Here is a 56,951-nt window from a genome sequence, read left to right as displayed (position 1 = left end):
GCTCTGGTGTTTCTCGTCCCCGCCTGGGCCGCGAAATGGCAATGGCGCAAGAATTTGCGCGAGGCGGTGCCGCTGTCGACGCCGGAAAGCGCGACGGGTCTTGGCGGCCTCGGCAAGGTCAGGCTGTTTGAAAGCCCGCACTTCAACGACAATTACCTGACCCGCGAAATGGGTTTTCGCGTCGCGCGCAAACATGCCGACAAGCTGTTTGTTATCGCGATCATCGCCGGCGGCGTGGTTCCCGCATTTCTGGTGCTGGTCGCATTGGCGGCAGGGCACGCGATCTGGGCACCGATTGCTCTGGGTCTTGCCCTGTTGTTCCACGCGCTTGGCGTCCTGACCGAACGCTGGCTGTTCTTCGCCGAAGCGCGCCATGCGGTGATGAATTATTACAGCCGCTGAGCGGCAGCACAGGCAGAACTGCTTGCATATCTTGCCGAATGGCATGAGCAACATTATATTGCGCCAAAAGGCAAAAGATATGCTGCAGGAAATTCCACGCACACAGGCCGCGCCAAACTCGCCCCACATCACCGCCGAAGAGGCGGCGGCGATGGCGCGGGCGGTGATGAGGCTGTTCGAACGCTGGCAGGTCGGCGACGGCGAAGCGCGCGAGATTCTTGGCGGGCTGGCATCGCGCACCTATGCGCGCTGGAAGGCGGGAGAGCCGGGTCGCATCGACCGCGATCTGGCGACGCGCCTGTCTCTGTTGATGGGAATACACAAGGGGCTGCGCTATCTGTTCACCGATCCGGAGCGCGGCTATGCTTGGGTGAAGAAACCAAATCTTGCATTTGACAGCCGCACGCCGCTGGCAGTGATGGCGCAGGGCGACATCTTCTCGCTTGCCCGCGTGCGCGCCTATCTCGATGCCGAGCGGAGTGGCTGGTGAGCGATCAGCCGCCGGTCGCACAGGTCAGCTGGCCCAAGGCCTACCGGATCATCCGCTCGATCTATCCGCCGATCGATCTGTTTGAAGACATTGCCGATCCGCAGGACTGGGAGGCGCTGGCTTCAGCGGAGTCCAAGACCAATCCACGCGTGTGGGAGCATGTCGGGCAGCTCCATTTGGTGCCCCATGACCGCCGCGTCCATGGCCAGGGTGCCAGCACGGTGATGGCGCCTTTCGTTCACGTCAGCACCGACCGGCCCGGACGATTTACCGATGGCACATATGGTGTCTACAGCGCCGGGAGCCGCGAGGAAGTGGCCATCCGGGAGGTCGCGCACCATCATGCGCGGGCGATGCGCAACAGCGACGAGGCACCCGGCTGGACATCGCAGTTTCGCATGCTGATCAATGCGGTAGAGCTGACGCTTCACGATGTGCGCGAAGATTCTGCCTGCCATGCGAGCGACGATTATTCGCAAACGCAATTTCTGGCGCGCGGACTACGGGCGCAAGGCTCCAACGGAATTGTCTATCGCAGCGTGCGCTGCGCGGGCGGCGAATGCGTCGCCATCTTCTGGCCTGATCTCGTGGAAATCCCCGTGCAGGGGGACCATTTCGATTTCCACTATGATGGGGACCGCGTCGACAGGGTCCGTAATTGCCGGACGGGTTCGATTTTTGCGCTTTGACGTGCTTTCCGGTCGCTTTTCGCCTTGAAAGCACGCCTTGCAGCGCCCAGATTCCGTGCCAGTGATGCAAGCGGGACCAGACCAGTTTCATGGTTATTTTCAAGGAATTGCAGTCATCGCCGGTCGCAATGGTGCGCATGATGGTTTATGCGCCACAGTATGACGTTCCATTTGCCGTATAGCACCAGCCAACAGATGAATGATTGAGGAACTGCCAATGTTGACTTCGCGTACCGCCCGACTTGCCACGCTGTTTGCGGGCCTGTTCATGGTCTTCTCACTGACCGCGGTCGATTATGCGGAAGCGCGCCGGGGCGGCAGCTTCGGTAGCCGTGGCAGCCGCACATTCCAGTCTGCTCCTCCGACGCGCACCGCGCCGCAGCCGACTGCGCCGGTTGAGCGGTCGATGACGCCGAATACAAATCCGCGCCAGAACGCTAATCCCGCAGCTGGCAACCGCCAGACGCCGGCAGCCCAGCGGCCCGGTCTTTTCGGTGGCCTTGGTGGCACGCTGCTCGGCGGCCTGATGCTGGGCGGCCTGATCGGCATGTTCATGGGGCAGGGCTTCGGTGGCCTTGCCGGCATGTTCGGCATGCTTGTCCAACTGCTCCTGATCGGCGGCGCAATCATGCTTGCCATGCGCTTCTTCCGTTCGCGCAACGCTGCGCCGGCGATGGCAGGCGCAAGCGGGGCCGGTGGTGGCGCAGGCTTCGGACGATCCGACACGCATCAGCGTGAGGCTGCCAATGTGTCATCGTTCAAGATTCCGAACATCAATTCGGGCTCCGGCTTTGGTTCGGGCGCGGGTGCTGCTGCGGCGACAGTGAAGACTGAAGAGATTCAGCCAACTGGCGAAGATCTCGACACTTTCCAGCGCATGCTGACGGAAGTGCAGGAAGCGTTCGGTCGTGAAGATCACCGTGCGCTGCGCCGTCTGGTGACGCCGGAAATGGTCTCGTATCTTTCTGAAGAGCTGGCCGAAAACGCCCAGAACGGTGTGCGCAACGACGTGACCGATGTGCATCTGCTGCAGGCCGACATTGCGGAGAGCTGGCGTGAAGGCGACCGCGATTATGCTACTGCCGCGCTGAACTATTCGTCGATCGACGTGACGCGCGACCGTGCGACTGGTGACGTTGTCGACGGCGATCCGACCGAGCCGACCGAGACCACCGAACTATGGACGTTCGTTCGCCAGAACGGTGGCGACTGGCAGCTGTCGGCCATCCAGCAGGCCTGATCGCCGACCGCTAAAGCTGACGTCTTGCAACCGTGCGGGCTTTTCTGGTCCGCGCGGTTGTTTTCTTTCTTCGGCCGTGAAGCGAGATTGACAGGCAGCGCCGACGCCCCGATGTTGCGGCGCGCGTGGCAATCATCCTGTCACAGAAACCTGTCACAGGGCAGAAATGGTAGACATCATCATTCAGGGCGCGTCCCGCCGTTTCGGCCAGGTGCAGGCGCTCAGCGACATCAATCTGCATTTCCCCTCCGGTTCGTTCACGTCGCTTCTCGGTCCGTCCGGCTGTGGCAAGACGACCATGTTGCGCCTGATCGCGGGATTTGAAACGCCGGACAGCGGATCGGTGGCGTTCGATGGCGTGACCATTGCCGACCCGCACACTCAGTTGCCGCCGGAAAAGCGCGGCATCGGCGTGGTGTTCCAGTCCTACGCGCTGTGGCCGCATATGAATGTCGCCGCCAATGTCGGCTATCCGCTTGCCGCGCGGGGAGTGGCTGCTGCCGAGCGGGAGCGCCGCGTTCGCGAGGTTCTGGCGACTGTCGGGCTTGAGGGCTACGACGCGCGGCGCACCGATGAATTGTCCGGCGGCCAGCGCCAGCGTGTGGCCCTTGCGCGCTGTCTCGTCGCCGATTCGCGCGTGATCCTGTTTGATGAACCGCTGGCCAATCTCGACATGCATCTGCGCGCCTCGATGGTCGAGGTGTTCCGTGACATACACCGTCGCAGCGGCGCGACGATGATCTATGTAACGCACGATCAGGCGGAAGCTTTGGCGCTGTCCGACCGGATCGCGGTGATGGATCAGGGCAGGGTGCTGCAACTGGCTTCGCCGACGCAGGTCTATCGGGCACCCGCGCATGAGAAGGTAGCCGGGTTCGTCGGTCGTGGCGTCATCGTTTATGCTGACATCGTCGGGCAGACAGAGGCGGGTGCGACGCTGGAGCTTGGCGGCTCACGCTTTGAGGCGCGATGCGCACCCGGAACGCCACCCGGCAGGGCGCAAGTGCTGCTGCGCCCGGAAGGGCTTCGGCTTGGCAGCGAAGGCATCCGCGCGCGGGTGATATCGTCGATCTATCGCGGGCCGGTGTTCGAGGTCGTGCTGGCCGTGACGGGCAGCGAATATCGGCTGGTGCTCGATTGCGTCGAGCCGCCGGTGACCGGCGCGGAAGTGCGTGTGGAAGTCACCGATGCGTGGGTTATTCCCGGCTAAAGCGCGTCGCGATCTGTCAGATTCGCTTGTTGCGCTTTAGCTCCTTGTTGTCAGGCATATCAGCGCCAGGGCAGGACGCCCGCTGGCAGGCGCTTTGCGAACAGGTTGAGAAGCCCCATCAGCGCCACCACGACGAAAATGGTGGCGACAGCGATGGCCGCCGCCTGCGTACCGAGCCCGGCTTCCTCAAGGCTGAACAGGACGACGCCGAGCGTTTCATTGCCGCTGGACCACAGCAGAGCCGAGACCGTCAGTTCGTTGAAGGCGCTCATGAAGACCAGCAGCGCACCGGCAACGGCGGCAGGCGCGGCAAGCGGCATGTGGATCGTCAGGACGCGGCGCAGCGGCGAGGCACCGGACGATGCTGCTGCTTCATCCAGATCAGCGGGGATCTGCGCCACCGCGCTTGCGACCGGCTTCAAAGCCAACGTGAGGAAGCGCATCAGATAGGCGATCAGGATGATCCAGGCCGAGGCGTAGAGACTGCCGATGAGGGGCAGCGGACGCAGGAAGAGAAGGATGCAGGCAATGGCAAGGACGATGCCCGGCAGCGCATAGGGGATCTCGGCAATGCCCTGCAGGACTTGGCGCGAGCGGGAACTCATCCGGTCCAGCACGATTGCCATCGGCACTGCGCCGATTGCGAGGATCAGTGCAGCTCCGCCCGCCAGCAGGGCAGAGTTCTTGAACGCGCGCACGGTGGATGCCTGATTGACCAGCACTTCCTGATAGTTGGCCAGAGTTGCCGTTTGCCATGTCAGGTCGACGCCGAAGGTGGGAATGAGCGAGGTCGTGATCAGCGCGAGCGCGGGCAGAAGCAGCATCATCGTGATGGCCGCCCAGGAGAGGACTGCAAGCGGGGTACGCCATTTTCCCAGCGAGATGGTGGCGGGGCGGCCTGAGGCGTATCTGGAGCGATGACCGCGCATCGACAGCGCCTGTACCGCCAGACCCAAGAGCGTCAGCAGCCCGATCAGCATCGACAGCCCCGCCATTTGCGGCAGGACGCCGGAGCCGAAGCTCGACATCTGGCGGTAGATCAGCGTCGGCAGCGTCAGATAGTTGGCAGGCAGGCCGAGCAGTGCCGGGATGCCGAAATTGCCGATGCTGGAGACGAAGGCGAGGGCGGCAGCGCCAGCGATCCACGGGCGCATCAGCGGCAGGATGATGGTGCCGAAGGTGCGCATGACGCTGGCGCCTGAAGCGCGCGCCGCTTCGATCATGTCACCCGGCAGGCCGACGAGACCGGCCCGCAGCGTGATGAACACGATGGGCGCATGCTGGACGCCAAAGAGCAAAATGATGCCGGTGCGTCCCACGATCGGATTGGGCGTGCCGGGGGGCGGGGCAATGCCGAGCATGTTCAGCAAGGTGCTCGACGGGCCGGTGAGGTGCAGCCACGACAAGGCGGTGACCTGCGGTGCGATGATCAGCGGCATCAACAGGAGGAAGCCGAGCACCTTGCGTGTCGGAAGGTCTGTGAGCGCGACCGCGACCGCGAAAGGCACGCCGATGGCAAGCGACAGCAATGCGCCGAAAAATGCCGTGTCGAGGGTGTTCCATGTCGCGCGCAGCACCGACGGCTTGGCGAGGCGCTGAAGGAAACCCGACAGATCAAGTTCACCGCCGGGGGCAAGCGCCGCGACCACCAGAGGGGCGGCAGGGAGCAGACCGAGGGCGAAGATGAGCGCAATTACGATCAGGACCGCGAAACGCGGTCCTGCAGTACCGGCCGGGCGGATTCCCCGCAGCCAGCCCCCTGGAGCTGTTGCGGATTGGTCCGATATGGAGCCCTGAAGCGCCATCAATGCCCTGCCAGGATATTGCTCATGCGAGCCGCCTTACTGACCCATGACCTCGGAGAACTTCTCCTTGTTGTCGATGTCGTTGGCAAGAGCGGCGGCGGCGTCATAGCTCAGCACCTTGATGGCGGAGCGCTCGGGATAGCCTTCCGGCAGGGCAATGTCCTCGCGTGCGGGAATGTAGCCCTGCGTCGAGGCGAGCTGCTGACCTTCCTCGGAAAGGAGGAAGTTGACGAATGCCTTGGCAGCTTCCGGGTTCTTGGCAGTGGAAAGAATTGCCACCGGCTCGGTCACGGCGGACACGCCTTCGGTCGGGAAGACGAATTCGACCGGAGCGCCCTTGGCCTTCTCACGGATCGGCATGTAGTCGACGATCATGCCGAACAGCTTGTCACCGCCTGCGACGGCCTTGAGAACGTCGCCGTTGCCGCCTGAAGCGCGCGCTTCGTTGCTGGCAAGATCGCTGTAGAAGTCCCAGCCCTGTTCAAGATTGTTGGTCAAGGTGACGGTGTGGATCATCGCTGCGCCTGAGGTCAGCGGGCTTGGCATTGCGATCTGCCCTGCCGCTTCCGGTTTGGCAAGGTCGAGCCAGCTGGTCGGCTTGAACGGGGCACTGGTGTTATAGACGATGCCGGTGGTGATCAGCTTGGTCGGAAAATAGGTGCGGTCGGTGTCGACCAGCGCTTCATCGATGCCGGTGATGTCGGCCTGCGGGAACGTCATCAGGCGGTCCTGCGCCTTCAGCCCTTCCATGGTGACGATGTCGGCGATCAACAGCACGTCCGGCTGCGGCTGGCCGGCTTCGATCTCGGTCATCAGCTTGGCCATGATCTTGGGGGTGCCGTCGCGCACCCACTCGACCGTGACGCCGGGATATTTCGCCATGAAGGCGTCAGCGGTCTGCTGGGCGTCGGTGTTCGGCTGGCTGGTATAGAGCACCAGCTTGCCATCGACGGCGAGGGCAGGAGACACGCCAGCGGCGATCAGAAGGGCTGCGAGGACAGTGCGCATGAAAGAAACCTCGTCATGTTATGCGGCCGTCGGCCATGGGTCGAAATCGACGCATTCCTACCGGCCATTGATAACGGTTCCGTGACGACGCTAACCATCCGTAATTCTGGACGATCAGAGCTTCGCCGGGGATCGTATCCTGGCCGCTTGATGTGTGCTCTTAGCAGCCGTCGAGCCTGCGTGTCCAATGCCGGAATCCAACTTCCGGCATCGAAGCGGTGGACGACTAAGCGGTTTGGGTGGCGCTGGCTTGCGCTCGCGAGACAGAGCGCCGGGTAAACGGGCCGTGCGGAATTTCAGGCGGCGCAAAGCTGTCGGAGGTGGCGCGATCCCAGCGGCCGTACCAGTCGGCAAGTTCCGGAATTTCCTCATCGGCCAGAAGAAAGCCTTCCGGCAGATAGGGATATGCCTCGTTGCCGTCGACCAGCTCATTGTCCTTCTGGCGGAACATGAAGTGGTACGGCATGAAGTCGCGCGGGTCGGTCAGCCCGGCTGCGCCGGCAATCTCGCCCAGCGCACGCATCGTGTTGTGGTGGAAGCGGGCGACCCGGTCGCTCTTGTCGCCGACATCGAGCGCGCGCTGGCGCGAGGGATCCTGTGTCGCAATGCCAACCGGGCAGCGATTGGTATGGCAGGACTGCGCCTGAATGCAGCCGACTGCAAACATGAAGCCGCGCGCCGAATTGCACCAGTCGGCGCCCAGCGCGAGCGTGCGGGCAATGTCGAAGGCAGAGATGATCTTGCCGGCCGCGCCGACCTTGACCTCATGACGGATGCCTGCACCGCGCAGGGCGTTGTGCACGAAGGTCAGGGCTTCCAGCATCGGCATGCCGACCCGGTTGGCGAACTCGACAGGTGCTGCGCCGGTGCCGCCCTCGGCCCCGTCGACGACGATGAAGTCGGGAACGACGCCAGTCTTCAGCATCGCCTTGACCATGCTGAGAAATTCGCGGCGATGGCCGATGCACAATTTGAAACCGACCGGCTTGCCGCCGGACAGTTCACGCAGCTGGCCGATGAACTGCATCAGGCCGATGGGGGTCGAAAAGGTACTGTGGGCCGGCGGCGAAATGCAGTCGACGCCCATCGGAATGCCGCGGGCTTCGGCAATCTCCGGCGAAATCTTCGAAGCTGGCAGCATGCCGCCATGTCCGGGCTTCGCGCCCTGGCTCAACTTCAGTTCGATCATCTTGATCTGCGGGTCTGCGGCGATCACCGCGAACTTCTCCGGCGAGAAGCTGCCGTCATCGTTGCGGCAACCGAAATAGCCGGATGCAACCTGATAGATCAGATCGCCGCCAGCTTCACGATGATAGCGGCTGATGCCACCTTCGCCCGTGTCATGCGCAAAGCGGCCTTTCCTGGCGCCCGAGTTCAGAGCGAGAATGGCATTGGCCGACAGCGAGCCGAAGCTCATCGCCGAAATGTTGTAGAGGCTGGCATCATAAGGCTGACGGCAGGCCGACCCGCCAATGCGCACGCGAAAATCGGTGTCGTGGAGCACAACCGGCACGGCGGAGTGAGTGAGCCAGGCATAGCCGGAAGCGTAGACATTTTCGATGGTGCCGAATGGGCGCTTGTCTTCGTCACCCTTGGCGCGCTGATAGACAAGGCCACGATCCTGCCGGCTGAACGGCTCCGCGTCGCGGTCGCTCTCGATCAGATATTGCCGGATCTCGGGGCGGAAGCTTTCGAATATGAAGCGCAGATGGCCGATGATCGGATAGTTGCGCAGGATCGAATGCCTGCGTTGAATGACATCATGCACGCCCACGGCGGTCAGGACACCAGACAGGAGCGCCACAGGAAGAAGCCAAGGGCTATACAGCGATCCGATGAGAGCCAGCACCGTGAGAATTGCGACGCCCGCAAACACGTAGAAACGCTCGTAGATGACCATGATCGTTGTCGCCGTTCCGTCAATCAGGGAGACAATTCTTCCCCGCCAAGAATCGCCCGATAGTTAGTGCATCGGACAGCGTAATGCCAGACCGGTTATCGAACAGGATCGTGATCGGATGATGATTTTCGTTTGCCCGTTGCGAAATAATCCGGCCGCGCTATAGCCGGGGATCGTTATCGGAAGAGACGAGCACGCAAGGGAGGATTGACGTGAACCGGGATGAGGCTTTTCTTCAGCAGGCAATTGAACTTGCGCAGGGCAATATCGCCAAGGGCGGACGCCCGTTCGGTGCGGTTCTCGTCAAGGATGGCCAGGTCGTAGCCTCGAGCGTCAATCAGACATTCGAGACGAACGATCCGACCGACCACGCGGAGATGGCGGCATTGCGTGCTGCCACGCGCGCACTCAATTCGCCGGATCTGAGCGGAACGACCATGTACGCAAGCGGTCAGCCATGCCCGATGTGCCTGGCGGCCATGCGCATTGCCGGGGTCGAGCGCGCGGTTCATGCCTATTCGAACGACGATGGCGCGCCATTCGGACTGTCCAATGCATGGCTTTATGGCGAGCTGGCCAATCCTGCGGCCGAGCTGAAAATGAAGCTGGAGCACGCCGGCACAGCCCATGACAGCGCCAGCGGAATTTACGCTGAATGGAAGCAGGCCCAGTCCCGCTGATTCACGACTGAGGGCGGCATCGCCGCCCGTTCATTCGGCGTGCGGCTTGGAATGTAATGTGCGGATCAGCGACAGCTTCACGCTTTCGACGTGGTCGCGCATCAGGATTTCGGCGCGGCCACCGTCACGGGTCAGGATCGCTTCGTAGATGCGGTGATGGTCGTCATGGCGCCGGCGTACGTCGCGCGGTTCAAACGCGATCACGTTGTGGTGCGATGATGGCGCAACCTGCTGCGAGATGCGCAGCATGTCACGAATCATCGTCGAGCCGCCGGCCGCGTGAACGATGTCGTGAAAGGTCTTGTTGATCTGGCCGTAATGGCTGCGATCCTCGGGGGTGAAGGCCTCCTGATCGACAAGCGCATCGCCGGCGCTCAATGCTTCCTCGACCGCTTCCATCTGTTCCGTCGTCATGCCGGCCTGAGCGGCGCGGCGGGCAGCGAGGCCTTCGAGCGCTGCGCGAATCTCATAGGCCTGAACGATATCCTCAAGGCTGAATTCACGCACGTAATAGCCCTTGTTGGGCGTGTGGACGAGAAGTCCTTCTCCGGCGAGCGCCTGAAAAGCGGCGCGGATCGGCGTGCGAGAAACATTGAGCCGTTCGGAGAGGTTGATTTCGATCATGCGTTCGCCCGGCGAAAACTCTCCGGCAAGGATCGCGCACCGCAATGTTTCTGCAATGGATACACTTCGAGTAGTCGTTTCCGTTTCAGCTACCGCGGTGATTTTCATTTTTTTCCTGCGCTGTACCCCACCCTGCGGACGACAATATCACAGGGTTTCTAATCCACTAGCAATTAAGGCTTGCCGCGACTGGATTTCAACACGCGCCAACAATGGCGGCCTGTCGATCAGCGAGGAACCGTAATTTTTCAGATTGTACACAAAATCCTTTGACTCCGGCAAGATTGTATTTAATCTGACCGTGGAGATGCGATGAGCCCAGCGCCAGCGGGTTCGCGCAGGAGGATTAAGTGAGGGAATCTGCGTGGAATTTGTATTTGATCCGGTCGTGACGTCATTGGTCGTTGCGGGCCGCGAAGAGCGGTTTCCAGTTCGCCGCGTCTATTGCGTCGGGCGTAACTATCTCGACCATATTCGCGAGATGAAGGAAGGAGATGAGCGTGATCCGCCTTTCTTCTTCCAGAAGCCGACAGACTCGGTCGTGACCGACGGGGCGGTGGTGCCGTATCCGACCGCGACCGATGATTTTCAGTATGAGGGCGAGCTTGTCATCGCGATCGGCGCCGCAGGATACAATCTTTCGGTCGAAGAGGCCGGAAGCGTGGTGTTCGGCTATGCTGCCGGCGTTGATCTGACGCGCCGCGACCGCCAGCGCGAGTCCTTCAAGAACGGTTTGCCGTGGGAAATCGGCAAGAGCTTCGACCATTCGGGCGCCTGCGGCGTCATCACGCCGGTCGAAGAGTGCGGGCACAGGCTGTCCGGCTCGATCACCCTTAGCGTCAATGACGAACTGCGCCAAAGCGGTGATCTGGCCCAGATGATCTGGGGTCCGCTGGAGATCGTCTCACGCCTGTCTGCGCAATACCGCCTGCAGCCGGGCGACATCATCATGACTGGCACGCCTGCCGGCGTCGGCGCGATTGTGCCCGGCGACGTCGTGAGCGTGGCCGTCGAGGGGGTCGAGACCCTGACATTTTCTATCGGGCCGAAGGAGGAGTAAGCCCCATGTTGCCGACAGAACGCATCCAATTTTCAGCCATCAGCGAGCGCGAGCCGCTGAAGCTTCCGGACGGGAAGCGCATGGTTGTCTGGGTCATCGTCAATATCGAGGAATGGGATCCGAAGGAAACCATGCCGCGTACGGTTCTGACGCCGCCAGCCGGTGGATCGCCGTCGCCGGACATCCCGAACTGGGCGTGGCACGAATATGGCAACCGCGTCGGTTTCTGGCGTCTGCTGGAGATGCTGGACAACCACGGCATCAAGGCCGTTTTGGCCATCAACGGCAAGGCAGTCACCACCTACGAGGCGATTTCGAAGGCGGCACTGGATCGCGGCTGGGAATTCATGGGCCATGGCTTCGGCCAGAAGAACATGCAGAAGGTTCCTGACGAGCGCGCCGACATTCGCGCCACCGCCGAGGCGATCAAGGCCTTCACCGGCAAGTTCCCGCGCGGCTGGCTTGGGCCTGGCCTCACGGAAACCTGGGAAACCCCGGATCTGCTGGTCGAAGAGGGCTTCGAATATGTCTGTGACTGGGTGCTCGACGACGAGCCGGTGGTCCTCAAGACGCGCACCAACCCGATCGTCAACATTCCTTATACCCAGGAATGCAACGACGTTGCGATGATGCTGATCCAGCACCACAAGGCGAGCGAATACCACGACCGCGCCATGGATCAGTTCCGCCAGCTCTACCACGACAGCGCCAATTCGGCCCGCGTGATGGCTCTGGTCCTGCACCCCTACATCATGGGTGCGCCGCATCGCGCCATTCATTTCCGCCGTATCCTCGAGGAAATCAGCCGCCTGCCGGACGTTGCGTTCTGGACCGGCGAGCAGATCTACGACTGGTACCTCGAGCAGCGTCCAAACGCATTGAAGGGGAAGTGACGTGGGAGGGCTCAACCTCATCCAGTTGCTGAACGGACTGACCTTTGCGTCGCTGCTTTTCATCGTGGCCTCGGGCTTCACGCTGATTTTCGGCCTGCTGCGCATCGTCAATCTCGCACATGGCGCGCTGTATCTTTTCGGCGGCTATATTGGCTACACGGTTGCCGGTTCCACCGGCAACTTCTTCCTTGGCGTTCTCGCCTCCATGCTGTGCGTGGCCCTGATGGGGCTTCTGCTTGACGAGGGTCTGCTGCGTTTCGTGCGTGGCTTCGATCTTCGCCAGGTGCTTCTCACGCTCGGCGTTGCCTTCGTTCTCAACGACCTCGCGCTGGTTCTGTGGGGTGGCGACACCTTCTCGGTGCCGATCCCGGAGATGCTGCGGGGCGCGACCACCATTGGCGGTGTGTTCTATCCCAAGTACCGCATTTTCGTGCTGTTGCTCGGCGTTGCGGTGTTTGCCGCGCTCTGGCTGATGCTCAACCGCACGCGTCTCGGCGCATTGATCCGTGCCGGCGTCGATGATGCCGAAATGGTCGAGGCGATGGGTATCAACATCCGCCGCGTCTTCCTTGCCACCTTCATGCTCGGCGCATCGCTGGCGGGGCTGGGCGGCGTTGTGGGCGGTGCGTTCCTGACGCTCTACCCGACAGCGGATTCCGAAATCCTCGTGTTCTCGCTTGCGGTGGTGATCATCGGTGGTCGCGGAAGCCTCGTTGGCGCTGCCGTCGGCTCGCTCCTGGTGGGTCTGTTGAACACGATCGGTCAGGTCATGTTCCCGGAACTTGCCTACTTCGTCATCTTCGGACCGATGGCCGCCATCCTGGCATTCAGGCCCCTTGGTCTCTTTGGAAGGGCTGTGTGATGCTCGTTGACAGCTTCGCCAAAAACAGGCCGGCAATCATTGCAATTGCCATCGTGCTGCTGGTTTTCGGGATCGTGCCGATGTTCGGCTCGAACTACCAGATCAGCATTGCCACCGAAATCCTGATCTTCGCGCTTCTGGCCATGTCGATCGACGTTCTGGCCGGTTTCGCCGGGCGGACCTCGCTCGGTCACGGCGCGATCTTCGGCGCGTCCACCTATGTGGTGGTTTACTGGACCTCGGTGGTGGGCGGATCGCCTATCGTTGCCGTCGCGCTTGGCATCCTTGCGGCAACGCTCGTTGCAGCCGTCTTCGGAATGCTGGCGTCCCGCGTCTCCGGCGTCTATTTCCTGCTTCTGACCCTGGCACTGGGCATGATCGTGTGGGGCGTTGCGCTGCGCTGGACGAGTGTCAGCGGTGGTGAGAACGGCCTTCGCGGCGTCGGTCGGCCGGAGTGGCTGAACGATCCGACGGTGTTCTTCTACATCTGCCTCGGCATCGTCCTGACGCTGTCTGCCGTGATCTGGCGCCTGGTGCAGTCGCCATTCGGTCTGACCCTGCGCGGTATTCGCGACAGCGAAAGCCGGATGAGCAGCCTTGGCTATGGTTGCGCGACGCATATGTTCATCGCCTTCACGACGACCGGCTTCTTTGCCGGTGTCGCGGGCGCTCTTTATGCGCTGTTCAACAATTTTGTCAGCCCGTCGACGGTCCAGCTTTCGCAGTCGGTCGAGGGACTGCTGATGGCGATCCTCGGCGGTATCGGAACCCTGTTCGGGGCGTTTATCGGCGCAGCTGCGATCATCCTGTTGGAGAATTTTGTCAGTCAGTACACGGCCCGCTGGCCGATGGTGCTCGGCTTCATGTTCATCGCGACGATGATCTTCGCACCGGAGGGTGTGCTCGGCGCGATCCGGAGGATTTTCCGGGTCGGGAAGAAGTCCTGAAATTATTCAGACATTTGCAAAGTGGAGGATTACACATGCAACGCAGACAATTCTTGAAGTCAACCGGTGCGGTCTTGTCAGCATCGGCGTTCGGTACGCTGGCGACCCCGGCGATCCTGCGTGCGGACAATGCGCCGATCCGCATAGGCCTGATGACCCCGCTCAGCGGCGTCGTGGCTGCTGGTGGGCGTGAGATTGCAGAAGGCTTCAACCTGTTCTGGGAAGAGCGCGGCCATGAGATCGCCGGCCGCAAGGTCGAGATCATCACCGAAGACGATGCCGGAAACCCGGACACCGCACTGCAGAAGGCACGTCGTCTGGTCGAGCAGGAGAAGGTGGACTTCCTGTTTGGCAACCTGCTGGCAAACACCGGTCTGGCGGTTGCCAACTACGTCAAGGACAACGGTACCCCGTACTTCATCCCGGTGATCGCTGCTGACGATCTGACCCAGCGCCAGCGCATCCGCAACGTGATCCGTGTGGCCGGCTACACGGCCAGCCAGATGTCGCGTCCGCTTGCAGACTGGGCGTTGAAGCAGGGCTACAAGCGCGTCGCAACGATTGGCCAGGACTACTCGTTCGGTCACGAGCAGTGCGCCGGCTTTGCGCAGGTCTTCAGCGAAGGTGGCGGCGAGATCGTCGCGCAGCTGTGGAACCCGCTCAATACCGCCGATTTCAGCCCCTATATCGGCCAGCTGGCGAGCATGAACCTGGATGCCGTGTTTGCGATGGAACTGGGCGCAGACGCGACCCGCTTTCTGAAGCAGTATTCGGACTTCGGCCTGAAGGGCAACCTGCCGCTCCTCGGCGCGCAGAACTTCACCGATCAGTCGGTGATCCGCACGATGGGCGACGAGTGCGAAGGGGTCATCTCCTCGGCGCATTTCGCTGAAGGCTCCGAAAACCCCGAAACCCGCAAGTTTGTCGAGAACTACACCAAGAAGTTCGGCAAGATGCCGTCGCTTTACGGCTTCTCGCACTATTCCGGGGCATTGTGGGTCGGCCAGGTGATCGAATCCTTGAATGGCGACATTTCGGATCGCGACCTGTTCATTGACACTGTGCTGGCGAGCGAACTGCCGAATTCACCACTCGGCCGTCCGGTCAAGTTCGATGACTACGGCAACCCGGTCTACGACATCTACATCCGCAAAGTGGTCAAGAACGACGAAGGCAAGTTCTGGAACGTGCCGATCGAGACCTATGAGCAGGTGTCGCAGTTCTGGACCTACGATCCGGAAGAGTACCTCAAGTCGCCGGCCTTCTCGCGCGACTACCAGGGCATCAAGAAGTAAGTCACTCGATGCATGGGGAGGCCACGCGCCTCCCCACAGCGCCGAAGAAGCGAGATAAAGTGTCGGATCCTGTCCTTATTCTTGATAACGTCGTTGTTGCCTTCGGTGCGCTGAAGGCAGTCAAGGACATCTCACTCACTGTAAAAAGCGGTGAAAGGCGTGCCATCATCGGGCCTAACGGCGCCGGCAAAACCACGCTGTTCAACGCCATTACGGGTGTGCACATGCCGACCTCCGGGCGCGTCACCTTCAATGGTGTCGATGTATCCCGCAAGTCGGCGCATGTGCGCACGCGCCTTGGCATGAGCCGCACCTTCCAGATTACCAACCTGTTTCCGACGCTGACTGTCAGTCAGAACATGCAACTTGCGCTGATGGGAACGTCGTCGCGAAAGTTCTCGCTGCTGGGCAGCGCGGAGCCAACAGACGACGATCAGGAGCGCATCGATGACGCGCTCGGACTGTCGAAGCTCAGGGAACGTGCCGGGGCCGAGGTGCGTGACCTGTCCTATGGTGAGCAGCGCCAGCTGGAAATGGCGATGGCGCTCGTCAGCAAACCAAAGCTGCTGCTCCTGGACGAGCCAGCGGCGGGGCTATCGCCAGCCGAGCGCGTCATCGTAACCGATATCGTGCAGTCATTGCCGCGCGACCTGACCGTGATCCTGATCGAGCACGACATGGATCTGGTTCTCAAGCTCGTGGACTGGGTGACCTGTCTGAACAATGGCGAGTTCCTCGCCGAAGGTTCACCCGATTCCATCAGCAAGGACCAGAAGGTTCAGGACGTCTATCTCGGAAAGGCGCGCGATCATGCTTGAAATCAAGGATGTTCAAAGTTTCTACGGCGAGGCGCTCGTTCTGAACGGCGTCACGATGAACGTGAAGCCGGGTGAGGTCGTCGCACTTCTGGGCCGCAACGGCATGGGCAAGACCACGTTGATCCGGTCGATCATGTGCCTGGCCCAGCCGCAGGTGCGTGCGGGTTCGATCAAGTGGAATGGCGAGGAGCTTCTGGGGCTCAAGCCGCACGGCGTCGCGCAGCGCAAGATTGCGCTGGTGCCGCAGGGCCGCCGGCTGTTTCCGTCGCTGACGGTGACGGAGCATCTGACCATGATCAAGCCGACCAGTGTCAAGGAAGGCTGGACCGCGGAAAAGATCTTCGACATGTTCCCGCGCCTTGCCGAACGCCGTTCGCACCGCGGTAACCAGCTTTCGGGCGGCGAGCGCCAGATGCTCGCAGTCGGGCGGGCGCTGATGATCGATCCGGAAGTGGTGCTGATGGACGAACCTTCGGAAGGTCTCGCTCCTGTCATGGTGCAACATCTGGAGACCATCATTGCGGAGCTGGGCAAAACCGGCCTCGGCATCCTTCTGGTCGAACAGAATCTCTACAGCGCACTGGCCGTCTGCGACCGCGTCTACGTGATGGAGACGGGTCGCATCGTCCATGAGGCGTCCGCCGCAGAGGTCCGCACGGATCACAGCTCGTTGATGAAGTATCTCGTCGTTCAATAAGCCCGCGCAGCACTGTGTGGTGAGGAATGACCAATTCGGTGCGCGGTCTCATGACCGCGCCACTGGGAGGAGTTGTCACATGACAAAGGAATGGGGCCTCTATATCGACGGGGCCTATCGTCCGGCGATTTCCGGCAAGACCTTTACCGTCGAAAATCCAAAGAACGGCGATATCATCGCCACGGTTGCGGAAGGCGACGCGGCGGATATTGATGCAGCACTGGATGCGGCGGAGCGGGCTTTCGATGCGTGGTCCTCGCTTTCGGGGGCAGAGCGCGGTGATATCATGCACCGTGCGGCAGAGATCCTGCGCCAAAGGCTGCCCGAACTGGTGACGATCGAGATCGACCAGATCGGTCGCGCCCGCCGTGAAATGACGGTGCAGCTCGCCCGGCTGCCGGAGTGGTTCTCCTATTTCGGCGCGGTCGCGCGCACCCATGAAGACACGGTTCCTCCATTTGCGGGCAATTATCTCAACTACACGCGCCGCGTTCCGCTGGGCGTCGTTGGACACGTTACGCCGTGGAACCATCCGCTCTTGATCTTGACCAAGAAAGTCGTGCCGTCGCTTGCGGCGGGCAACACCATGGTGGTCAAGCCATCTGAGCTGGCGCCGATCACGCCGCTGCTTCTGGGAGAGATCCTGAAGGAAGCGGGGGTGCCGGACGGTGTTTACAACGTGGTGCCGGGCTTTGGCGCAACGGCGGGGCTGGCGCTGACGACGAGCACGCGGGTGCGCAAGATCGACCTGACCGGCGGCACCGAGACCGGCAAGCGTGTCGCAGCTGCTGCAGGTGCAAATCTGGTGAAGGTGGCGGCGGAACTTGGCGGCAAGGCGGCTCTGATCGCGTTCGAGGACATGGACATCGACCGTGTGGTGTCGGCGACCCTGTTTGCCTCTTTCATCGCCACCGGGCAGACCTGTGTGCAGGGTTCGCGCCTGCTGGTTCACCGCTCGATCCATGATGAAGTCGTCAAGCGGCTGGTCGAGCGCGCGGGAAAAATCCAGCTCGGCGATCCGCAGGATGAAGCCACGCAGCTGGGGCCGATGGTGTCGGCACGCCAGCGCGAGACCGTCGAACGCTACATTCGCATTGGCATTGAAGAAGATGGCGCAACGCTGGCCTTCGGCGGCACGCGCCCGCAAGGCAAGGCGTTCGATGGCGGTTACTATATCCACCCGGCGATCTTCACCGATGTGACGCCGCAGATGCGTATTGCCCAGGAAGAGATATTTGGCGCTGTTGTCTGCGTCATCCCCTTCGACACCGAAGAGGAGGCAATTGCCATCGCCAACGGCACCGAGTTCGGCTTGGCGACCAGCATCTGGACCCGCGATGTCGCGCGCGCTCATCGTGTCGCGCACAAGCTGCAGTCGGGCATCACCTGGATCAACGATCATCATCGCATCGATCCGGCATCGCCGTGGGGTGGGTTCAAAATGAGCGGCCTCGGTCGCGAGAACGGGCTCGTCGCCTACGAGGAATACACCCAGATCCAGAACATCATCGTCAATCTGTCTGACGCCCAATTCGACTGGTACGCCGATGACGGCCAGCCGAAACGGTATAGCTGAGCACACCATGAATATTGATTTTCACAGCCACGTCATTCCGCAGTCTTTCGTCGATGCCATCGAGAATAAGACTCTCGCCCTGATGGCGCGTGTTGAAGGCTCGGGCGCCGAGCGCAAGGTCGTTCACGAGCAGGGCTACGTCTATCCGCTGTTCTCCGAGTTCACCGACGTGTCGGCGAAGCTCGCGGCGATGGATCGCAAGGGGCTCGACATTTCCGTGCTGTCGCCCGCGCCGCCGACCTTCACCTATTGGGCCGAAGAAGAACTGGCGAGCGCGGTGACGCGCCTCGTCAATGACGGCGTTGCCGAAATGGTCGCCGAGCGTCCGGACCGCCTGCGCGGTATGGGCATTTTGCCGATGCAGCATCCCGATGCGGCGATTGCGGAACTTGAGCGCATCGTCAGCGTCCATGGCTTCCGTGCGGTCGAGATCGGCACGCGCATCGAGGACACCAAGCTCAGCGATCCGCGCTTCCGCCCCGTTCTGCGGCGCGCGCAGGAACTGGGCGTCTTCGTGATGACCCACCCCTATTATATCGGCAACAAGTCGGGGCTTGAGGACTACTACCTCACCAATCTGGTGGGCAATCCGCTGGAGACGGCGCTGATGGTGGCGGATCTGATGTTCTCCGGCACGCTCGACGATCTGCCGGAGCTGAAGCTCGGGCTAGCCCATGGCGGTGGTTATGTGCCGTATCAGATCGGTCGTCTGGTGCGCGGCCATGAGATGCGCGGCGAGACCCACGCAGTTTCGAAGACATCGCCGATGGAACTGTTGCGCCGGTTCTACTTCGATACGGTGGTGTTTGAGCCGCGCTCGATTTCGTTCCTCGCGGAACTGGTTGGTGCGGACAAGGTCTTCCTTGGCACCGATGCACCATTCGATATGGGGGACGAGGAGCCGCTGAAGACGATCAACGCGGCACCGGGGCTGTCTGACGCACAGCGGCGCAGCATTTGCGGCGGCACGGCATTGGCCCTTTTGGGAGAGGATCTGGCATGACGGAACAGATGACCGGGGCTTCGCTGCGGCAGCGCCTCGACTATTCGCCGATCACTGATCGCAAGAAGCTGACACTGCCCGGCAACGCGCGCGTCGCAGTGTGGACGATCGTCAACGCGGAAAACTGGCGTCCCACCGGGCCGATGCCACGCACCGTGCTGCCTCCGCCGATGGGGCAGCCCTTGCTGCCGGACGTTCCGAACTGGGCCTGGCACGAATATGGCATGCGCGTCGGCTTCTGGCGCTTCCATGAAGTTCTCACAAAGCGCAACCTCAAGGCCAGCTTCGCGGTCAACGGCACGGTGTGCGAGCTTTACCCGCAGGTTTGCCAGGCAGCGCTTGATGCCGACTGGGACTTCATGGGGCACGGCTTCGTGCAGCAGCCGATGCACCGCGTCGAAGATCAGAAGGCGGCGATCAACGATACGATCGAAGCCATCCGCAAGTTTACCGGCAAAGCTCCGCGCGGCTGGGAAAGCCCCGGCCTGACCGAGACCGACGAGACGCTGGATCTGCTTGCAGAAGCCGGCATCGAATATGTCGCCGATTGGGTGTTGGACGATCAGCCGGTGTCACTGCGCACGCGCGCCGGGGACATCGTGTCGGTGCCTTATACGGTCGAGATCAACGACGTCGTGATGACTGCTATTCAGCAGTCGCCTTCCGATGAGATCTATCGCCGTGGCAAGGACCAGTTCGATCGGCTCTATCAGGAAGGTGCGGATATCCCGCGCGTGATGGCGATCTCGATCCACCCATATCTGACCGGTGCCCCGCACCGTATCAAGTATCTGGAAATGCTTTATGACTACATCCTGTCCAAGGACGATGTGGTGATGTGGACCGGGGCCGAGATTATGGACTGGTATCGCGGTCAGATCGCATGACGGTAGATGAACAAGCGCGTTTCGGTCAGCCGGAGCGCGCCAGAGGAGTATGGAATGACCTTGCCGCGTGTACTGCTTGTTTCGCTGGGTGGAACGATCACGATGACCTCCAATGCCGGAGGCGGAATTACCCCCACGCTGACAGGTGCCGACCTTGTCGAAGCGGTGCCGGCACTCGCCAATGTTGCCGAGATCGAGGCGGTATCGCCGTTCCGTCTGCCGGGTTCGTCGCTGACATTCGCCAATCTGCGTGAAGTGGCGCAGTTGATCACCACGCGGCTGGAAAATGAAGATTTCGCCGGTGCCATCGTGGTTCAGGGCACTGACAGCATCGAGGAAACCGCCTTCCTGCTCGACCTCGTGGTCCAGACCGAGCGGCCGGTCGTGGTGGTCGGCGCAATGCGCGGCGCGCAGGCACCCGGAGCCGATGGGCCGGCCAATCTTCTTGCCGCTGCCGTGGTGGCGAGCGACCCGCTGGCTGTCGGGCTCGGCACGGTCGTCGTTCTGAACGATACGATCCACGCGGCGCGGCGCGTGCAGAAGGTCAGCACCTTCATTCCATCCGCTTTCGAATCCGTTGGAAGCGGACCGCTCGGCCATGTCATCGAGGGGCGCATGCAGCTGATGATGCGGCCGGCTCGCAAGGCGCCTTTTGCAAAGGGGCTGGAGCAGGATGGGGCACCGGTTGCGCTCGTAACGGGCGTGCTCGGTGATGACGGTCGTATCCTCAGCCAGTTGCCCGAACTTGGCTATGCGGGTGTTGTGGTCGAGGCACTGGGTGCCGGACACGTGCCGGCGCTTTACGTTGAGCCGATGGAGGCCTTAGCGCGTAGGATCCCGGTTGTCCTCAGCACACGTGTCGCGGGTGGTCCGGTCTTCACCGCGACCTATAACTACCCCGGCTCGGAGATCGACCTTCTGGCGCGTGGGATCATCCATGGCGGTGATCTGGGCGGTCTGAAGTCGCGGCTGCTGCTGTCGTCCCTGCTGGGTGCGGGCCTTGCGGGTGACGAACTGAGCCAGGCGTTCGCGCATTATTCGAGCAGCGTTCATTCGGCATAACGAGCCGCAAGGATGCCTTTTGCGCAATTCCGCTTCTCTTCGAAACGCGGAATTGCTTTAAGCCACGTCGCCTCGTGTGGGCGACGTGGCTGAAGAATTCCCGACTGTTTGAAACGAAATACTGTCCCATGGGTTTAAGCCCCATGGATACGTATCTTTTCTTCAAAGTCCGCCGCCTCCTGGCGGCGGCCTCGCTTGGCCTCTTCACCGCATTCCTCTGCGCGCCTTCAGGCTACGCACAGGGTCTGGCGGCCAAGGAGACGATTGACACGATCGTTGACGCGGAGGTGGAAACCGCGGACGAGACGGCGACGGCGCGCGAGCAACGGGTCATCGCAGCAATCGAGAACAGCCGCGATAATGCGGCCCAGATTCGCAAACGTGTCTCGGTCGACAATCTGAAGATCGTGTTCCTGCACGGTTTTGGTCCAGATTGCGCGGACACTGCATCCCGTTCAGCGATCAACGCCAAGCTGGAAGACTTCGCCACGGACATCACCGCGATGCGCGAGGCGATCCAGGGCAGCGCGATCTTTTATCACGCCGTGGATTCCCGGTCGGTGCTGCTCAACGATATCGTTGCCGTCGAGTTCGGCCAGTCAGACGACGTCACGGTCATGGTCGCCAGCACGAAGTGCTGACGACACGATCGCTACCGGGAGAGGCGATGACCCGGTGCCCCTTTCGGGAGACATGCTTCAGTTCAGCGGAAACAGGCAGGCGTTCTGGCGGCTGGCATCGTGCGCCTGCGTCAGGAACGGTTCGGTGGTGGCGCATTCTGGCCGCGCGACGGGGCAGCGTGGGTGAAAGACGCAGCCGGACGGCATGTTCATCGCGTTCGGGAAATTGCCCCGCAAGCCGAGATCCGGCACCCCTCCATCATCATCCGGACTGAACACGGAATCGCGCAGGACTGCGGTATAGGGATGGGCAGGGGCGGCGAAAATCTGCTGCGTTGAGCCAGCTTCCACGACGCGCCCCAGATACATCACCATCATCCGGTCGGCCATATGTTCGATGACCGAAAGATTGTGCGAGATGAAAAGCATGGCGACCCGGTGCTCAGCGCGCAGGTCCAGCAGCAGGTTGAGGATCTGAGCCTGAACCGAGACGTCGAGCGCGGATGTCGGCTCATCGCAGATCACCAGACGCGGCCCCGAAACGAGCGCTCTGGCGATGGCAACGCGCTGGCGCTGGCCGCCCGACAGCTGATTGGGGCTCGCCGAAAGGGCACGGCGGGGAAGGCCCACCTGCTCGGCCATGCGTGCGACCTTTTGCTGGCGTTCCTGGCGCGAGCCGATCTTGTGGACATGCAAGGGGAGCGCGATCAGATCCTCAACCGACATTGAAGGGTTGAGCGATCCGTAGGGATCCTGAAACACCGGCTGGACCGCGAGCGCGCGTTCGCGCTGCGGGTAGCTTGAGACGGGTCGCCCTTCAAGGATCACGTCGCCGGAAGTGGGCGTCTCCAAACCTAGCAGGATACGAGCGAGCGTGGATTTTCCGCAGCCGGATTCGCCGACAATACCCAGGATTTCGCCTTCATTGATCGTCAGCGACACGCCATTGAGCGCGCGTAGCGGGGCAGGCTGCTTTAGAAAGCCGTGCCGCAGAAAATAGACATGGTTCAGATCGCGCGCTTCGAGAAGAGGGGTGGTCATGCAGGGACGGGCTCCAGCAGATCAAGCGACAAATGGCAGGAAACCACCTGCCCTGTCGGCACTTGACGAAGAGGTGGCGGCACGGCACCGCAAACATCCATGCGGGCTGGGCAGCGCGACAGGAACGGGCAGCGCGCGTCTTCGCGATGAAAAGCGGGTACGTTGCCGGGGATGCTGGCCAGACGGCGGGTGCCGGGCTGGGCACCTTCCGGTCGAGGCACAGATGCGATCAAGCCTTTGGTATAGGGGTGCGCCGGCGTGCGCAGAACCGACGCGCGGTCGCCCTGCTCGACAATGCGCCCCGCATACATCACCGCGACCCGGTCGGCGACGCGCGCGACAACGCCCAGATCGTGGGTGATGAAGACCATGCCCATCTTACGTGCTGTCTGGGCATCCTTGAGGATGCGCAGGATCTGCGCCTGAGTGGTCACGTCGAGCGCTGTGGTCGGCTCGTCGCAGATCAGCATTTCGGGTTCGCACATCAACGCCATGGCGATCAGCACGCGCTGGCGCAGACCCCCGGACAATTGATGCGGATATTGGCCAAGGCGCAGGGATGCGTTGGTCAGACCGACACTTTCCAGCATTTCGATTGCGCGTGCCTGCGCTTCCCGCGCACTCGCACCCGTGTGACGGCGATAGACCGTGCGCAACTGATCGCCGATGGTGAAGACCGGGTTCAAGGCGGTCATCGGCTCCTGGAAGATCATCGACATGCGGCGGCCGCGCAATTGGGACAGCTTGCGCTCCGGCAGCGCAGACAGATCCGTTTCGCCAAGATGCAGCCTGTCGGAGCGCAACTGAGCGCCGCGTGGCAGGAGTTGCATCAGCGCCAGCGCGGTCATCGACTTGCCGCAGCCGGATTCGCCGACGAGGCAGAGCGTCTCGCCTTCGGCGACATCAAGGTCAATGCCCCGCACGGCGTGCAACCGCTCGCCCTGATCGGGAAGATTTACATGCAGACCGCGTACCTGAAGCAGCATCAGCCGCGCCCTCCTGCTGTCAGATCGCGCAAGGCATCGCCGATCAGGTTGATACCAAGCGCCAGGATAAACAGGCATGAGCCGGGCAGGACGATCATCCATGGGCTGAAGAACATCGAGGTCTTGGCCTCCGACAGCATCAGACCCCATGACGGCAGGGGCGCCTGCACACCAAGACCGAGGAACGAGAGGGCGGCTTCCAGAAGCACGGCCTGCGCCATTTCTACCGTCGCCACGACGATCAGCGGTGCGCGGATATTGGGCAAGATTTCACGAAACAGGATATGCGGCAATGAGCTGCCGATGACGCGCGCGGCGGTGACGTAGTCACGGGCGCAGACCTGCTGGGTTGCGACGCGGGTGACCACCGCGAACTGGTCCCACAAAAGCAGACCAAGCACGACGATGACGACCGTCAGCGAAGGGCCGATCAGCGCCACGACGGCAAGCGCGATGAGGATGATCGGCATCGACAGGCGGGTGGTGATGACGGTCGAGATGGCAGTGTCGATCCAGCCGCCGTAATAGCCGGCGATCAGGCCCAGCGTGATGCCGATAAGTGCCGACATCAGCGTTGCGCCAATGGCAATCGTCATGGAGATACGTGCGCCATAGATGAGGCGGCTGAGGTAGTCACGGCCGAGCTGGTCGGTGCCCAGCATGTGCTCGGCGACGGTCTTGTCATGCCAGAAGGGTGGCTTCAGGCGCATTGCGATATTTTGCAGATAGGGATCGTGCGGCGCCAGCATCGGCGCGAAGATCGCGATCAGTGTGATGATCAGCAGGATTGCCGCGGAGAACAGGAATGTGCGGTGCGACAGGGCGCGCCGCCAGAAGCCACGACGCGGTATCAGTTGCTCCTCGTCGGGCAACGGCACAGGAATGGTTGCTGCAGTCGTCATTTGCGTGCGCTCCGCAGACGGGGGTCCATATAGGCGTTCAGAAGGTCGGCCAAGAGGGTCAGGACGATGTAGATCATCGAGATCATCAGCACGATGGCCTGGATCACCGGCATGTCGGACCGCGACATGGATTGCCAGGCCAGATAGCCGATGCCGTTCAGCGCGAAAATCGATTCGACCACAATCGATCCGCCAAGCATGAAGCCGAGCTGGACTGCGGACAGCGATATCACCGGAAGGACGGCATTTTTCAGCGCGTATTTGAAGGTCAGCTTGAGGGGCTGGATGCCCATTGCGCGCGCAGTGCGGATGTAGTCCGAGCCAAGAACATCAATCATGCCAGCACGGATGAGACGCATCAGCGGTGGCATGGCATAGGTGCCAAGCGTGATCGCGGGCAGAACAAAGTGGGCGTAAGTGTCGGAACCCGAGATCGGCAGCCAGCGCAACTGTACGCCAAAAAGGACGATCAGCAGCAAGCCGGCCCAAAAATTGGGGATCGCCTGTCCGGCGACGGCGAGAAACTGAGAAAGCCGGTCAATGATCGTGTTGGGCCAGAGCGCTGCGGCACAGCCGATTGGCAGGGCAATCGCAAGGGCGAGCGTCATCGAGAAAAATGCAAGCATGGCGGTGACCGGCAGGCGCTCGAGGATCATGTCGAGGACCGGTCTTTTGGACAGGTACGAAACGCCGAGATCGCCCTGCGCGAGATTGCCAAGGTAGTCGATGAAGCGCGACGGCAACGGACGGTCGAACCCATATGTCTGGCGGATGAGGGCGACATCTTCGTCGGTCGCCTGTGCGCCGGCAATGCCGACCGCAGGATCATAGGCAACGTTGCTCAATACAAAGCAGATGATCGATACGATCATCATCACCACCACCGCCATGGTGGCTCGTCGCAGCAGATAGGTCAGCATTTCGCTTGCCGTTTCTTCAGGTGAGCGGGCGGCCCCGAACAGAATGTCCGCACGGCCGCCCGCTTATTGCGTTCAGATTACTTCCAGCTTGCGTCGTAGAAGCGCGGAAGTTCGTCCAGGGTCGGCTCGAAAGCGAGCGTGTTGCTGTAGGCGTAGCCCATCACGATGGTGTGCATCGGAACCCAGTAGGCTTCTTCGGTGATGATCTTGATGGCTTCGGCGTACTTGGCCTTGCGCTCATCCGGATTCATCACTGAAGCAGCTTCCTTGGCCAGTGCACTGACCTTTTCGTTGCGTGCGCCATCGTTGCTGGAGCCGTCGAACATGCTGCCGATCGACGCCGAGCTGTCAGCCAGCGACTGTGAGCCCCAATCGCCATACCACATGCCGATCTTGCCTTCGCGCCAGCTCGAGAATGACGGGCTTGCCTGCAGGACTTCCAGGTCCGCCTTGATCCCCACAGCAGCCAGATAAGACTGGACGGCCTCAGCGCGGGCACGGTCGCGGTAGCTGCCCAGCTTCACCGAGAAGCCATCCGCATAGCCGGCTTCGGCCAGCAGTTCCTTGGCCTTTTCCGGGTTGTAGTCGTAGACCACGGCGGCGTCCTGGTCGCAGCCGAACTGGACAGGGTGGCAGGGAACGTTGATGACCTGGCCATCGCCACCGACGAGGTTGGCGACGATTGTTTCGCGATCGATGGCATGGTTCACGGCCCGGCGCACGCGCACGTCGGTGAGCGGGTTGCCTTCACCGGTGCGGCCGGCAGCATCCAGCGTCACCATGGCAATGCGCAGTGTCGATGCCAGCGAGACATCGAGAGTTGGCACGACTTCAAGCTGCTCGACCTGATCCGACGGGACGTTCCAGACCCAATCGACGCCGCCGCCGATGACCTCAGCGATACGGGTGGCGGTGTCGGGGATGATGCGCCAGTTGACGGTCTTGATCGACGGGGTGCGTTTGGCGCCGCCCTCGTAATAGCCCTCGTGGGCAACCAGCTTGACAAGGCCGTCGCCGAAGGACTCGACCTTGTAGGGGCCGGCTGCAATCGGCTTCTGGCCGAATTCCTTGGCGCCGACCTTCTGGAAATAATCGGACGGATAAACCGGCAGCGAACCGGCGACGAACTCAAGAGCGGCTGGGGCCGGGGTCTTGGAGTGAATGCGAACGGTATAGTCGTCGACAACTTCCGTCCGGTCGATCCAGGACACCGAAGCCTGAACGCGCGCGCCGTTGGCCGGATCGGCCCAGTAGTTGAAGGTGAAGGCGACGTCTTCGGCGGTCAGGGGCGAGCCGTCATGGAAGGTGACGCCTTCGCGCAGCTTGAACTCCAGTGTCTTGTCGTCGATGTATTCCCAGGACGTTGCCAGCAGCGGCTCGTATTCGAACGTCTTGGGGTTACGATAGATGAGATTGTCGAAGACATGCATGCTGATCACCACACCGTCGCGGGCGGTGTTGATGTAGGCGTCAAGCGTCGGGAAGTCTTCGCCCATGCCGATGGTGATCGACTGGTCTTCCGGACCGGCCATGGCGGGCGCGGTCATTGCCGTGGCGCCGGCGAGTGCAGCGCAGAAGCCGAGAATGCGTGAGTACTTGCGGATCTTCATCATGCTAGTGGTCTCTTCAGGGTTGAGAAGGGCGGGTTCGAGCAGGTTTTCGCAGCGCACGGGTGTAAGCCAGTCGTGAAAGGTCTGCCTCGACGAGGCCTGGTGCGATTGCGGGGATAATGGCGCGCGCCATGTCCTGATAGGCTCCACGGAAGTGGACGGAGCTTTTTACGACGAGTATCGGAACGGCTTGAGGGTCGATGCCAAGGTGAAGCAAAAGCCCCGGTTCCGAGGCCTGCATCTTGCGCGGCGCGACGATGACGCGGATGCCATCGCGCTCAAGCAGTGCAACCGGCCCCAGCTCGATCGGATTGCCGCGATACATCGGGCCAACGCCGGTGAAGCTGCCGCTCCCCAGTCGCAGAATTTTCCAGGGGCCGCTGACGGGTGCGCCGTGATGTGGCGTCTGGCTGGCACCGATCGAGATGTCGATGATCTCGCCTTCGCCCGCATCATGCGCAGCGCTGCAGGCATCGGCATCTGCGATATGCACCAGCACCGCGCCCTTGGCCTGTCTGGCCAGCAATGCGTGCAACATGCCGGTGGTATCGCCAGTCCCGCCGCCGCCGGGATTGTCCTGCGTGTCGGCAATGACCACGGGGCCATTGCCCGGTGCTGTGGCCAGCCGCATGGCTTGCGCGACGGCGTCGTCGGCCACGAGCAGTTGCGTGGCGAAAAGCGGCTCGGCGTCGACCCATTTGGCAAGCATCGCGTCGGCGGCCTGCTCGACGGCATCTCGGTCGCTGCCCTGCACGATGAACGACGGGCCTGCATCGGCAATGTCGGCGAGCGGAAAGCCGAAAAACTGGCTGACACAATCGATCTGCGGATGGCGCTCCAGCTCGCTGCCGAAGGCCAGCAGTCCGCGCGCGGGCTCGACGAAAGTGCACTGATCGTTGATCGACGCCAGATAGGGCACTGCGCGATAGGCAAGATGCGGCGCGGCTTTGCCACGCAGATGGTCGATCAGCCGCGACATCACCCGCGCGCCGGTATCCTTCAGATCGGTATGTGGATAGGTGCGGTAGCAGTCCAGCAGCGTGCAGTGATGCACCATCGCTTCTGAAATATTGCCGTGCAGGTCGAACGAGACCGCGATCGGGAACGGGGCCGGCGCAATGCGTCGCAGGCGCGCCAGCAACTCACCCTCGGCGTCCTCGAATGACGGCGTGACCATCGCGCCGTGGAGGTCGAGATAGAGCCCATCCGCACCATTGGCGAGCGCCTGTTCCAGACGGGTGCAAAGCTCGTCGGCAATGTCATTGAAGGCGGCGTCTTCCACCGGTCCGGAAGGCAGCGCAAGGCACCAGAGCAGTGCGTCGACCTCAACCGATTGCGCGGCAGCCGCCATCATCGCTCCCGAGGCAGGAGTGCCTGCCTTCGCGATGATGTCGTACATTTCCGCACCGACAGAAAACGGTGGCCAGCCTCCCGGACGATCGAAGTCGCGTCGCGCGGCAACCGTGCCTGCAAAGCTGTTCGTCTCGTGCTGGAAACCGGCGACCGCAATCTTCATCTGTCGATCCGTCAGAACGTGCCGGGGTATTCGCCGCCATCGATAAGCAGGTTCTGCCCGGTGATGAACCCGGCATGCTCGCTGACGAGGAAGGCAAAATACGCGCCGATTTCAGATGGGCGACCATAGCGGCCGGCCGGGTTCTTGGCGGCTCGCTGGGCCCAGATGGATTCAAACGATCTTCCGGTCGATTCGCTGAGCTTGGCCACGTGCTCACGCTGGCCATCGCTCTCGAAAATGCCCGGCAGAAGGTTGTTGATGGTGACGTTGCTGGCAATCGTCTCGCGCGCAATCCCGGCGGTAAAGCCGACAAGGCCCGAGCGCGCGCCGTTCGACAGGCCGAGTTCGGCATGAGCGATTTTCACGCTGCGCGAGGCGATGTTGACGATGCGTCCGAAGCCGCGCTCCATCATGCCATCAATCGTCGCCTTCATCATGAAGATGGGTGGCAGCATCATCACGTCGACGGCCTTGATCCAGTGTTCGCGGGACCAGTCACGAAAATCACCCGGCGGCATGCCCCCGGCATTGTTGAGCAGGATGTCCGGTTCCGGACAAGCGTCAAGGGCGGCAGCGCGGCCCTCGTCAGTGGTAATATCCGCCACGACAGTGGTGACGGTCACCCCGGTCTGCGCGCGAATTTCTTCAGCGGTCGCTTCCAGCGTGTCGCGGTTGCGTGCAACCAGCGTCACATCGGCGCCTTCGCGGGCAATGGCCAGTGCACAGGCCTTGCCCATACCCTTGCTGGCTCCGCTGAGCAGCGCTTTGCGCCCTTTAATGCCAAGTTCCATATTGTTTCCTTTGTCGGCGCGTCACCGGGGCCGGTGACGCGCGATGAGGATCTTATTCCGCGGCGATAGCGGCAGGACGGATGTCGAGACCGTATTTGCGGTCCAGACCCAGCTCGCGATAGGCATTGAGACCTGCCTCAAGCGCGGCCGGTGCCAGTGGCTGCAGCGGCTTGCGCATCGGGCCGGAAGGCAGTCCGAGCGCGCGCATCATCGTCTTGGGAGCAACCGGATTGATCGCCGAGTAGGCAAAGTGAAGGATCGGCAGGTTACGCAGATAGGCTTCGCGGAACGCGCTTGCGTCGCCTTCCTTGGTCCATGGCGTCGAGATCGTCGCCATTTCTGCCGGGATCAGGTTGCCCGTCATGTTGGCGGTGCCGTGGCCGCCGAGCGACATCGTTGGAACCACGAGGCCGAGATTCGGCGAGCAGCAGCACATGATCGACATGTCCGGCTTGGCGGCTGCGACCTGCGCGACCTGGCCAACGCGTGTGGTCGATTCTTTCAACACGACCATGTTGTCATGCTTGGCGAGTTTGAGAATGTCGGTCCAGTGCAGGTCTGTCTTCACGCGGGGCGGGTTGTTGTAGAAGCCCATCGCCAGATCGGTGCTGTCGAGCACTTCGAACATGAAGTCGGTGATCGCCTGATTGTCGGCGCCGATATAGGCCGGAGCGGCGACGATCGCGCCGTCTGCGCCGGCAGATTTTGCGTGCTGCACATAGGCAATCGTCGTCTCGGTGTTGTTGCCGGTGCAGCCGTAATACATCTGCATGTTGCCCGGGCGCATCGGCACCGTCTTCTCGACGATTGCGCGGCGCTCTTCAGGCGACAGCATCGACACTTCGCCGGTCGACCCCATAATCAGCACCGCGCTGGTGCCGTGCTCATACTGCCAGTTGAGCAGCGTGCGGAAGCCTTCGTAATCGACGCTGCCATCGTCGTTCATCGGCGTGACGAGAGCAACAAAGGATCCGATAGGTTTCTTGTGAGCCATGGTGATCTCCAACTTGAGGGGCCTGGGCCGATAGGGCGCTGGAAGGTGACATTGAAGCCCGCTTGGGTAGGGGGCAAATACAATAACCGAAAGAGGTCATGCCTAAACCTTATGGCCCTTGGCTGCTTGCTCGATCGCGTCACGGATGCCTTCATGAAGCTCCTGGTGGAGCGCTTCAGCGGCGCGAGAAAATGGCATGTTCTTGGGCTTTAAGATACAGATATCAAATGGAATTTCAGGCTTGAACGGAATGGCTATGACCTTGCCTTCCAGAGCAATTGCCGACAATTCGTCGATAATTGCAATTCCGCATCCGTGGGCCGCCATGGAGCCTGCCGCGAAGGATGGCTGCGTTTCCGAGACGATATTTGGCGAGATCTGATGGTCTGCAAACGCATTTGTTATGTAGCTGGCTGACTGTGTGTGCCGGGCCAGCATGATGAGGGGTTCGTCGCGCAGATCCTGTGGGGTAAGTTCGGTTGCCGAGGCGAGCGGATGACCGGGTTCCATGACGCAAACGCAGCGTGCGTGATGCGTGCTCAATATGTCAAAATCGCTCCGTCGCTCGTGGGTCTGGGCGACACCGATCTCGACCTGGCGCGAGGTGACAAGCTCAAGCACACGCGCCGACGTGTAAACGTCCTGAAACACGCGGGCAGCCGGAAAGCGCGCCTGAAACCGACGGATCGCCAGCGGCGCGACCTTGAAGCTGAGCATCGGAAGCGTCGCGAACCGCACGGTGGCTCGCGACAGGCTTCTTATTTCATCCGCCACAGCGGCGAGGCGGTCGAGGCTGTAGAACATCATGTCTACTTCACGGAAAAATTCCGTTGCCTCGGCCGTCGGGACGATGCCCCCGGTCTGGCGGATGAAGAGGGCAAAGCCGAGGCTGAACTCCAGGTCCGAGATGAGCCGGCTCACGGCGGGCTGCGAAACGTTCAGTTCTTTCGCAGCCGCTGTTATCGATCCGAGCATCATTGCTGCCCGGAATGCCACAAGCTGGCGCTGGTTCACGCGGGAAGCTCTTCCTGCACGACGGTCAGCCAGTAGCGGACGCCATCGGCGATGATGTTGTCATTGAAGTCGTACCGATCCGTGTGCAACGCATGACCATTGCCTGCTCCAAGGAAGAAGAAGCTCCCTGTCGACTGCTCCAGCATGTAGGCGAAATCCTCAGCGCCGGTCACAGGCACCATCTTGTCGTCGACACGGTCGTGACCCAGGCGCTCGCGTAGCGCGTTGACGATGCGGCCTGTTGAATCTTCCGGATTGTGCAGCGAGGGGAACATCCGGTCGTACTTGACTTCCAGCGTGGTGCTGAATGCGTCGGCCGCGGCGCGAGCGACCTCATTGAGACGGCGCTCCAGAAGGTCGCGCGTCTCCGGCTTGAAGCTGCGTACGGTACCGCGAATGACGACACGCGAGGGGATCACGTTTGGCGCATCGTAGCTGCCGCCGCCAATGTGGCCGACGCTGATGACGCCCTGGTCGAACGGGGAGATGTTGCGCCCGATGATCGCCTGCAGATTGGTGACGAACTGCGCCGCTGCCATGGTCGGGTCAACGGACATATAGGCGCCGGAGCCGCCATGGCCGCCCTGACCGCCAAACTCGACGGTGAACATGTCGGCAGCTGCGAGCATCGCACCGATGGTGACGTTGAACTGGTTTTCCGGCAGGTTCGGCTTGTTGTGCAGGCCATAGACGGCGTCGCAGGGAAAACGCTCGAACAGGCCGTCGCGCATCATGGCCGGCGCGCCGCCGAGACCCTCTTCGGCAGGCTGAAAGATGAAGTGAACGATCCCCGAGAAATCCGGATTCCTGGCGAGGACTTCGGCTGCTCCAAGCAGCATCGTCGTATGTCCGTCATGGCCGCAGCCATGCATCATGCCTTCGATCTGAGATGCGTGGGCAACGCCGCTGGCTTCGTTCATTGCCAATGCGTCCATATCCGCACGCAGTCCGATGGCGCGGTTTCCGGTGCCGGCGCGCAGGGTTCCCACGACGCCGGTCCCGCCGATGCCTTCCTCAACCTCAAGGCCGAGTTCACGCAGGCGGCGCGCCACGATTTCAGCGGTGCGAAACTCCTTGAAACCAATTTCCGGATTGCGGTGCAGGTCGCGCCGCGTTTCCACCAATGCCGGCAGGATTTCAGCGAGGTGAGCTTCGATTTCGTTGGGGAATGGACGTAAAGACATTGAAAACCTCGGATAAAAGAAGCGGGCGCTTCGCAAAGCCTGCATCCGCGCGCGCTTCTCATGCAATGTTCACGCGACGGCAGGGGACAGGTCCTACCTACTGCCGAACAATGGCGCTGCGCAACAGACCATTGCTTCACCAACGCCGATCAGCACCGCAAGGGGGCGATCATCGCGGCAACGTGACCGACACTCTAGAAGATCGGGTGGTGCATGGGGAGGAGCAGAATTCTCTAATTCGGGTGAAGTTTCGTCTTTTCAACCTGTTACGCGCGAAAGATTGGAACCCGCTTCCTTCATGGATGAGCGTTTGATGTCGATACTTGAGCCATCGAAACAAGCCTGATGGAGCGCGGCGATGAAGTATTTTGCAGGGGTTGGGGCGTTATTTGGCGCACTGGTGGTGGCTGGCACAACTTACGCAGCCGAACCTTTGGTGACAGCCGAATGGCTGCAGGATAATCTTGAATCCGATGATGTGCGGGTGTTCGAAGTCAGTGTCGACACCGGTGTCTACGAGCGGGGCCACATTCCGGGCGCGCTGCATCTCGACTGGCATACAGAACTGGTCGATCCGACCCGTCGCGACATCGCCACGCGTGAATCATTCGAGCAGAAGCTGCGTGAGTCGGGCGTGAGTACCAACACGCATGTTGTCCTTTATGGCGACAACAATAACTGGTTTGCGGCATGGGGCGCGTGGGTGTTCGAGGTCTATGGCATCGAGGTCAGCCTGCTCGATGGCGGCCGCAAGCTGTGGGAAGCGCAGGGGCTGCCCCTCGATACGAACGTCAAGCAATATGCCGCGTCCGAAATCACCCTTCCAGAGCGCAACGACGATCTGCGCGCACGCTTTGCGGAAGTGGTGGAGATCGCTGAAGGCCGCCAGGCCTCCAGTCTCATCGATATCCGTTCCGGGGACGAGTATGCAGGCAAGATCTTCGCGCCGGAAGGCGTGAAGGAATTGGCCGTGCGGGCAGGCCATATCCCGACGGCGGTGAATGTCCCCTGGGGCTCGATCGTTCAGGAAGACGGCCGCTTCAAGTCGCCCGATGAAATCAAGGCGATCTACGCGGAAAAGGGCATCGACGGGTCGAAGCCGATCGTTACCTACTGCCGGATCGGCGAACGTTCCTCGCACACCTGGTTCGCGCTTAGCCGCATCCTTGGCTACGACGTGAAAAACTATGACGGCTCGTGGACGGAATACGGCAATGCCGTTGGCGTTCCCGTGGTCAACGTCGCCGGAACAGTCTGGACCGGCAAGTAAGACCCGCGCGCAACTTGCGCCTGGCAAAAACCTTTTGGACGGCGAGTGCTTCGGCACTCGCTTTTCTCATTCTCGAAAGCCCTCGCATGCCTGTTCATTTTACCCGTGTTGCGGTGCCGATCATCTTGCTGGTCGCCATCGGCGTCTGGTCCTGGTTCCTGCATATGCAGACAGGGGGCCGTGACCTTTCATTCTCGTTGCTTGCAGGCGCAGCTTTCGGCATCGTGCTTCAGCGCGGGCGGTTCTGTTTTCTGTGCAACTTCCGGGATTTTGTCGAGCGCCGGGAGGCACGCGGTCTGATCTCGATCATCGTCGCGCTCGCCGCAGGCGTCGTCCTTTACCACGCGGTGATGATGGCCTGGGTGCCTGTCCCGCAACCGGGTCGGCTCCCGCCCAATGCCCATATCGGTCCAGTCGGCCCTGTGCTGGCGTTTGCGGCCCTTGCCTTCGGTATCGGCATGGCAATCTCCGGCTCATGCCTGTCGGCGCATCTGTATCGACTGGGTGAAGGCTCGCCGACATCGCCATTCGCGCTGATCGGTGCGGCAGCTGGCTTTTTCGTCGGTTTCCTGACCTGGAACCCGCTGTTTTCGCTGGCGATCTACGCTAGCCCGGCGATCTGGCTGCCCCATAGTCTCGGCTACACCGGGACGCTGCTCCTGAGCCTTGCGCTGTGCGCGGCATTGGCACTGCTGCTGCTGCGCTTTGCGGTGCGTGGAACCGAGAGCCGCGAGGTCGGGCTGGACCTTTCAAGCGCCGCGCGCAGGGTCTTTATCGAGCGCTGGCCACCTGTTCTTGTCGGGCTGATGGTTGCCGCGATCTCGGCCATTGCGTTTCTGCGGGTTGCGCCGCTGGGGGTGACGGCCGAACTTGGCAGCATCGTGCGCACGGGGGGCGCCTCTGCCGGCTTGCTGCCTGACACGCTGCATGGCCTCGACCTTCTGCGCGGCTGCGCAACGGTTGTGAAGGAGACCCTGCTGTCGCCTAACGGCGTGTTCGTGGCCGGACTGGTAATCGCGAGTTTTGCTGCCGCATTTGCTGCGGGTCAATTCAAGCCCACCACCCCGACGAAAGCGCAAATCGTCAAGGGTCTTTCCGGCGGTCTGCTAATGGGCTGGGGTGCGATGACGGGGCTTGGCTGCACGGTTGGCGTGCTCTTGTCAGGCATCCATGCAGGAGCGCTGTCCGGCTGGGTGTTTTTAGCCTTTTGTCTTGTCGGCACCTGGCTTGGTCTGACCGTAATGCGCCGTCTGGCAGCGTGAGTCGAGAGAAGGAAGCCTGCCGACTTGGTCTGTTAATTATCGGCAGGCCCTTCGCGCCTAGGCGTCCTTCGGCAAGACCTGAAGTACGCGCGCAATGAACATGTTGAACTCTTCCATGAAGTTGCGCAGGAAGTCTTCGGTCGACTTGACCGAGACATCACCATGATCGTTGATCAGGTCCGGTGTGAAGTGGATATAGGCCTCCGGCGCATTCATCTGTGGAGAGTTGCAGAAGCTAAGCACACTACGCAGGCTTTGTTGAGCGACCGCCGTGCCGATGGCTCCGACCGATGCACCGATCACTGCCGACGGTTTGCGGGTGAAAGCGTTTTGCCCATAGGGCCGGCTGGCCCAGTCGATCGCATTTTTCAGACCGCCGGGGATGGAGCGATTATATTCGGGCGTGACGAACAGAACGGCATCGACCCCGGCAATCGCCTCCTTGAACTGGCGGGCGACCGGCGGATAGTTTGCATCGTAGTCGTAGCTGTAAAGTGGAAGATCTTTGAACGGGATTTCGACCATTTGCATGTTTGAAGGCGCAAGCTTTACAAGCGCTTTTGCAAGCTTGCGGTTGATCGAAGCGGTCGCGAGGCTGCCGATCAAATAGCCAACTTTGTGGGTGGTCATTGCAAACTCCTGTTGTTGTGGCGCGGTGCAGGCGTCGGACTCGGCCCAATATCCGGATATTCAATTCATCCGGCACGATAGCTGGCCGCTGCGGCACCGGCGCGCACCAGCCGACATCGTAACTGCGGTTGAGGCTATTGGTTGCTGCGTGGCGCAGCTTTTTCTCATCGCTCTCCACAGTTCATGAGTTGCCGCTGTCGCCAGTCACATTGAAATATTCCTGTGCGGAAGATAGGAGGGAGCCGAATTGCTTTTTCCTGGACTGGCCGCCGTGGGGGCAGCAGCCGGTATCACGGACAGGGCTTTGGTGATTGCAGCTCATTTCAGGAGCTGCCTTTCGAGAGAGTAAGAAATCATGCGTGATGTCGTCCTCATTGCACTCTTCGCAGCCATAACGGCTGGTCTGGCGATCTTTCCGCCCCTCGTCCTGCCTGTGGTCGGCGTCCCCGTAACCGCCCAGTCGCTGGGGCCGATGCTGGCCGGCGGTGTTCTCGGCGCGCGACGGGGCGGTCTTTCGATGCTGCTGTTCCTCGCGCTGGTCGCGATGGGGCTTCCGCTGCTGGCTGGTGGACGTGGCGGCTTCGGCGTCTTCTTCGGTCCAACCGCCGGCTATCTTGTCGGGTGGGTGTTCGTCGCTGTCGTCATCGGCGCGCTGGTCGAGCGTTTCTGGGATGGTCTGAACACGATCAAGGCAATGGCAATCTGTGCCGTTGGCGGCATCGGTGTGCTCTATGCAGTCGGTATTCCGTGGAGTGCGGTTGTCGCCGACATTCCAGCGTGGACCGCACTGGTCGGCTCGCTGCCATTCTTCGTCGGCGACGCCATCAAGTGCTACATCGCGGCGGTCGTCATCGTCACCGTGAAGCGCTCCTATCCGATCATCTCCGGCGCCTACGCCGCATGATCACCCTTGCCGGGGTTGGCGTCGAAAAGGCAGGCCGGTCCGTGCTGGCCGGCCTCGATCTTCGCATCGCTGAGCGCCGGGTGGGTATCGTCGGGCGCAACGGCTCCGGTAAAAGCACCTTTGCGCGGCTTCTCAATGGACTTGAGAAGCCGACAACAGGCACCGTGACCTGGAATGGCGATCCGGATGGCGGACTGCGCCGCCATGTCGGCTTCGTCTTCCAGAACCCCGAACATCAGATCGTCTATCCAATCGTGCAGGAAGACCTGGAATTCGGGCTCAAAAATCTCAAGCTTCCTGTGCCTGTGATGCGCGAGCGTATTGATGAAGTGCTCGCTCGACTAGAGATTGCGCATTTGCGCGATCGTTTCACGCATCAGCTCAGCGGCGGCGAATTGCAGCTCGTCGCGCTTGCCGGCGTTCTGGTGATGAAACCGAGCATGATCGTCTTCGACGAGCCGACGACACTTCTTGATCTGCGCAATACGAATCTTTTGATGAAGGTCGTTTCGGGTCTCGAACAGCAGGTGGTCATGGTCTCCCACGATCTCGCTCTGCTCAGAGAGTTCGATCGGGTGCTTCACTTTGAGGAGGGACGATTGGTCGGTGACGGTCAGCCCGGCCCGATCATCGACGATTATATCGCGCGCTCGCTGGCTTGAGGCGTCTCGCGATCGTCCGGTGTACGCGCTTCCAGCGCCGCAGCAATCTGATCTGCCGATTTCAGCGTATTTACCACCAGCGGCACCAGTGTCGCGGTAAGGCTGCGCTCAAGACCGCGCGCCTTCTGCGCCATGCGCACTTGCGCCAGCGTCTTGCGGATTGACGGTATGAAACGGATCGTCAGTGCGATTGCCAATGCGATCCGGTCTTTCGGAACCCAGGATGGTGCGTATTTCAGAAGCGCGCGGATGCCTTCGACGAACTCGCTGGTGCAGGTGGTCAAGGTGACCACCGAGGCGGCGAGGATCATCAGGATGAACCGTGCGACCACCAGTGCAGCATGCCCGACATTGTTCATCACGACGTGTACGGCAAAGATGATCGCCAGCACCCAAAACACCGGGCGCAAAGCGGCGATTGCATGACGAAGGCGCAGCTCCGCGACGAGATAGGCCATCAGCACCAGAGCAGCCGCAATCGCCAGCGTCAGCCAGCCATCAAACAGGAAGAGCGCTGTGCAGAAGACTGCCAGTGCCAGCACCATGTATTGAGGTGGGGTGCGATGAAGCGGACTGGTGCCCGGAACGTAAAGTTCAGCCAGCATTGAAAAACATCCTGAAGGCGAGTGCGGCATCATTACGCCGCCGATCACCTTGCTGGCAACGGGCGCTGAATTGCGCCTGTCAGCTTCGCTCGGTCTCTTGATAACCGTGCGCGAAAATCGCGTTCAGTTTTTCGGCGCTGGTGCCGCAGGCTTCTGCGCGGTTGAGCACCCAGGCAATTGCAATCGCCCCGAGGAAAAGGTCGTTCGCAGAGACGGTGTTGCGCGCACTTCCTTCGCGCTGCGCGCGGGCGAGTACCTCGCTGGTGAGTTCGCCAAGCGTTTCGCAGGAGAGGGAGAGCGGTGAAGCTTCCTTCTTCAGCGCCGCCAGCACCGGGTCCGGCAGACCGTTGAAAGTTCGCAGATAGGTTTGAAGGGCCTCCAGCCATCGTGACAAGGCCGCGTCCGCATCCGGCATCTGCCGCACCTGTTGCGATAGGCCGAGCAATTCTGCCTGCCGGTCGTGCAAGGTTGCGGCGACGAGGGCTTCGCGAGAAGGAAAGTGCCGATAAAGCGTTCCGGCGCCAACACCCGCTTCACGAGCGATTTCTTCGAGCGAGGCGGAAACGCCGTGCAGGTCGAAATGACGTTTGGCCACCTCGAGCACGCGCTCGCGATTACGCCGCGCGTCCGCACGCAGATTGGGCTGCCCGCCTGTCGCGGCATCGGTGGTCATGGTCAGGGTCTCAATTTGCGCAAGTTGCGGATTGACACAATATGGAGGCAGCCTCCATATAACGTCAAGTCAAATGGAGATAGTCTCCGTTTTGAGCCAGAGCATGTGCAACCTGAATGGTTGTATCCCCGGAGTTGGACCCATGACCCCATTGTCGATACTGGAACTCGTCCGCGTTACCGAAGAGACGGATGCGCGCGGCGCGCTCGACAACGCCCGCGATCTGGCGGCACATGCGGAAAACTGGGGCTATAATCGCATCTGGGTGGCCGAGCATCACAACATGCGCGGCATTGCCAGCGCGGCAACCTCAATTGTCTTGGCGCATATTGCTGCTGGTTCTACGAAGATCAGGGTCGGGGCAGGGGGCATCATGCTGCCCAACCACGCGCCCTATATCATCGCCGAGCAATTCGGCACGCTCGAACGCCTGTATCCGGGCCGCATCGATCTTGGGCTGGGTCGTGCGCCGGGAACGGACCAGCTGACGCTGCGCGCCTTGCGGCGTGCGCCGGAGAGCGCCGAAAACTTCCCGCAGGATGTTCTCGAACTTCAGGCTTTTCTCGCTGAAGCCGGGCCGAACCAGCGCATCGAGGCTGTGCCTGCGGCGGGAACCAATGTGCCGCTCTGGATTCTGGGATCAAGCAATTTCGGGGCGATGCTCGGCGCTGAGCTGGGCCTTCCTTACAGTTTCGCCTCGCACTTTGCGCCGGACCTGCTGCTGCAGGCGCTGGAGATCTATCGCGCGCGGTTCAAGCCTTCAGAGCAATTGCAGCGGCCCTATGCGATGGTCGGCGTGAACATCATCGCTGCCGAGACTGATGCGGAGGCAAAGCGTCTGGCAACGACGCAGCAGATGTCGTTCGTCAACATGTTTCGCGGCGCGCGGGGGCTCAGCCAGCCCCCGATCGACGATATCGAAAACTATTGGAGCTTGTCCGAAAAGGCCCAGGTCCAGCGTATGCTGGCGCGCTCGATCGTTGGCTCGCCGGAAACGGTGCGCCGCGGGATTGCGGCGCTCGTTGAGGAGACGCGAGCAGATGAGCTGATCGTCGTCTCGGACGTTTACGATCATGCGCTGCGACTGCGCTCGTTCGAGTTGATTGCCGAGGCAGCGGGCCTTTCGTCGGGCGCATGATCGAAAGATAGCGGGCTTCAGGATGCCGTCTTGCGGGGTGTTGCAGCGCGACGTGCCGCCTTTTGCGGCTCGGGCTTGATCCGGATCCGCAGGGCGCTGCCTTCGACATTCTTGATTTCGAAGGCGTTCGTCTTGCGCACCAGGTCGCTCAGCTTGCGAAAGCCGAAAGTGCGCGGATCGAAGTCCGAGGCCAGATTGGCAAGCTGCGTTCCGACGGCACCAAGCGGCACCCAGCCATCGTCGCTGTCCATCTCCTCGATCACCCGGCTGATGATGGGAATGGCTTCCGACGGCTGCTGCAACGGCGCGGCGCGGCGCGCATCCTCCTGCTGGTTTGCAGGCGAGGATGCCAGCAGGTTTTCCGTATAGACGAAGCGGCGGCAGGCCTGACGGAAACTCTCCGGCGTCTTCTTTTCGCCAAAGCCGAACACATCGACGCCCTGTTCGCGTATTCGCGCTGCAAGCCGGGTGAAATCGCTGTCGGAAGACACCAAGCAAAAGCCGTCGAACCGGCCGCTGTGAAGCAGGTCCATCGCGTCGATCACCAGCGTGATGTCCGAAGCATTCTTGCCCGTCGTGTAGGCAAATTGCTGCTGCGGGATGATCGCGTGTTTCGACAAGACGTCAGCCCAGCCCTTCGAGCGCGGACTTGAAAAATCGCCATAGATGCGCCGCACACTGGCCTCGCCAATCTTGGCGATCTCTTCGAAAAGACCATCGACGATCTTCGCCGAAGCGTTGTCGGCGTCAATGAGGACTGCAAGGCGGGGGGAACGGTTCTCCAAGGCCACTGCCTGTCTCCTTCGTTCAATGTGTGATGACGGAAGCCCATGTCTGACACAGCGGACACAGTAGGCAAATGACGCGCCCGCACAACTCTTACCGAACTCGCCGATTTGTATCGAGACTCGACCTCAGTCTGAGCCTGCAGCGCGTGCTCGATTCCCGAGCCGGGTTGATTTTTCTGCGGTCCGGAAGGTCGCGAGCCGGTCAATTCTTGATGAAGTTTCCTGTCGCAAGCCCTTGAAAACAGAGACACATGAGATGAGGCGTCGAATATTCAGCCGACCATGTATTGACAAGATATGAATAATTTATCGATGATATGCGTGAAAGAGGCACAAATGAGACGCGGACACAGCAAGGCATTGCCAATCGCGAGCATCGACACGCGCGCCCCCCGAAACGGTGGCGGCGAGGTCGGGCCTGTCGTCTCGTCGGCGCATCTGGCCGCAGGGCGCTCGCCGGCTCTCTCCGAAGTCGAATACGGCATGATGATCGCCACCAGCGCGTTCAATCGCTGGATGGTGCGGTGCATGGCCGCCTCGGGCCAGCCGGGGCTGTCGGCCACGGAAGTTGCCATTCTTCATTCGGTCGCCCATCGCGGCCGCGCCAAGCGGATGGTCGATATCGCGCTGGTGCTGGATGTCGAGGACATCCACGTCGTTTCCTACGCGGTCAAGAAACTGGAAGCAGCCGGCCTCATTCACACCCGCAAGGCAGGCAAGGAAAAGATGGTCGAGATCAGCGAAGCCGGCTTTGAAGCTTGCCGTCGCTATGGCCAGCTCCGCGAAAAACTGCTGCTCGATATCGCCGGTCAGGCTCGCATTCCGGAAGCGGAATTGTCGAATCTGGGCACCTTGCTACGCATGCTCTCCGGAGCATACAATCAGGCTGCCCGGGCGGCTGCCACATTCTGAGGATTGCAATGACTTCATCTGCTACCGATGAACTGTTGCGCGTCGAGAACCTGTCGGTCCGCTTTGGCAGCTCCCAGGTCATCAACAAGCTGATCTTCACCGTGCGCGCTGGCCGCACCACTGCCGTGGTGGGCGAAAGCGGGTCTGGCAAATCGGTCACGTCGATGTCGATCATGCGTCTTGCCGACATGGCGGGCGCGGACTACCCCGAAGGCAGGATCCTGTTCCAGCGCGATGACCTCGCGATTGACCTGATCTCGGCCGACCAGCCGTCGATGCGCCGTATTCGCGGCAACGAGATCGCGATGATCTTCCAGGAGCCGATGACGTCGCTGAACCCTGTGTTCACGATTGGCGATCAGCTTGCTGAAGTCCTGATGCTGCACGAGGGCATGTCGAAGTCTCAGGCGCTGGCCGAGGCCGAGCGGCTGCTGACTCTGGTGCGGCTGCCGGATGCCAAGAGCCTCCTGACGCGCCACCCGCACCAGCTTTCCGGCGGCATGCGCCAGCGCGTGATGATCGCCATGGCGCTCGCCTGCCGTCCCAAGCTGTTGATTGCCGATGAGCCGACCACCGCTCTCGATGTGACCGTGCAGGCGCAGATCCTGACCATCATCAAGGAGCTGCAGGCCGAACTCGGCATGGCAGTGATCTTCATCACCCACGACATGGGCGTGGTCGCCGAAATGGCCGACGATGTCGTCGTCATGTGGAAGGGTGAGAAAGTTGAGGAAGGTCCGGTCGAGCAGATCTTTGCTGCACCGGCTCACCCCTACACGCAGGTGCTTTTGTCAGCCGTTCCGCGCCTGGGGTCGATGGAAGGTCGGGCGCTGCCGCTGCGCGAGGCACTGACCGTTCTTGAAGGGGACAAACCAACGCTGTTGGGTGAAACCCGCGATCAGGACACGGCAGATTATTCCGCGCCGCCGCTGCTGCAGGTGGAAGACCTGCTGGTGCGCTTCGACATCAAGAAGGATTTCTTCGGACGTGCGACGCACCGGGCCACTGCGGTCAACCATGTCAGCTTCGAGATCTATCCGGGCGAAACGCTGGCGCTGGTGGGTGAATCCGGTTCCGGCAAGTCGACCATCGGACGCACAATCCAGCAATTGCAGGAACCGATCTCCGGTGACATCAGATTTGACGGCAAGCTGCTGTCGCAGATGAGTCGCGCAGAGCGCCAGCGCCTGCGCCGCGACGTCCAGTATATTTTCCAGGACCCGTTTGCCTCGCTCGATCCGCGCAAGACGATCGGATATTCCATTGCCGAGCCGATCCGTACTCACGGACTGCTAGACAACAATCGCGATATCGAGCGTCGCGTGGGCGATCTTCTCGAGCGTGTTGGCCTCAACCCAAACATGGTGGGCCGCTATCCGCACGAATTCTCGGGCGGCCAGCGCCAGCGCATCTGTATCGCGCGCGCGCTCTCGTCCAAGCCCCGCCTGATCATCGCCGATGAGGCGTTGTCCGCGCTCGACGTGTCGGTGCAAGCGCAGGTCATCAATCTGTTCATGGACCTGCAGAAGGACGAGGGCCTGTCCTATCTTTTCATCTCCCACGACATGGCCGTGGTCGAGAAGATGAGCCATCGCGTCGCCGTGCTCTACACGGGCCAGATCATGGAACTCGGAACCCGCGCGCAGGTTTTCGAGCACACCGCGCATCCTTACACGCGACGTCTGCTTTCAGCAGTGCCGGTGGCAGATCCGACCAAGCGCGACCGCCGCGTCATGCTCGAAGGCGAAATTCCGTCGACCACACGCGCCGTTGGCGATGAGCCGCCGGTCATGCCGCTTCGTGAAATTTCGCCCGGTCACTTCGTGGCCGAACACTCTGATCCTCAGCAGTAGAAACATTGGGAGACTCGCATGCTAAATATCAGGTTCTTGAAGGCGGGTGCGACAGCATTGCTGCTCGCCACCACGGCTTTCACCGCTCCGGCTTTTGCTGACGGAAAGCTCGTCGTCTCGTCGCCGCAGGATCCGGGCTCCTGGGATCCGATCGACACCTTTCTCGTGAACTGGGCATCCGCCGCAACGAACATCTTCGATGGCCTGACCTATCGCGGTCCGGACATGGAAATCGTGCCAGCGCTGGCAGAGTCCTGGGACGTTCTGGACGAAGGCAAGCGTATTCGCTTCAAGCTGCGTGAAGGTGTGACTTTCCACAATGGCGAGCCGTTCAATGCGGACGCGGTGAAGTTCACCTTTGATCGCCTGCTTGGCGAAACCGGTGCCAAGGGCCCGCAGCGCTCGAACTATACGTCGATCTCTAAGGTGGAGATCATCGATGAGAACACCGTCGACTTCCACCTGGGCGCACCCGATCCGGTGCTTCTGACCAAGCTTGCCGGCTATGGCGCGATGATCGTTCCGCCGAAATACGTGACCGAGAACACCGAGGAGTTCTTCAACCTCAATCCGGTCGGCACCGGTCCGTTCAAGTTCGTGTCCTACGACCCGAAAGTCTCGCTCAAGCTGGAAGCTTTCGAAGGCTTCTGGGGCGACAAGGCGAAGCTCTCCGAGCTTGAGTACCGCTTCATCACCGAGCCAGCGACCGCTGTGGCTGAGCTTCAGGCCGGCCGCGTCGACGTCGTGATCCCGCCGACCATTCCGGTGTCGATGGTCCCGACCATCGAGGCCGATCCGAACCTCGTCCTGGCGGCTGTTACCTCGCCGACCGTTTGGGCGCTTCGCTACAACACGCGTGACGGCATCACCGCCGATGAGCGCGTGCGCAAGGCGATGATCATGGCGGTTGACCGCGAAACCATCGTCAAGGAAATCCTTGGCGGACAGGCTGACGTGATTGCCAGCTTCCAGAGCCCGCTTTCGTTTGGCTACGATCCGGACCAGAAGCCGCTGCCATATGACGTGGAAGGCGCAAAAGCGCTTCTGGCCGAGGCAGGCGTGAAGCCGGGTGCAGCGGTAACGATCGACGTTCGCGGCAACGACGCCACGTTCGGCGAAGTCGCACAGGCGATTGCAGCCTATCTGTCGATGGTCGGCATCACTGCAACCATCCAGCCCTACGAGCTGAACACCATGCTCAATGACATCATCCCGCAGGGCAAGACCGGCGCGATGTTCCAGCAGGGCTGGGGTGGCTGGACGTTCGACTACGACAACACCGCCTACGCCATGTACCACACCGGCGAAAAGTGGAATCCGTATGACAGCGACAAGAAGCTGGACGCCCTGCTCGAAAGCCAGCGCCCGCTGACCGATCGCGCCGAGCGTGAGCGGATCCTCAAGGAAATCGCCCACTACACTGCCGACCGTGCGCTCGAGATGCCCTTGTACAACTCGAAAGCCCTCTACGGCGTCAACAAGCGCGTGAAGAATTTCGACCCGGCGCCAGACAACCGTCTGCGTCTGAACGCGGTCGAAGTCGAGTAAAGATGTCGTCCCCCGGACACGTTCCGGGGGACACCCCCACTTACAGCAGGTGACGGCCCGTGATCGGCTTTATCTTCAAAAGACTTCTGCAGGCGGCTTTCGTTGTCGTCGTTGTCAGCCTTGTCGTGGCCGTCGCGATCCGCATGACGGGCGACCCGGCCCTGATGATCTCGCAAGGCTCGACGGGCATCACCGAAGCCGATCTTGTGCGTATTCGCGAAGGTCTGGGCCTCAATGAGCCGTTCATCGTGCAGTATTTCAACTCGCTGATGGGTCTGCTGACCTGGAACTTCGGCAACAGCTTCGTCGGCGGCACGCCCGTCAATCTGCTGATTTCAAAGGCGCTGCCCGCAACCCTGACGCTTGCGTTCACCTCGCTCATCCTGTCGATCGTCATTTCGATCCCGCTGGGCATTGCCGCGGCGGTTTCGCGCGGCAAGTGGAGCGACCAGATGATCCGCATCGGCTCGCTCGTCGGCCTGTCGTTCCCGAATTTCTGGCTCGCGACGATGCTGGTGCTGCTCTTCGGCGTGACATTGCGCTGGCTGCCACCGTCCGGCATGGCGGGCTTTGAGAGCTACATCATGCCGACACTGACGATGGGCATCATCCTGACCGCGACCAATGTGCGGCTGGTGCGCACCACCATGCTCGAGACGCTGAACTCGCAATATATCATGGTGGCGCGGGCAAAGGGGCTATCGGAGAGCAAGGTTCTCTACAAGCACGCGCTGCGCAACTGCGCGATCCCGCTGATCACCTATTTCGGTCTTCAGTTCGGCGGCCTGCTTGGTGGCATCGTGGTCATTGAGCGCGTGTTCAACTGGCCGGGGATGGGCACGCTGGCGTTCGATGCCGTATCGGCGCGCGACTATCCCGTGCTGCAGGCCGTCATCATGATCCTCTCCTTGATGATCGTGCTCGTCAATCTGATCGTCGACATCGCCTATGGGCTTGTCGATCCCCGCATCCGCAAGGAGTGAACCCGATGGCGCGTTTCTTTCAATCGCCTGCGCTCAACCGGTTCGCATCGCTCGAATTCGTGCTCGGCGCGATCCTTTTGATCGGCATCATCGGGACGATCGTCCTGTCGGGCTGGATCCTGCCGGACCCGTACAAGATCTCGCTGTCGTCGCGCCTCGTGCCCCCGCTGCAGAATCCGGCGCATCCGTTCGGCACCGATGCTTTGGGCCGCGATATCCTTGCGCGCGTTGCCAGCGGTGGCTGGATCTCGCTGCAGGTCGGCTTCATCTCGGTCATCGGCTCCGTCGTTTTCGGCGTCGCGATGGGTCTGATTGCCGGCTATTATCGCGGTGTGTGGGACATGATCGTGATGCGCTTTGCCGATGTGCAGCTGGCGCTCCCGTTCATCCTTCTCGCCATCACCTTCGTCGCAATCGTTGGCGGATCGCTCACCAACACGATCATTCTTCTGATCGTCAGCCAGTGGGTGCAGTATGCGCGTCTGGTGCGTGCATCTGTTCTGTCGCTGCGTGAGCGCGAGTTCGTGCTGGCCGCGCGCGCAATTGGCGTTGCCGACCGCAACATCATCATGCGTCACGTGCTGCCAAACCTGCTCGGGCCGGTGATCGTCCTGATGACGCTCAACGTCGCCAACAACATCCTGCTTGAAAGCTCGCTGACCTTCCTTGGTCTTGGCGTCGACCCGACGGTTCCGTCGTGGGGCGGCATGCTGGCGGAAGGCCGTACCTATCTGCAGACCGCCTGGTGGATTTCGGTCGTACCCGGCATGGCCATCCTGCTCACCGTGCTGGGCCTCAACCTCATCGGTGACTGGCTGCGCGATCTGCTTGACCCGACCGGGAGAACCAACCGTTGATCCTGTTTGAAAAGACATTCGCCCCGACGCTTCGCACGCTGGCTGACACGCTCGTCGCACAAACCGTCGAGACCTGGACGTTCGACGACACGGCCACACGCCGCGCGGCGGAGGCAGCTTTTGAAGCACGCGGCATCAAGGCACGATGCCGCTCGGCCTACAAACCGCTGGTGGTGGCATTCCGCGAAGAGATCGACACTGACGGGCTGGTCAGCGCGCGCATTACCTGGCCGCGTCACCCGCAGGCCGGGGCGCGTCGGTTCCTGCTCGAAAGCTATCCGCTGACGGCGATGTTGCCGGATGTGGCAATCGAGTTCGTTGAAGGTGCAGAGAGCGACGCGATGCCGTCCTATCTGGTAGAGCTAGCCTATCGGGATGGAGCAAAGCGCAAGCTGACGGTCGATGCCCCTAACCGCGTCCATGAAGACTATGCACGCAACACTGCGCTGTCTCCCTGTGGCTGGATGGTCGTAGATAGCGAGGCCAAGGCGCTCGAGACCGACTACGAGCAACTCTTCCACGCCACCATGGCCGCGCTTGGCAACGCGACATGGGGGCAGGAGCCGTTCTTCCAGGAACTGCGCATCACCGCAAATTTCCCTGCCGTCGACGAAGACCTTGGCACCGGCGACGAAGTGCTCTCATTGCGCGAGGCGCTGCACGAGGATTTTTACTTCTCGGCGCTGGAGTTCTTTGGCCTGCTAGCTGGCCGTCCCGTCGGCTATCGCAATCTGCAACCCGGTCAGATCGTGCCGGATATCCGCCTTGGCGACAGCCCGTCGGTACAAGTCGAACTGCTTGCCTATGACCAGTCGGCGGGCCCCGATTTCACGCAGGATCTGGAAACCGCTGGGCGTGCGTTGTCTCCGGCGCAGATCAGAGCCGAGCTCCTGAATATCGAAGGCGAAGAGTTCACTGCTCGCTCGGTGGCAGGACGTGAGATCACGGCGATCTACCGTTCCGGCACGGATCGCGGTGTCATCATCTCTGCCGGACAACACGCCAACGAAACCACCTCGCCGGTTGGAACGCTTCGTGCGGCGCGGCAGTTGGCACTCCGCCCTGATGCGCACTTCACCATCTGTCCGCTGGAAAACCCCGATGGCTACGCGCTGCATCAGCGGCTGATCCAAACCAATCCGCGTCACATGCACCACGCCGCACGTTACACCGCGCTTGGCGACGATCTGGAATATCGCACCGGCGAAGAACTTTATGAGCAGGCGATCCGCCGCGAGGCCGAAAGGCGGCTGCCGGCGACATTGCATCTGAACTTTCACGGCTATCCGGCGCATGAGTGGACGCGTCCGCTCTCCGGCTACGTGCCGCGCGGGTTTGAGGTCTGGACCATCCCCAAGGGCTTCTTCCTTGTGATGCGATATCTTGAGGGCTGGGATCGTGCCGCGCGCGCGCTGATGGAGGACGTTACCGAGCGCCTGAACGATGTTCCGGGCCTGCGTGCCTTCAATGAAGCGCAGATAGCCCTGTTCGAGCGCCATGCCGGTGAGACGGGCTTCGAAATCCTCAACGGCTTCCCGGTGCTGATCTCGCAGGACGAACGTCACCGTTTGCCGATGACGCTGATCACCGAGTACCCGGACGAGACCATTTACGACGATGCTTTCAGGGCCGGGCACGAGGCGCAGATGGCCACTGTGCTGGCGGCTTACGACGCGTTGCAGAAGCTGCCGGACGAATTGATGCCGTCGCAGCTGGTAGCGTGAGCGGCGGCACGGGTAGGCAGGGGAGAACCGAGAGATGAGCACGATCGACTTGAACAGCGACCTTGGCGAAAGCTTCGGGCCGTGGCCGATGGGCGATGACGCTGCCATGCTCGATGTGGTCACCAGCGCCAACATCGCCTGCGGGTTTCACGCCGGTGATCCCGCGGGTATCCTGCGCAGCCTCAAGGCAGCTGCAGAACGCGGCGTCACTGTCGGCGCGCATATCGGCTATCGCGACCTTGTCGGCTTCGGGCGGCGCAACATGGAGCCCACTGACGCAGAGCTGACTGCCGACGCGATTTACCAGATCGGTGCGCTGCAGGGTTTGGCAGCCGCTGCTGGCACGCGGGTTGCCTATGTGAAGCCGCACGGGGCGCTCTACAATACGATTGCGCATGATGCGCGGCAGGCCGCCGCCGTGATCGCTGCGATCAAGGCAGTTGATGCAAACTTGCCGCTGATGGTGCTCACGAATGCGCCAGTCGTGCAGCAGGCACGTGAGGCCGATTTGACAGTAATCTGCGAGGCTTTTGCCGATCGCAACTACATGCCGGACGGCTCGCTGGTTTCGCGCACCCGTCAGGACGCTGTTCTTCATGACCCCGCAGAGATCGCCCAACGGATGCTGCGGCTTGTGCGCGAAGGGCGGATCACCGCAATCGATGGCTCCGACATCGAGCTCGACGCCCAGTCGATTTGCGTTCACGGGGATACGCCGGCGGCGGTCAGCATCGCGCGCCAGCTGCGTGTGGACCTGAGCGCAGCAGGCGTTGCCCTGACACCATTCGTGGTTTGAAGCGGGTATCCGGTATGCGCTTTCTTACCGCTGGCAGTGACGGTCTGCTGGTCGAAACCGAGGATCTGGAACAGGCGCTTGCGCTGTTCGAGCGCTTGCAGGGCGCGGCCCTGCCGGGATGTCTCGAACTCGTTCCGGCCGCCCGCACCGTCATGCTGCGTTTTGATCCGCTGCTGACCGATATCGCTACGTTGCGCGCAAGCATCGAGGCGCTGCCGCTTGGACGCGGAACAGCACGGGAAGGCGAAACCTTCGAAATCACGGTCGTCTACGATGGCGAGGATCTGGCCGACGTTGCGCAAATCCTGAAGTGCAGTGTCGATGAGGTGATCCGGCGTCACACCGCAGCGCTTCATACCGTCGCGTTCACCGGCTTTGCGCCTGGCTTTGCCTATATGACAAGCGACGATCCGAGTTTTGACGTGCCGCGCCGCCGCTCGCCACGCGTGCGGATTCCAGCAGGGTCAGTCGCGCTTGCAGGCAAGTTCAGCGGCATCTATCCGGCTGAAAGTCCGGGCGGCTGGCAGCTTCTCGGGCGCACCCCGATGAAAATGTGGGATCTGTCGCGCGCGCGTCCGGCGCTGCTCGTACCCGGCGATCAAGTCAGGTTCAGGCAAATCCATGACACAGCCGCTCTTGGCGCGCCGCATGTCGAGATGCCTTCTCAGACACATTCCGATGCTGCAGTTGTCCTTACTGTCCAACGCGCGGATCGCCCCGCCTTGCTCCAGGACGCCGGCAGGACTGGTCACGCCGCGCTCGGCGTTTCGCGTTCGGGCGCGCTGGATCTTGCCAGCTTCCACGCCGCCAATGACATGCTTGGCAACGCGCGCAATACGCCTGCGCTTGAGATCATGTTTGGCGGCATTACGCTGACATGCGTTGAGCCTGTCACGTTGGCGTTGACCGGCGCGCCCTGCTCCATGCTTCTCACATCAGGGGACGGCCCTGAAATCCGTTTCCAGCCCAGCGCGTCCTTTGCCCTTGATGCGGGCGATACGCTCGCCATCGGTGCACCAGCGCAGGGCATGGTCAGCTATCTCGGCATTCGCGGCGGCTTCCTTGCAGAACCTGTGATGGGATCAGCCTCCCGCGACAGCCTTGCCGGCATCGGGCCGGAGCCTGTCGTGACCGGCAGCTGCCTGTCGGTGGGCCAACAGGCGAGGCGCGCGGTCGATCCGCTGCCGCTGCCGGCACCGCAGCTGCCGGCAAGCGGCGATATCGTTGATATTGATGTCATCATCGGCCCGCGCGATGACTGGTTCACCGAAGCCGGCCTGCGCACCCTGACGTCGCAAGACTGGCGCGTCACGCCCGAGGTCAGCCGCGTCGGCAAGCGTCTTGCAGGCCCATCGCCGCTTGAGCGACATGACGCGACCGAACTACCATCCGAGCCGACAGTTCCCGGCGCGATCCAGGTACCCCACAGTGGGCAGCCGGTGGTGTTTCTCGCGGATCATCCCGTCACCGGCGGCTACCCGGTGATTGCGGTGGTCGCTCGCCATCACCTCGATCTTATGGCGCAGGTGCCGCCCGGAGCCCTGATCCGTTTCCGTTCCATCAATGGGGATCGTTGATCCATGAAGAAGCTTCTCATCGCCAATCGCGGCGAAATCGCATTGCGCATCATTCGTGCGGCGCGCGACTATGGCGTGGCGTCGGTTGCGGTCTATTCCGACGCGGATTCTGGCTCGCTGCATGTCGAGCAGGCCGATGAGGCGTGGTCGCTCGGGGCGGGACGGGCGGCAGACACCTATCTTTCGATCGACAAACTCATCGACATCGCGAAGCGTGCAGGGGCCGATGCCGTCCATCCGGGCTACGGCTTCCTTTCCGAGCGCGCCGAGTTCGCGGAAGCCGTGCTTGCCGCTGGCCTTGCATGGGTCGGACCATCGCCCGACGTCATCCGCGCGCTGGGCGACAAGATCGAGGCGCGCCGCATCGCCGCAAGCGTTGGCGCTCCGCTGGTCAGGGGTTCCGAAGGGTCGCTGGCGAGCGCTCAGGACGCGGTAGCATTTGCGCGTGAAGTCGGTCTGCCGATTGCCATCAAGGCAGCATTTGGCGGTGGCGGTCGTGGCATGAAGGTCGTGCGCGACATTGAAGACGTCGCAGAACTGTTTGATTCCGCAGTGCGCGAGGCGACAGAAGCCTTCGGTCGCGGCGATTGCTACGCTGAACAGTTTCTCGACAAGCCGCGCCATGTGGAGGCGCAAGTGCTTGCCGACACCCATGGCAATGTCGTCGTCCTCGGCACGCGCGACTGCTCCTTGCAGCGGCGCAACCAGAAGCTGGTCGAAGAGGCTCCCGCGCCGTTCCTCACCGATGAACAGCGCGAGCGTATTCACAATTCCGCGCGGCAGATCTGCGCCACCGCCGGCTATGTAGGGGCGGGCACCGTCGAGTTCCTTTTATCGCGCGATGGCGTGATCTCGTTCCTGGAGGTCAACACGCGACTTCAGGTCGAGCACCCCATCACCGAGGTCACCACCGGCATTGACATCGTCATCGAGCAGCTGCGTATTGCCGACGGTCTAGCTTTGTCGGTTACTGAAACGCCGAAGCCGATCGGCCATGCTTTCGAATTCCGCATCAATGCGGAAGATCCGGGACGCGGTTTCCTGCCAACCCCCGGCCAGATATCGTCGTTCCGTGCCCCGTCCGGCCCCGGCGTGCGCCTCGACAGCGGGGTGGAGGCGGGGTCCGTCGTGCCGCCGCTTTACGACTCGCTGTTTGCCAAGCTGATCGTTTTCGGCGCAACGCGCGACGAGGCGCTGCGCCGCGCACGTCGTGCCCTGCGCGAGTTCGAGATCGAAGGCATCGCCACTGTGCTGCAGTTCCATCGCGCGGTGATCGAAGATGCGGCCTTCGCGTCCGAGAGTTTCAAGGTTCACACGAACTGGATCGAAACCGAGATGGCGGCGCTGGCGCCTGCACCTCGTGTTGAGGCGGTCGAGCCCAAACTGGTGAAGACCTTCATCGAAATCGACGGCAAGCGGCACCAGCTGGCGCTGCCAGCTGGTCTTTTCGGTAGCATCTCCGCCAATAGCTCGCCGGACGCAGCAGCTTCTTCCGGCGATGCCGGAGCGATTGTCGCGCCGATGCCGTGCTTACTGCAGAGCTGGCTGGTTGAGGATGGCGCGTCGGTCAAGCGCGGCGAGGCTATCGCGATCATCGAGGCGATGAAGGCCGAAACGCGCGTCGAGGCCACCGGGGACGGTGTCTTGCACCGCCGCGCCAATACCGGCGCGAACCTTTCTTCCGGCGATGTCATTGCGACCATCGAGGGCTGAAACACGGCGCTGTGGGCCGTTTTGGCGGGGGTAACTCATTGGAAATGAGTGGCGGCAGGTGAAAACCGGTGCCGCAACGTCCTATCCTGCGCTCAGATGCGATTCGAGGATTCGTTGACGATGGTGGACTACAGGCCTTCGCCCGGAAGAGGACAGCTGGCGCATGCGCGCCCACCGGTTCAGATGAGGGCAGGGGCGTGACTACAGGACTGACCCAGTTCGATCTGTTCGGCGAAGAGCCGGTTTTTCGTCCGGCAACACGCACGGTCAAACGCAAGCGCGCGCCGCGCTGGGATGCAGAAGAAGCTGCCGTCCGGCTGGAAGAGAGCGGCGACTATCGCGTCCTGCGAAAGCTCGTTCCGCGCCCTGTCATCAACCGCGAAGACAGTGCCTTTCCCCGTCTCGCCGTGTTGATTGATACGGAAACGACCGGCCTCAATCATGCGCGCGATGAAGTGATCGAGGTTGGCGCCGTCGCCTTCACCTATGATGATGACGGCAATGTCGGCGACGTCGTCGGCGTCTACAACAGTCTCAGTGAACCATCTGGGCCCATCCCGCCCGAAATCACTCGCTTGACCGGCATCACCGACGAGATGGTCGCCGGGCAGGTTCTGGACGTCTGGGGACTGGAGCGTCTGGTTGAGCCGGCGGATCTGGTGATCGCGCACAATGCCGGCTTCGACCGTCCGTTTTGCGAGAAGCTCAGCCCTGTCTTTGTTCCCAAGGCCTGGGCCTGTTCGGTCAGGGAAATTGGCTGGTCCGAGCTCGGCTTCGAAGGCAGCAAACTCGGCTATCTCGTCGGGCAGGCGGGTCTTTTCCATGACGGGCACCGGGCTACCGACGACTGCCATGCTTTGCTCGAAGTGCTGGCGCGTTCGCGCGACGCGGGAACAAAACCACCATTTGCAGAACTCCTGCAGGCAAGCGCGCGCAGCAAGGTCCGCATTTTCGCGGAAAACTCGCCGTTCGACATGAAAGATCATCTCAAGGCGCGCGGCTATCGCTGGTCCGATGGCAGCGACGGTCGGCCAAAGGCGTGGTGGACCGAGATCGACGAAACGCTTTACGACGAAGAGCTTCATTACCTGCGCACCGAAATCTATCGCTGGAACGATGCATCGCCTTTGACGGTGAAGCTGACGGCGCAGGACCGGTTCAAGGCGCGCTAGGATTGACGACCTGCGGCCAGCTAGACATTTGAAACTCAATAGAATATTCATTTCGCCGGACGTGCGCGTTCCAAGCAGGTCACCCGATCTGACGGTGTCTTGTCTTCGATTCCACATTTGAGGCCGACCCTCGCCTTCATCTGGGTGCCCTGCGCCGTTGCTCCCGCAACAACCATCTGCTGGCGATCCAGTTTTGCAACCAGCCGCAGCCACGGACTTGCTTCGGAAGGGTACGATCGAAAAGCGTGCGTGGGTGAGCGGACGACGCTTGTCCTGGATTGGTTTGGGGTGTCTTTTGGGGGCCAAGGCGGAGCGGGAAACATGATCGACACTGAAAGACGCGACGGGCTCAGCGATCCACTGACCATCGCGCAGACATGGATGGAGCAGGGCAGGGACGTGGCCATCGCGACCGTTGTCGAGACCTGGGGCTCTGCGCCGCGACCGAGCGGAAGCCACCTTGTCATTGATGCGCGAGGGAATTTCGAGGGGTCGGTCTCTGGCGGCTGTGTCGAAGGTGCTGTGATTGCCGAGGCGACCTCGGTGATCGAGACGGGTGAGGCGCGCATGCTCGAATTCGGGGTTTCCGACGAAACGGCCTGGCAAGTCGGGCTTTCTTGCGGCGGCCGCATCAGGATTTATGTTGAAAGGCTGGGCTAGTCGCGGATGGATCCCTCTACACTGAAGCAATTGAATTCGCAGCGCAGTGCACGTCGCGCGGTGGTTTTGGTGACCGATCTCGATGAGGGGCGCAGTCACGTGATCCAGGAAACGAGCCCGGTAGAAGGTCCGCTGGGCGATGCAGTGGCCACAGCGTTTCGAACCGGCCGCTCAGCCACGGTCCAGATTGATGGGCGCGCCTTATTCCTCAATGCCCACTTGCCTCCGCCGCGGCTGGTGATGATCGGGGCTGTGCATATCAGTCAGGCGCTGGCGTCGATGGCGAGACTCGCGGGGTTTGATGTCGAGATCATCGACCCGCGCACCGCTTTCGCGACGCAGGAGCGGTTTCAGGGCGTACCGCTGCATGCGCAATGGCCGCAAGATGTGCTGGCAGTGCGTCCGTTCGATCCTTTCACTGCGGTGGCGGCGCTGACGCACGATCCCAAGATCGACGACTTTCCGCTTCAGGCGGCGCTCGAGGCGGGATGTTTTTATGTCGGAGCGCTTGGCAGCCGGAAGACCCATGCGAGCCGGATGGAGCGGTTTGTGGCCAGCGGCGTCAGCCGGGCAGACATCGAACGCATCCACGCGCCGATCGGTCTCGATATCGGGGCATCCAGCCCAGCCGAGATTGCGGTCGCGACGCTTGCGCAGGTGATACATGCGTTGCGTACGCGCGGCAGTTCACGCGTCGAAAAAAGCGACGTGGCATGAAATTCGGACCCGTCAGACTGGAAGAGGCCGAGGGGACAATTCTTGCCCACTCGATGGCGGTCGGCGATCGGAGGTGGCGCAAAGCCACCGTCCTCTCCGCCGAGGATGTGGCGGCAATGAAGCAGAGTGGTCTTGAGACCATCGTCGTCGCGCGCATGGAGCCGGGTGATGTTGACGAGGACGAGGCGGCGCGGATCGTTGCCGTCGCACTCGCCGCTCAGGGGATCGAAATCAAGCCAGCTGCGACCGGTCGCGTCAATTTCCATGCGATGGCGGCTGGGGTTTTCAAGGTCAATCGCGCGGCCGTTGACGCGATCAACGCGGTCGACCCGGCCATCACGCTGGCGACACTGGCCGAGTTTTCTGTCGTGGAACCAGGACAGATGGTCGCCACGGTCAAGATCATCCCCTTTGCGTTGTCCGCAGCTTTACCACAACGGGTCGCCGATCTTGCTTCCGGCCTGGAAGTGCTCGGGCTTTCTCCGTTTCGATCGCGCCGCGTGGGACTGGTGCAATCTGTGCTTCCCTCGTTGAAGGGGAGCGTGCTCGACAAGACGGCGCGTCTGACAGGTCAACGCCTGGCACGCTCCCGCAGCGTGATTACGCAAGAGATACGCACGACGCATGACGACGCGGAGGTTGCGCAGGCGATCCGGGAGCTCGCGCGTGACAACGACATGGTGATCGTGTTCGGCGCTTCGGCCATCGCCGATTCCGAGGATGTCATTCCTGCTGCGGTGGGGCTTGCCGGTGGGACAGTGTATCGTGTCGGAATGCCGGTCGATCCGGGCAATCTTCTTGTGCTTGGTGAGGTCGGTGGCGCAACCGTGATTGGCGCCCCTGGCTGCGCGCGCAGTCCGAAGCTCAACGGATTTGATTGGGTGCTTGATCGCCTGTTGGCCGGGTTGACGGTTGGTGACACGGAAATCGCTGCGATGGGCGTCGGCGGGTTGTTGATGGAGATCGAGTCCCGACCGCAGCCGCGCGTGACGAAGGTGCGACGGGCTATGGTGGTCGATGCGGTCGTTCTGGCGGCGGGGCAGGGCAAGCGCATGGGCGGTCCCAACAAGCTGATGGCGGAATTTTCTGGAACGCCGCTTGTGCGCCGCGTCAGTGACGCGATCACGGCCTCGAAGGTACGTGACGTCGTTGTTGCAGTAGGCCATCAGGGCGAGCGCGTGGCGGCGGCGCTTTGCGGGTCGGGCGTGCGCGTCGTCGGTAACCCCGACTATCGAACCGGACTTGCCTCGTCGCTGAAAACTGGCATCGCAGTGCTGCCGGCCGATACAGCCGGGGCGCTGATCGCGCTTGGTGATATGCCGCATATAACCACGGCGGATATCAACCTGCTGGTCGATGCTTTCGTCCGAGCAGAAGGAAATGCCATCGTGCGCGCCACCCATGCCGGCAAGAGAGGCAATCCCGTCATCCTGCCGCGCGAGCTGTTTGCTGCGGTGGCGGCGTTAGCCGGAGACACTGGCGCACGCCATCTTGTCGAAACGAGCGAGATGGCGGTGATTGACGTGGAAATCGGCGAAGGCGCGAGCCTGGACGTCGATACGCCACAAGCCATGGCACTGGCGGGTGGTGTGTTGACGTCGTGAAGCGCATGGTCGGGTCCAGCTTGGCTGGCGATCAATCGATGAGACAGGCTTCAGTCATGGGTGGCTGGGCTGGGCTCCTGTTGCCGGTAGTGTCCTCTTTCATCATCATCCTGCGCGTATAATCGCTGACAGTGTCGCAGAACATCTTGAACGGTCTCAGGCTCAGCAGATGCCGGG

55 protein-coding genes (2 of these 55 running past the window's edge) are annotated in these 56,951 nt (G+C 61.6%); 36 read left to right on the top strand and 19 right to left on the bottom strand.

The window, feature by feature from the left end; genetic code table 11:
• The 5 genes from BMZ42_RS02945 to BMZ42_RS02925 form a co-directional block, all read left to right on the top strand.
• Positions 1-402 carry the 3' end of a dimethyl sulfoxide reductase anchor subunit family protein gene (locus tag BMZ42_RS02945; RefSeq protein ID WP_091518374.1) on the top strand. It extends 519 nt beyond the left edge of the window, so 402 of the gene's 921 nt are visible here — the last part of the coding sequence; the start codon falls outside the window, past its left edge; its stop codon occupies positions 400-402.
• A gap of 79 nt (positions 403-481) precedes the next feature.
• Positions 482-892 (top strand): antitoxin Xre-like helix-turn-helix domain-containing protein, encoded by a 411-nt coding sequence (locus tag BMZ42_RS02940; protein ID WP_091518372.1) that lies wholly within the window; start codon positions 482-484, stop codon positions 890-892.
• The gene (locus BMZ42_RS02935; RefSeq protein WP_210185198.1) at positions 886-1,581 is read left to right on the top strand and encodes an RES family NAD+ phosphorylase; all 696 of its coding nucleotides are present in this window, start codon (positions 886-888) and stop codon (positions 1,579-1,581) included. The genes BMZ42_RS02940 and BMZ42_RS02935 overlap by 7 nt, the downstream gene beginning before the upstream one ends.
• A gap of 217 nt (positions 1,582-1,798) precedes the next feature.
• Entirely contained in the window at positions 1,799-2,821 is a 1,023-nt protein-coding gene (locus BMZ42_RS02930; RefSeq protein ID WP_091518367.1) for a Tim44 domain-containing protein, read from the top strand.
• A gap of 166 nt (positions 2,822-2,987) precedes the next feature.
• Positions 2,988-4,031, top strand: coding sequence for an ABC transporter ATP-binding protein (locus BMZ42_RS02925; RefSeq protein WP_091518365.1), 1,044 nt, complete (start codon positions 2,988-2,990; stop codon positions 4,029-4,031).
• Positions 4,032-4,090: 59 nt separating this feature from the next.
• Here BMZ42_RS02925 and BMZ42_RS02920 read toward each other — a convergent pair whose 3' ends face one another.
• The 3 genes from BMZ42_RS02920 to BMZ42_RS02910 all read right to left on the bottom strand — a co-directional run bounded on the left by BMZ42_RS02920 (position 4,091) and on the right by BMZ42_RS02910 (position 8,744).
• Positions 4,091-5,836, bottom strand: coding sequence for an ABC transporter permease (locus BMZ42_RS02920; RefSeq protein WP_091518363.1), 1,746 nt, complete (start codon positions 5,834-5,836; stop codon positions 4,091-4,093).
• A gap of 36 nt (positions 5,837-5,872) precedes the next feature.
• Positions 5,873-6,844 (bottom strand): ABC transporter substrate-binding protein, encoded by a 972-nt coding sequence (locus BMZ42_RS02915; protein WP_091518361.1) that lies wholly within the window; start codon positions 6,842-6,844, stop codon positions 5,873-5,875.
• Positions 6,845-7,070: 226 nt separating this feature from the next.
• Positions 7,071-8,744, bottom strand: a complete 1,674-nt coding sequence (locus BMZ42_RS02910; RefSeq protein ID WP_091518359.1) for an FMN-binding glutamate synthase family protein — start codon at positions 8,742-8,744, stop codon at positions 7,071-7,073.
• A gap of 212 nt (positions 8,745-8,956) precedes the next feature.
• Between BMZ42_RS02910 and BMZ42_RS02905 the strand changes: the two genes are divergently transcribed.
• A complete protein-coding gene (locus tag BMZ42_RS02905) occupies positions 8,957-9,424 on the top strand; it encodes a nucleoside deaminase (RefSeq protein WP_091518357.1) in 468 nt (155 codons plus the stop codon).
• A 30-nt stretch (positions 9,425-9,454) separates the two neighbouring features.
• On the opposite strand, the gene BMZ42_RS02900 is transcribed toward BMZ42_RS02905, so the two are convergent.
• Complete coding sequence (locus BMZ42_RS02900; RefSeq protein WP_091518354.1) at positions 9,455-10,156, bottom strand: GntR family transcriptional regulator; 702 nt, start codon at positions 10,154-10,156, stop codon at positions 9,455-9,457.
• Positions 10,157-10,412: 256 nt separating this feature from the next.
• Here BMZ42_RS02900 and BMZ42_RS02895 point away from each other — a divergent pair, with 256 nt between their 5' ends.
• The 12 genes from BMZ42_RS02895 (at position 10,413) to BMZ42_RS02840 (ending at position 21,789) form a co-directional block, all read left to right on the top strand.
• Positions 10,413-11,108 (top strand): fumarylacetoacetate hydrolase family protein, encoded by a 696-nt coding sequence (locus BMZ42_RS02895; protein ID WP_091518352.1) that lies wholly within the window; start codon positions 10,413-10,415, stop codon positions 11,106-11,108.
• 5 nt (positions 11,109-11,113) lie between these two features.
• Positions 11,114-12,001: a polysaccharide deacetylase family protein gene (locus BMZ42_RS02890; protein WP_091518349.1), complete on the top strand. Its 888-nt coding sequence runs from the start codon at positions 11,114-11,116 to the stop codon at positions 11,999-12,001.
• A 1-nt stretch (position 12,002) separates the two neighbouring features.
• Complete coding sequence (locus BMZ42_RS02885) at positions 12,003-12,863, top strand: branched-chain amino acid ABC transporter permease (protein ID WP_091518347.1); 861 nt, start codon at positions 12,003-12,005, stop codon at positions 12,861-12,863.
• Complete coding sequence (locus BMZ42_RS02880) at positions 12,863-13,810, top strand: branched-chain amino acid ABC transporter permease (protein ID WP_091518345.1); 948 nt, start codon at positions 12,863-12,865, stop codon at positions 13,808-13,810. Before BMZ42_RS02885 ends, BMZ42_RS02880 begins: the two co-directional genes overlap by 1 nt.
• A gap of 35 nt (positions 13,811-13,845) precedes the next feature.
• Complete coding sequence (locus tag BMZ42_RS02875) at positions 13,846-15,105, top strand: ABC transporter substrate-binding protein (RefSeq protein WP_091518343.1); 1,260 nt, start codon at positions 13,846-13,848, stop codon at positions 15,103-15,105.
• 59 nt (positions 15,106-15,164) lie between these two features.
• Positions 15,165-15,923 (top strand): ABC transporter ATP-binding protein, encoded by a 759-nt coding sequence (locus tag BMZ42_RS02870; protein WP_091518471.1) that lies wholly within the window; start codon positions 15,165-15,167, stop codon positions 15,921-15,923.
• On the top strand, positions 15,916-16,620 hold the full coding sequence (locus tag BMZ42_RS02865; RefSeq protein WP_091518341.1) for an ABC transporter ATP-binding protein: 705 nt from the start codon (positions 15,916-15,918) through the stop codon (positions 16,618-16,620). The genes BMZ42_RS02870 and BMZ42_RS02865 overlap by 8 nt, the downstream gene beginning before the upstream one ends.
• Positions 16,621-16,699: 79 nt before the next feature.
• Positions 16,700-18,196: an aldehyde dehydrogenase gene (locus tag BMZ42_RS02860; protein WP_091518338.1), complete on the top strand. Its 1,497-nt coding sequence runs from the start codon at positions 16,700-16,702 to the stop codon at positions 18,194-18,196.
• 7 nt (positions 18,197-18,203) lie between these two features.
• On the top strand, positions 18,204-19,199 hold the full coding sequence (locus BMZ42_RS02855; RefSeq protein WP_175556615.1) for an amidohydrolase family protein: 996 nt from the start codon (positions 18,204-18,206) through the stop codon (positions 19,197-19,199).
• Positions 19,196-20,086: a polysaccharide deacetylase family protein gene (locus BMZ42_RS02850; protein WP_244523129.1), complete on the top strand. Its 891-nt coding sequence runs from the start codon at positions 19,196-19,198 to the stop codon at positions 20,084-20,086. The genes BMZ42_RS02855 and BMZ42_RS02850 overlap by 4 nt, the downstream gene beginning before the upstream one ends.
• A 54-nt stretch (positions 20,087-20,140) precedes the next feature.
• Entirely contained in the window at positions 20,141-21,148 is a 1,008-nt protein-coding gene (locus tag BMZ42_RS02845; RefSeq protein WP_091518465.1) for an asparaginase, read from the top strand.
• A 143-nt stretch (positions 21,149-21,291) separates the two neighbouring features.
• Entirely contained in the window at positions 21,292-21,789 is a 498-nt protein-coding gene (locus BMZ42_RS02840) for a hypothetical protein (RefSeq protein ID WP_091518333.1), read from the top strand.
• 57 nt (positions 21,790-21,846) lie between these two features.
• Here the strand turns inward: BMZ42_RS02840 and BMZ42_RS02835 are convergent, their stop codons facing one another.
• From BMZ42_RS02835 to BMZ42_RS02790, 10 genes are all read right to left on the bottom strand, one after another.
• Positions 21,847-22,809: an ABC transporter ATP-binding protein gene (locus BMZ42_RS02835; RefSeq protein ID WP_091518330.1), complete on the bottom strand. Its 963-nt coding sequence runs from the start codon at positions 22,807-22,809 to the stop codon at positions 21,847-21,849.
• On the bottom strand, positions 22,806-23,795 hold the full coding sequence (locus tag BMZ42_RS02830) for an ABC transporter ATP-binding protein (protein WP_210185195.1): 990 nt from the start codon (positions 23,793-23,795) through the stop codon (positions 22,806-22,808). The genes BMZ42_RS02835 and BMZ42_RS02830 overlap by 4 nt, the downstream gene beginning before the upstream one ends.
• On the bottom strand, positions 23,795-24,697 hold the full coding sequence (locus BMZ42_RS02825; protein WP_091518328.1) for an ABC transporter permease: 903 nt from the start codon (positions 24,695-24,697) through the stop codon (positions 23,795-23,797). Before BMZ42_RS02825 ends, BMZ42_RS02830 begins: the two co-directional genes overlap by 1 nt.
• Positions 24,694-25,617: an ABC transporter permease gene (locus tag BMZ42_RS02820; protein ID WP_091518326.1), complete on the bottom strand. Its 924-nt coding sequence runs from the start codon at positions 25,615-25,617 to the stop codon at positions 24,694-24,696. The genes BMZ42_RS02825 and BMZ42_RS02820 overlap by 4 nt, the downstream gene beginning before the upstream one ends.
• A 77-nt stretch (positions 25,618-25,694) precedes the next feature.
• On the bottom strand, positions 25,695-27,230 hold the full coding sequence (locus BMZ42_RS02815; protein WP_091518325.1) for an ABC transporter substrate-binding protein: 1,536 nt from the start codon (positions 27,228-27,230) through the stop codon (positions 25,695-25,697).
• Positions 27,231-27,243: 13 nt separating this feature from the next.
• Entirely contained in the window at positions 27,244-28,743 is a 1,500-nt protein-coding gene (locus BMZ42_RS02810) for a M81 family metallopeptidase (protein ID WP_091518322.1), read from the bottom strand.
• 11 nt (positions 28,744-28,754) lie between these two features.
• Positions 28,755-29,534: an SDR family oxidoreductase gene (locus tag BMZ42_RS02805; RefSeq protein WP_091518320.1), complete on the bottom strand. Its 780-nt coding sequence runs from the start codon at positions 29,532-29,534 to the stop codon at positions 28,755-28,757.
• 52 nt (positions 29,535-29,586) lie between these two features.
• Positions 29,587-30,528, bottom strand: coding sequence for a dihydrodipicolinate synthase family protein (locus BMZ42_RS02800; protein WP_091518318.1), 942 nt, complete (start codon positions 30,526-30,528; stop codon positions 29,587-29,589).
• A gap of 102 nt (positions 30,529-30,630) precedes the next feature.
• Complete coding sequence (locus BMZ42_RS02795) at positions 30,631-31,542, bottom strand: LysR substrate-binding domain-containing protein (protein WP_091518316.1); 912 nt, start codon at positions 31,540-31,542, stop codon at positions 30,631-30,633.
• Positions 31,539-32,726 carry an amidohydrolase gene (locus BMZ42_RS02790; protein WP_091518459.1) on the bottom strand — a complete coding sequence of 396 codons (1,188 nt, stop codon included), beginning with the start codon at positions 32,724-32,726 and terminating at the stop codon, positions 31,539-31,541. The genes BMZ42_RS02795 and BMZ42_RS02790 overlap by 4 nt, the downstream gene beginning before the upstream one ends.
• A 358-nt stretch (positions 32,727-33,084) precedes the next feature.
• Here BMZ42_RS02790 and BMZ42_RS02785 point away from each other — a divergent pair, with 358 nt between their 5' ends.
• On the top strand, positions 33,085-33,996 hold the full coding sequence (locus tag BMZ42_RS02785; protein ID WP_091518314.1) for a sulfurtransferase: 912 nt from the start codon (positions 33,085-33,087) through the stop codon (positions 33,994-33,996).
• An 86-nt stretch (positions 33,997-34,082) separates the two neighbouring features.
• Positions 34,083-35,258: a YeeE/YedE family protein gene (locus tag BMZ42_RS02780; protein WP_091518456.1), complete on the top strand. Its 1,176-nt coding sequence runs from the start codon at positions 34,083-34,085 to the stop codon at positions 35,256-35,258.
• Between the two features lie 57 nt (positions 35,259-35,315).
• Here the strand turns inward: BMZ42_RS02780 and BMZ42_RS02775 are convergent, their stop codons facing one another.
• Complete coding sequence (locus BMZ42_RS02775) at positions 35,316-35,888, bottom strand: NADPH-dependent FMN reductase (protein WP_091518312.1); 573 nt, start codon at positions 35,886-35,888, stop codon at positions 35,316-35,318.
• A gap of 355 nt (positions 35,889-36,243) precedes the next feature.
• On the opposite strand from BMZ42_RS02775, the gene BMZ42_RS02770 reads away from it, so the two are divergent.
• Both BMZ42_RS02770 and BMZ42_RS02765 read left to right on the top strand, forming a co-directional pair.
• Entirely contained in the window at positions 36,244-36,792 is a 549-nt protein-coding gene (locus tag BMZ42_RS02770) for a biotin transporter BioY (protein WP_091518309.1), read from the top strand.
• Positions 36,789-37,454, top strand: a complete 666-nt coding sequence (locus tag BMZ42_RS02765; RefSeq protein WP_091518307.1) for an energy-coupling factor ABC transporter ATP-binding protein — start codon at positions 36,789-36,791, stop codon at positions 37,452-37,454. Before BMZ42_RS02770 ends, BMZ42_RS02765 begins: the two co-directional genes overlap by 4 nt.
• Here BMZ42_RS02765 and BMZ42_RS02760 read toward each other — a convergent pair.
• Together BMZ42_RS02760 and BMZ42_RS02755 are read right to left on the bottom strand one after the other, a co-directional pair.
• Entirely contained in the window at positions 37,430-38,059 is a 630-nt protein-coding gene (locus tag BMZ42_RS02760) for an energy-coupling factor transporter transmembrane component T family protein (RefSeq protein WP_091518305.1), read from the bottom strand. The two genes, BMZ42_RS02765 and BMZ42_RS02760, sit on opposite strands and share 25 nt — an antisense overlap.
• A 79-nt stretch (positions 38,060-38,138) precedes the next feature.
• The gene (locus tag BMZ42_RS02755) at positions 38,139-38,732 is read right to left on the bottom strand and encodes a TetR/AcrR family transcriptional regulator (protein WP_091518302.1); all 594 of its coding nucleotides are present in this window, start codon (positions 38,730-38,732) and stop codon (positions 38,139-38,141) included.
• A gap of 142 nt (positions 38,733-38,874) precedes the next feature.
• On the opposite strand from BMZ42_RS02755, the gene BMZ42_RS02750 reads away from it, so the two are divergent.
• Positions 38,875-39,870 (top strand): LLM class flavin-dependent oxidoreductase, encoded by a 996-nt coding sequence (locus BMZ42_RS02750; protein ID WP_091518300.1) that lies wholly within the window; start codon positions 38,875-38,877, stop codon positions 39,868-39,870.
• Between the two features lie 17 nt (positions 39,871-39,887).
• Here BMZ42_RS02750 and BMZ42_RS02745 read toward each other — a convergent pair whose 3' ends face one another.
• On the bottom strand, positions 39,888-40,661 hold the full coding sequence (locus BMZ42_RS02745; protein WP_091518298.1) for an NYN domain-containing protein: 774 nt from the start codon (positions 40,659-40,661) through the stop codon (positions 39,888-39,890).
• Between the two features lie 333 nt (positions 40,662-40,994).
• Here BMZ42_RS02745 and BMZ42_RS02740 point away from each other — a divergent pair, with 333 nt between their 5' ends.
• From BMZ42_RS02740 to BMZ42_RS02680, 13 genes are all read left to right on the top strand, one after another.
• Entirely contained in the window at positions 40,995-41,570 is a 576-nt protein-coding gene (locus tag BMZ42_RS02740) for a winged helix DNA-binding protein (RefSeq protein WP_244523128.1), read from the top strand.
• Between the two features lie 8 nt (positions 41,571-41,578).
• Positions 41,579-43,423: an ABC transporter ATP-binding protein gene (locus tag BMZ42_RS02735; RefSeq protein ID WP_091518293.1), complete on the top strand. Its 1,845-nt coding sequence runs from the start codon at positions 41,579-41,581 to the stop codon at positions 43,421-43,423.
• Between the two features lie 18 nt (positions 43,424-43,441).
• Complete coding sequence (locus BMZ42_RS02730; RefSeq protein WP_091518291.1) at positions 43,442-44,971, top strand: ABC transporter substrate-binding protein; 1,530 nt, start codon at positions 43,442-43,444, stop codon at positions 44,969-44,971.
• 59 nt (positions 44,972-45,030) lie between these two features.
• A complete protein-coding gene (locus BMZ42_RS02725; RefSeq protein ID WP_091518289.1) occupies positions 45,031-45,954 on the top strand; it encodes an ABC transporter permease in 924 nt (307 codons plus the stop codon).
• A 5-nt stretch (positions 45,955-45,959) separates the two neighbouring features.
• Positions 45,960-46,811, top strand: coding sequence for an ABC transporter permease (locus BMZ42_RS02720; RefSeq protein WP_091518287.1), 852 nt, complete (start codon positions 45,960-45,962; stop codon positions 46,809-46,811).
• Positions 46,808-48,535 carry a M14 family zinc carboxypeptidase gene (locus BMZ42_RS02715; RefSeq protein WP_091518285.1) on the top strand — a complete coding sequence of 576 codons (1,728 nt, stop codon included), beginning with the start codon at positions 46,808-46,810 and terminating at the stop codon, positions 48,533-48,535. Before BMZ42_RS02720 ends, BMZ42_RS02715 begins: the two co-directional genes overlap by 4 nt.
• A 34-nt stretch (positions 48,536-48,569) precedes the next feature.
• The gene (locus tag BMZ42_RS02710; RefSeq protein ID WP_091518282.1) at positions 48,570-49,331 is read left to right on the top strand and encodes a LamB/YcsF family protein; all 762 of its coding nucleotides are present in this window, start codon (positions 48,570-48,572) and stop codon (positions 49,329-49,331) included.
• A gap of 14 nt (positions 49,332-49,345) precedes the next feature.
• Positions 49,346-50,908, top strand: coding sequence for a 5-oxoprolinase subunit B/C family protein (locus tag BMZ42_RS02705; protein WP_091518279.1), 1,563 nt, complete (start codon positions 49,346-49,348; stop codon positions 50,906-50,908).
• 3 nt (positions 50,909-50,911) lie between these two features.
• Positions 50,912-52,621 carry an acetyl/propionyl/methylcrotonyl-CoA carboxylase subunit alpha gene (locus tag BMZ42_RS02700; protein ID WP_091518278.1) on the top strand — a complete coding sequence of 570 codons (1,710 nt, stop codon included), beginning with the start codon at positions 50,912-50,914 and terminating at the stop codon, positions 52,619-52,621.
• A 197-nt stretch (positions 52,622-52,818) separates the two neighbouring features.
• Entirely contained in the window at positions 52,819-53,793 is a 975-nt protein-coding gene (locus tag BMZ42_RS02695) for a 3'-5' exonuclease (protein WP_244523127.1), read from the top strand.
• 321 nt (positions 53,794-54,114) lie between these two features.
• Positions 54,115-54,453 carry an XdhC family protein gene (locus BMZ42_RS02690; protein WP_091518275.1) on the top strand — a complete coding sequence of 113 codons (339 nt, stop codon included), beginning with the start codon at positions 54,115-54,117 and terminating at the stop codon, positions 54,451-54,453.
• Positions 54,454-54,459: 6 nt separating this feature from the next.
• The gene (locus BMZ42_RS02685) at positions 54,460-55,170 is read left to right on the top strand and encodes an XdhC family protein (RefSeq protein ID WP_091518272.1); all 711 of its coding nucleotides are present in this window, start codon (positions 54,460-54,462) and stop codon (positions 55,168-55,170) included.
• A complete protein-coding gene (locus BMZ42_RS02680) occupies positions 55,167-56,774 on the top strand; it encodes an NTP transferase domain-containing protein (RefSeq protein ID WP_091518270.1) in 1,608 nt (535 codons plus the stop codon). The genes BMZ42_RS02685 and BMZ42_RS02680 overlap by 4 nt, the downstream gene beginning before the upstream one ends.
• Positions 56,775-56,805: 31 nt before the next feature.
• Here the strand turns inward: BMZ42_RS02680 and BMZ42_RS02675 are convergent, their stop codons facing one another.
• Positions 56,806-56,951, bottom strand: partial view of a LysR family transcriptional regulator gene (locus BMZ42_RS02675; RefSeq protein ID WP_091518267.1) — the end only. The gene runs 859 nt beyond the window's last position; only the last 146 of its 1,005 coding nucleotides appear in the window; the start codon falls outside the window, past its right edge; it ends in the stop codon at positions 56,806-56,808.

The organism is Aquamicrobium aerolatum DSM 21857, from assembly GCF_900113935.1.
Classification (GTDB): domain Bacteria; phylum Pseudomonadota; class Alphaproteobacteria; order Rhizobiales; family Rhizobiaceae; genus Aerobium; species Aerobium aerolatum.
The sequence above is the reverse complement of the archived record's forward strand: the minus strand, read 5'-3'. Positions and strand labels throughout refer to the sequence as shown.

What these genes read in the sequence shown, in the direction of transcription:
- BMZ42_RS02940 (WP_091518372.1), top strand. Translation starts at nt 482, where the DNA reads ATGCTGCAGGAAATTCCACGCACACAGGCCGCGCCAAACTCGCCCCAC.
- BMZ42_RS02930 (WP_091518367.1), top strand. Translation starts at nt 1,799, where the DNA reads ATGTTGACTTCGCGTACCGCCCGACTTGCCACGCTGTTTGCGGGCCTG.
- BMZ42_RS02925 (WP_091518365.1), top strand. Translation starts at nt 2,988, where the DNA reads ATGGTAGACATCATCATTCAGGGCGCGTCCCGCCGTTTCGGCCAGGTG.
- BMZ42_RS02920 (WP_091518363.1), bottom strand. Translation starts at nt 5,836, where the DNA reads ATGGCGCTTCAGGGCTCCATATCGGACCAATCCGCAACAGCTCCAGGG.
- BMZ42_RS02915 (WP_091518361.1), bottom strand. Translation starts at nt 6,844, where the DNA reads ATGCGCACTGTCCTCGCAGCCCTTCTGATCGCCGCTGGCGTGTCTCCT.
- BMZ42_RS02910 (WP_091518359.1), bottom strand. Translation starts at nt 8,744, where the DNA reads ATGGTCATCTACGAGCGTTTCTACGTGTTTGCGGGCGTCGCAATTCTC.
- BMZ42_RS02900 (WP_091518354.1), bottom strand. Translation starts at nt 10,156, where the DNA reads ATGAAAATCACCGCGGTAGCTGAAACGGAAACGACTACTCGAAGTGTA.
- BMZ42_RS02890 (WP_091518349.1), top strand. Translation starts at nt 11,114, where the DNA reads ATGTTGCCGACAGAACGCATCCAATTTTCAGCCATCAGCGAGCGCGAG.
- BMZ42_RS02880 (WP_091518345.1), top strand. Translation starts at nt 12,863, where the DNA reads ATGCTCGTTGACAGCTTCGCCAAAAACAGGCCGGCAATCATTGCAATT.
- BMZ42_RS02875 (WP_091518343.1), top strand. Translation starts at nt 13,846, where the DNA reads ATGCAACGCAGACAATTCTTGAAGTCAACCGGTGCGGTCTTGTCAGCA.
- BMZ42_RS02865 (WP_091518341.1), top strand. Translation starts at nt 15,916, where the DNA reads ATGCTTGAAATCAAGGATGTTCAAAGTTTCTACGGCGAGGCGCTCGTT.
- BMZ42_RS02860 (WP_091518338.1), top strand. Translation starts at nt 16,700, where the DNA reads ATGACAAAGGAATGGGGCCTCTATATCGACGGGGCCTATCGTCCGGCG.
- BMZ42_RS02855 (WP_175556615.1), top strand. Translation starts at nt 18,204, where the DNA reads ATGAATATTGATTTTCACAGCCACGTCATTCCGCAGTCTTTCGTCGAT.
- BMZ42_RS02850 (WP_244523129.1), top strand. Translation starts at nt 19,196, where the DNA reads ATGACGGAACAGATGACCGGGGCTTCGCTGCGGCAGCGCCTCGACTAT.
- BMZ42_RS02845 (WP_091518465.1), top strand. Translation starts at nt 20,141, where the DNA reads ATGACCTTGCCGCGTGTACTGCTTGTTTCGCTGGGTGGAACGATCACG.
- BMZ42_RS02840 (WP_091518333.1), top strand. Translation starts at nt 21,292, where the DNA reads ATGGATACGTATCTTTTCTTCAAAGTCCGCCGCCTCCTGGCGGCGGCC.
- BMZ42_RS02835 (WP_091518330.1), bottom strand. Translation starts at nt 22,809, where the DNA reads ATGACCACCCCTCTTCTCGAAGCGCGCGATCTGAACCATGTCTATTTT.
- BMZ42_RS02830 (WP_210185195.1), bottom strand. Translation starts at nt 23,795, where the DNA reads ATGCTGCTTCAGGTACGCGGTCTGCATGTAAATCTTCCCGATCAGGGC.
- BMZ42_RS02825 (WP_091518328.1), bottom strand. Translation starts at nt 24,697, where the DNA reads ATGACGACTGCAGCAACCATTCCTGTGCCGTTGCCCGACGAGGAGCAA.
- BMZ42_RS02820 (WP_091518326.1), bottom strand. Translation starts at nt 25,617, where the DNA reads ATGCTGACCTATCTGCTGCGACGAGCCACCATGGCGGTGGTGGTGATG.
- BMZ42_RS02815 (WP_091518325.1), bottom strand. Translation starts at nt 27,230, where the DNA reads ATGATGAAGATCCGCAAGTACTCACGCATTCTCGGCTTCTGCGCTGCA.
- BMZ42_RS02810 (WP_091518322.1), bottom strand. Translation starts at nt 28,743, where the DNA reads ATGAAGATTGCGGTCGCCGGTTTCCAGCACGAGACGAACAGCTTTGCA.
- BMZ42_RS02805 (WP_091518320.1), bottom strand. Translation starts at nt 29,534, where the DNA reads ATGGAACTTGGCATTAAAGGGCGCAAAGCGCTGCTCAGCGGAGCCAGC.
- BMZ42_RS02800 (WP_091518318.1), bottom strand. Translation starts at nt 30,528, where the DNA reads ATGGCTCACAAGAAACCTATCGGATCCTTTGTTGCTCTCGTCACGCCG.
- BMZ42_RS02790 (WP_091518459.1), bottom strand. Translation starts at nt 32,726, where the DNA reads ATGTCTTTACGTCCATTCCCCAACGAAATCGAAGCTCACCTCGCTGAA.
- BMZ42_RS02785 (WP_091518314.1), top strand. Translation starts at nt 33,085, where the DNA reads ATGAAGTATTTTGCAGGGGTTGGGGCGTTATTTGGCGCACTGGTGGTG.
- BMZ42_RS02780 (WP_091518456.1), top strand. Translation starts at nt 34,083, where the DNA reads ATGCCTGTTCATTTTACCCGTGTTGCGGTGCCGATCATCTTGCTGGTC.
- BMZ42_RS02775 (WP_091518312.1), bottom strand. Translation starts at nt 35,888, where the DNA reads ATGACCACCCACAAAGTTGGCTATTTGATCGGCAGCCTCGCGACCGCT.
- BMZ42_RS02770 (WP_091518309.1), top strand. Translation starts at nt 36,244, where the DNA reads ATGCGTGATGTCGTCCTCATTGCACTCTTCGCAGCCATAACGGCTGGT.
- BMZ42_RS02765 (WP_091518307.1), top strand. Translation starts at nt 36,789, where the DNA reads ATGATCACCCTTGCCGGGGTTGGCGTCGAAAAGGCAGGCCGGTCCGTG.
- BMZ42_RS02760 (WP_091518305.1), bottom strand. Translation starts at nt 38,059, where the DNA reads ATGCTGGCTGAACTTTACGTTCCGGGCACCAGTCCGCTTCATCGCACC.
- BMZ42_RS02755 (WP_091518302.1), bottom strand. Translation starts at nt 38,732, where the DNA reads ATGACCACCGATGCCGCGACAGGCGGGCAGCCCAATCTGCGTGCGGAC.
- BMZ42_RS02750 (WP_091518300.1), top strand. Translation starts at nt 38,875, where the DNA reads ATGACCCCATTGTCGATACTGGAACTCGTCCGCGTTACCGAAGAGACG.
- BMZ42_RS02740 (WP_244523128.1), top strand. Translation starts at nt 40,995, where the DNA reads ATGAGACGCGGACACAGCAAGGCATTGCCAATCGCGAGCATCGACACG.
- BMZ42_RS02735 (WP_091518293.1), top strand. Translation starts at nt 41,579, where the DNA reads ATGACTTCATCTGCTACCGATGAACTGTTGCGCGTCGAGAACCTGTCG.
- BMZ42_RS02730 (WP_091518291.1), top strand. Translation starts at nt 43,442, where the DNA reads ATGCTAAATATCAGGTTCTTGAAGGCGGGTGCGACAGCATTGCTGCTC.
- BMZ42_RS02720 (WP_091518287.1), top strand. Translation starts at nt 45,960, where the DNA reads ATGGCGCGTTTCTTTCAATCGCCTGCGCTCAACCGGTTCGCATCGCTC.
- BMZ42_RS02710 (WP_091518282.1), top strand. Translation starts at nt 48,570, where the DNA reads ATGAGCACGATCGACTTGAACAGCGACCTTGGCGAAAGCTTCGGGCCG.
- BMZ42_RS02705 (WP_091518279.1), top strand. Translation starts at nt 49,346, where the DNA reads ATGCGCTTTCTTACCGCTGGCAGTGACGGTCTGCTGGTCGAAACCGAG.
- BMZ42_RS02700 (WP_091518278.1), top strand. Translation starts at nt 50,912, where the DNA reads ATGAAGAAGCTTCTCATCGCCAATCGCGGCGAAATCGCATTGCGCATC.
- BMZ42_RS02690 (WP_091518275.1), top strand. Translation starts at nt 54,115, where the DNA reads ATGATCGACACTGAAAGACGCGACGGGCTCAGCGATCCACTGACCATC.
- BMZ42_RS02685 (WP_091518272.1), top strand. Translation starts at nt 54,460, where the DNA reads ATGGATCCCTCTACACTGAAGCAATTGAATTCGCAGCGCAGTGCACGT.
- BMZ42_RS02680 (WP_091518270.1), top strand. Translation starts at nt 55,167, where the DNA reads ATGAAATTCGGACCCGTCAGACTGGAAGAGGCCGAGGGGACAATTCTT.